The following is a 55789-nucleotide window of genomic DNA, read 5'->3' on the forward strand; positions in this document are numbered from 1 at the left end:
ACCTATCCCGTCACGCAAATGAAAGATGTGGCCGACTGGCGTGAACGTTGGTTTACTTTGCCTCTTCCTTTTGCGACCGATGGGGTAGTTGTTCGTGCTGCCAATGAGCCGGACGGTAAGAGTTGGCAGCCGGCGCAGGGGACTTGGGTAGCGGCATGGAAGTATCGACCGGTTTCGCAGGTGGCTGAAGTGAGTGGCATCCGCTTCACCATTGGGCGTACCGGCAAGATTGCGGTCGTGGCTGAGTTGCTGCCGGTTAAACTGGATGATAAGCGGGTGCAGCGGGTGAATATTGGCTCTGTGCAACGTTGGCAAAAAATGGATATCACAGTTGGCGATCAGCTCCAGGTCAGCCTGGCGGGGCAGGGGATCCCACGCCTGGATGGCGTCGTCTGGCGAGGGCTGGACAGAATCAAACCGACTCCACCGGCCTCCCGCTATCATTCGCTAACCTGTTTCTACCGCTCAGCAGAATGCCGCGAGCAATTTATGGCCCGCCTTAACTGGCTGGGAGCATCTCAGGTGTTAAATATTGAAGGGGTGGGGGAAGCGGTGTGGAACTCGCTCATTCTGGCACATTCCTTTGACCATATTTTCTCATGGCTCGAACTGACGTCTCAGCAGCTTGAAGAAACGCCTGGAATAACGGCCGCGAGGGCGCGGCAGATTTGGCACCGTTTTGAAATTGCGCGTCGGCAGCCTTTTCGTCTCTGGCTAAAAGCGCTGGGGCTGCCTTTGCCTTCAGGTGCACTGAAGGCACTCAGCGATGGCTCCTGGAAGCAGCTTGCCGCCCGTGATGACCTGCACTGGCAAAACCTACCGGGCGTAGGTCCGGAAAAAGCCCGCAATCTGATGGCGTTTATTCACCACCCCACCGTTGTCGAACTCACCGGGCAGTTGCGTTTATATGGGATAAACGGTTTTGACTAGTGCGTTTCGTGGCGGTAGTAAAACACCGGCAAGCCGAGTTTCAGCCTCAGGGCCAGCATGCGCGCGGTGAAGCCAAACAGTAGCGTCGAGATCACTACCACGTCATGGTTGCTCACGTAATGCTGCAAGGCCACGTACAGCACCGCTGCGGCAAAGGAGATGCCGGCGTACAGCTCTTTCTGGAAGACCAGCGGTATGCGCTTACAGAACATGTCACGCAGTATCCCGCCAAATACGCCGGTAATAACCGCCGCGATAATGGCGATTACCGGGCCTTCTCCCATATCTAGCGCAATTTGGGCACCGATGATAGAAAAGACGATAAGACCGACGGCATCCAGTACCAGAAAAAGGCGACGCAGATGCGGCATGACTGGCGCCACAATTGTGGTCAGCACTGCAGCGATGACCACGATGATGATGTATTCCGGGTTTTTAACCCAACCTAGTGGATAGTGGCCAAGCAGCATATCGCGAACCGAGCCCCCGCCCAATGCGGTGGCCGTGGCGATAATGATGACACCAAAGGTATCCATACGACGACGACCCGCCGCCAGTGCGCCGGTCATGGCTTCAGCAGTGATGCCGATTAGGTAAAGGATGTGCAGTAACATATTCGCTCCCGGAATGAATGGCTGGAGGTTAGCGATTTGTGCGCTCCATCACGATTGAGATTTTCTAAGGCAAAGCAATTTGAATTATAAAATCTAATTTAATGATTTATTTCGCGTCGTTTTATTACGGGTTTTGGTGTGTTTTGTGATGTTTTTTATGATTAGAAAAAATAATCGTTTTTTTGAAGGCGAGGAAAAGGTTTGGATGGAAAAAGCCGCTTCGGAATGAAGCGGCCTGATGGCAATTACTGATTACCCGTCTGTTCGCCGTAAGGCAGGGTATCGTAATCCGTTAGCGCTTTTTTATTGTACGGGTTGCCAATCCATCGAGTGGATTCGACAAACTGTGGGCTGGTCAGCGCACGGGTGGCGTCATAATCGTCATAGCTTAATCCAGCCAAATCAGACCAGGTATGAATCAGCTCCGAGCTGCTGTACTTACGATTAACAATCTGCGAGAAATCTCGTGGATGAGCCTCGTGCCATTTTTCCGACGTCCACAGCAGGAATGGAATGGTGTACATATGACGCGTAGGTTCTTGCTCGTTACGCCCCTGTGTTTTATGCGGCGGCGTGTCGTAGACCTCTTCCCCGTGATCGGAGAAGTACAGCAGGAAACCGTTCGGATCGGTGGCCTTGTAGTCCTTAATCAGACTGGAGACCACAAAGTCATTGTAAAGGTTAGCGTTGTCATAATTATTGTAAGTCGCCTGCTCGTCCTTGGTCAGACCCGCTGGCATCGTGTCGGTTTTACCAGAGAATTTGTTCCAGTTTTCCGGGTAGCGATACTCGTAGTTAATATGCGTCCCCAGCAAGTGAACAATAATAAACTTCTTCGGCGCAGGGTCAGCCAGAACCTGTTTAAACGGTGCCAGAACGTTGGAATCATATTCACGTGCGCTCTGGGTACGCTGTTGGTTCATGTAAAACTGCTGATCGGTTTGCTTAGAGAATACCGTGAGCATAGTGTTGCGTGAGGTCATGGTCTGCTGGTTGGTGATCCAGAAGGTCTTATAGCCTGCCTGTTTCATCAAGTTCATCAGCGACGGTTTGGTCAGATACAAATCGGGATTCTTTTCATTAGCAAACGTCAGCGCCTGCTGCAAAATCTCGATGGTATACGGACGTGAGGTCACGACATCATTGAAAACGGTGAAGTTAGGATCGGACTTATGCAGCGCGTCCAGCTCCGGCGTGGTTTCACGTGGATAACCGTAAAGGCTCATATGCCCGCGTTGTGTAGACTCACCGATCACCAGAACCAACGTACGCGGCGCAGTGCCGGTGCTGTCTTTCAAATTCGCCAGCGGCGGGAGCGCGTGGTTGTCATTGAGTAACCGGGTCAGGCTGTCTAACTGATGGTGGTACTGATAATAACCGGTGATGAACTGCCATGGCGCGGCAGGTGCGAGGCGTGTAGAAATGCCATCAAGCACATCGCCAGCCGGTTTTCCCTTGATAATAATCCCATTTACCAGAGGATTCAGGATCAGCCCATACAACAAGGCGAAGGAGACCAGCCAGCGCCATGGGGTTGGAATATACACTGGGCGGAGACGCGTCCAGAGTGCAATGGCGATTGCCGTATAAACCAGTGCGACCAACACGATTTTCAGGCTGAAATACTGACTAAAGAACTCACCCGCTTCATTGGTGTTGGTTTCAAACATCACAAATAAAACACTTTGCGAGAACTCCTGCCCATAAATAACGTAATAGCTAATTGCCGCTAGCGACGCGCCCCACAGCACGATACCGATAATGGCACCGATAATCCGGGTGTGTTTTGGAAACAGGAATACTGGGACCAGCCATAACAGGCTAAATAGAATGGAGTCGCGTAAACCGGTGGATCCGCTATAGCCCGTCAGGTAGATAACAAGCTGCAGTGCTGTGGAAAAGAAACAGAAATACAATACGGCCCAGCCAAGGGCTTTCCAGCTAAAAGCTGGAGTCGTCTGAGTGTCGGTGAATTGCATACGTTTAACTTAATGTGAGGTTAAGGCGGCCAGTTTAGCTACCAATGCTTAAGAAATAATTAGCTCGATATCAGAACGCATAGCTGATAGGCCTAATACCTGGAGGGGTATAAGCATAAGCTGAATTTAATTAAAGGATGGCGTTCTGTAGTATCGCATTTTTTCCATAATCGCCCTTTCTTGAAAGGCTGGATAATAATGCAACGATGATGGGTAAAAAGAAACTACTAGAATTAAAAAATGCCCGCCAAAAGGCGGGCATTGTTGCTTCATTGAATAATGTAAAATTATTCGATGTTCTGAATCTGAATATTGAATTGTGGGTTATATTTATTGATATTTAAATGATTTTTGTTTTTATGGTTTTGCTTGTGTACACGTAGGGGTACATTGATTTACAGGGATTACAATTTTTATTGTGTGATTTATGACCAATTGTAATTTTGTGTAAGTCACGCCGTGATCTTCATTAAAACATTATCAACAAAAACCCATTCGGGGTGAGAGGTGGGCGCTGGCATTTTTGTTTTACGTTCGCGCCGTGGATCTGCGATTTCAAATGCTGTCGTCATAAAGCGATAAGTCGCCGCCTCAGCCCATGCCTGGGTAAAGCCATACCGCCGTAGCTCATGTATTAGCGCCTCTTCATCCAGTTCCAGTCCGTACACCTCATCAGCGATAGCTGCTGCGATTTCAAGACGTGTACTATTCGGCAGGCGATTCACATTCAGCATGACAGGCTCCATCAGGTCAAAAGAAACCGCCTTTCGGCGGCGCTTGGCAGTGAGGGAAGGTTACGGGCAGATAAGCATCAGGTAGCAGTACAGCATCACACAGAGCGCATATGCCTCAGTCATGATTTCCCCGCATAGAACCGGGCATTAAATGCCTTCTGGTTCATCGGCTCGTTACTGTCGGTCTTACTGACACCATCTGTTTTGGTGGCGCGGCCAGCATAAAAATCTTTGTTAAATTCGGCCTGCCCAGTACCACCGAAGATATTGCCTTCACGCGCTTCACGCGCTTTTTTCAATGCCGCGATTACAGATTCTTTGCTCATCGTGCGAATCCTCGAGTGATACAGGTAAAGCCGCGACCGGCTGCTTTGCTCAGTTCATTCAGGCCATTGGTCACAACATTCGATTCCCAACCGATAACCCCATTAATAGAGCGCGGCAAAGGGAAGTTCCCGTCCCTGCTCCATTCCTTCAATTTGTCAGTGGTGAGTGCTTTGCCATATTGGCGCTGATATCTCACACAAACATCATCAGGGCTTACCAGAACCACCTTACTGAGACCCAGCGGGGAGTGAAGCTCTTCGATTTGCTTCACATACCACCCATCACCCGCAGCGTACAGGCCGGATGGATGGCGCTTCTTCTCATTAGCCAAGCGGCGTTGTTCTGCGGCTCTTTTCTGCTCGGCCAGAATTGAATCTACTTCGTTCATCGCTATCACCATCATTTTGAAGAATTGACGGCTTATTGTACTATCGTACTGGTTCATGAGTACATAAAGAGATAGTATATATTTGTCGGCCATCCTTCCGACCATCAAGCGCAGAATGACGAAACGGCCCCTACAGAAATGTGGGGGCTTTTTCGTTTTAGGAATTAACTTTGAGAAGTTTTGATTTGAGTAGGCTGCTAACTATTGCTAACTAAAATAGTCATAAAATGTAAGCATCACCCTGACATTACCCTGACCAGAACGAAGGCTTTCTCTATCGAGCGACGATTAATCTGACGTCAGTAACATATCAAAAGCAAGCACGATGGCGACCTCCCGCTATCAACCAAAGGTTAATCTGGGGTCAGTAGGGCAACAAAAAATCCAGCCTATTGAAGATTTATCCGCAAGCTATGTTTCCCCTCCTGCTAAACGCCTGCTTCAGGTGGCGCGAATTAGAGGGCTTCTAGTAAATGGGTCAGTGGCGTCCTGAGATAATCTTGCTTAACCAACATCTGATTGCCTGGCATTACAATACTCAAATGCCAACCATCCTGATTTTTTCATTACGACAGTCATTTCAGCTGCTTTGCCCTTCAAACCTTGTTTCATATAATCCTTGGCATCATCCCCAAGAAAAAGATGTTTTGTTTCAGTCTCAGTCCAATTTTTAACTTGGTTACAGTTAGCATCGAGATTCGTTGCCAAAAACCCATCAATAGTATTTTTAATGGTTGCGATGTGAGCAGAACTAAAACGTTCGCCATCTGCTTTACCAAAGGCAGCAGTAGCTGCGATTAACAGCTCTTGCTGAGCTGTGGCAATTGACTCTAAGTAATACTCACTCATAGCCTGCGCTGCGCCCGTTGATAACAATAGCGTTGCTATAGCAATTTTTTTCATTCCTTGAACCTCCGACCAATGGCTGGATACAACATACACGCTTTAAGCACGCAATTACTTAAAAGTCTGGCAGAAAATAAGATTGTTGTTTTTGTCTGTCCCGCGTGTCCCATCTGTCCCGTTTTGTAAGTATTAAATAAATTCAATTAGTTACTAGCAGTTGCATGGGACAAAACCGGGACAAAACACGGGACAGAGCGGGACAAAAGTTTTCCATTGAATGTTGTGGCGGTTGTACTTTGAGCGGTTCGGGCAAAAAAATACCCGCTCGGTGGCGGGTATCGGTTGTTAGTCTGCGAGGCTGTCACGATGAATGACATAACACCTGATTCGGGACAGGCCGGGGAGGTATCGCCGCTCATTCTTAGCTATTCCCTTCTCTTGCAGAACGTTAGCCGCTCGTCTGGCATCAAGTCCGGCAAAGATAATTTTCCAGCCTTCAGCCGGGATAACATAATCATCATTGTCGATAAAGCCTATGCGTGCCGTTGGCACTTCGCATGGTTTATTTACGTCCTGAAAACGCGCCCCGTCACGCACTATGGTTTGTCTGATACGTTCAACGATTTCATTATCTTCATGGCTTTCCGTACCTCCTCTACGCTCAATCCATGCGGTAAAGCAGACTTTCGCCGCTTCTGTCGCAGTTCCCGGACTCCAACCCGTTATCTCAGAAGACAGTTCGCCAGCATAGGCCGCTATGGCGAACTTCTCAGCAACACGCCCGATCTGACCGGAAGGGTCTTCAGCTACAGAATTAAGAAAGGCCGATTTAAAATCGCGCCAGCCCTCCTTAATGGTGTCGTAATTGATAGTCAGGTGATCAAGCCATGCGTTAAACGCTGTACCGTGATTTTCTCTTACTGCCTTGTCCAGAAGGTCGGCAAACAAAGCTCCGTTAGCTTCCCCGTGAAGATGCTCAAAACAGGCAAATTCGCAGTTATCAGCAGGTATGTTAATCACTCGCATTTCCTGCCCGGCATATGTACTTTTCCGAACCGAATCAGCATGGGATTTGAGATCAATTTCACCATTGGATAATAGCGCTAAACACCATTGCTGAATCTCTTTGGCTGTTCCGTTTTTGGTGCTTCGTTGCTTGCCTTTCCCATTCGGAAGCATGTACGCGATTTCCCCGGCTTTGCTTGCGTCTACTTGTGCGATTTCATCAAGGCACAGAAGGCCGTCATTATGGCGTGCGGCGATACCTTCTAGCCCGTTATCGGTAGCCCTCCATGAGCGAATATATTCTTTAGGGTCAGATAAAACGGAAGCAGCAACTGTCATTGAGCGGGATTTGCCTGAAGATGACGCCCCTACATAATGGAAGCAGAACCCATCAACTCCCAGCATGGTGAGCATAGGGGACAGGAAGGCAGTAGACACAGCCAGAACCAGACGACTATTGCCAACACACAACGCCGCTACCTCATCACGCCATGTATCTAGCGTGCCGCAGAATGGCTCTGGTTTGACGCGGGCATTCACCTGATAGACAACCATATCTTTATCGATTGGGTTAAATGTCCGTACCGGGGTCACGTATACAGCAGGCTTAAACCAACCGCAGCGAGTAACGCAGGTTAACCGGCTTTGGTGGGATTGCCCTTTGAGATAGCGGATAAACGCCTTCTCATCCCAGATACGCAGGCCGCCGTTAACAAGTATGCTAATGGCTTCCGCTCCGCCATTTGCGTAAAGTGAGGTTGCGGGCATCGCCCATTTCTTTGGCATCCCGTCACGATCACACCATGACAGAAGTTTGCCCCATGACTCGTTATCGTTGTCTCTGGTTTCCGCAGTAACCTCAATAACATCAGATATACAAACAGGTGCCGGATTGGGGTTTTTCTCTGTAGGCGCTCTGTAGAAGTAAACGCCAGCCTCCCCACGCTCTCTGTCGTACTCCCGATGTACCCAGTAAAACGGCGGCAGCTTCTCTACTGGTGGCTTATCTTTGTGTGCTGACAAGGCGACAACATTATCCGTACTCATGCCACTGCCTCCCATTTCTTCACCAGTTCATCTTTGTGATCGTTCCAGTCGCCATGACTGGACGGGATTAGTAACTCACAACGGTAGCGGCTTGCCGCGTCAATGGCTTTAGTTACTCCCGGGTTGCCATCTGTATTCGCGTCATTATCGGCGGCAATGATGATGCGGGCGCGTGGAAATTCACTGCGTACACTCTCAGCAACCTCACGCAGGTTTCCGGCAGTAAAGGCGACGCAGACCGGGCAGCCCGTTATCTCTCGAACGGTGGCGGCGGTGGCATAGCCTTCAGCGATAAAGACGGTTTTGCCATTGACGACTAACCCGCCCAGCCAATAGCGTCCACCTTTCAATAGTGCGCCAGATTTAAAGCGCTTTGTGCCGTCCGGCATAATGTACTGAATGGACTGTACACTTCCGTACTGGTCATGGATTGGAATTAGTAACCAGTCACCAGATTGATAAATGCCGTGCGCTTTAACACCTTTGCGCATCAGGTAGGGATGTTCATCACTGGCGAGGATTGCGTTACCAATCTTGGTTCGACACTCAGCAGCGGCGGCAACCTCCGCTTTACGTTGTATCGCCCCAATTGCCCGGCGTGCTTCCATCATCACGCGCTTACGTTCAATGCTGTTGACCTGTACACCATCGGCAAAGTGACACGCGGTTATGCCAGTTTTCCAGCTACCAAAAGCACAGCCCGCGCCATCAGGGAATGGGTAAGCCCAGCCATTAAGTGAGCCGGATTTATCGCCCTCGATACGAAAGCGGACTACGTTACCGGGTATTAGTTCTGGCAGCTCGCAAGGAATAACACCAGCTTCGCGCATGGTGTCAGACAGTGATTGTCTTTGAAGTGTACTCATATATACTTTTACCTGTTATGCGCTGGCGGATTGGTCGCCAAACTTCACCGCCAGCGAATGAATTAATATGTTTTTAGTAGTGCTAATCGGCATCCTTTGGGGTGCCGTTTTGCTTTATCCGGTCATTAATTTCCTCCAGCAAGTCTTCAGCCTTAACCAATTCTCTGATTGCCTTTGCTGTCCGCGCTGCCTCTGCTTCAGCTTTGTCGGCTGATTTTTTGGCTAACTGTTCGCGCCTTTCGGCTCTGGCTTGAGCATCCAACTCCCAATCGCATGAAAGGTGGCGGCCATCTAGATACCTGCTTACGATAACGCCTCTTTCATCCGTATCCTCATGAATGAACCACCAGCCATGCTTCTCGTTCATTAATTGCTGCAATGGTGAGCGATAGTGTTTACCTGCTATTTGAAGTAATTCGTCTTCACAAACAGGGCCATCAACCAGCGCGCGCCAGATTCGATATGCCTTTGTGCCTGGCTTAGGGATAGTGTGCAACGGCGCAGTAATCAGGATTTTCTCCCAGTTCTTCATTTTTTGGCCTCCAGCCATGAGTTGATTTCCGCAGTTGAGAATGCCGCCACTCTGGGGGACAGTTTCACCGGCTTCGGCATCTTTCCAGCTTTAACCCAGCGCCATAATGACGGCATTGAAATACCTAATTCTTCAGCAAGATTTTTAGGTCTGATATAGCTCGGTTTTAACATATATGCCTCGATAGCTTGTTAGTATCACGGGTAGTCCGTAGAGCTAAGAATGCCACCCCAGATATCGAGATAAGTCAGTTATCGTCCGCATCAGATTTTTTTTTTCGTTTCCCTTATCGACTTAGATATTGAGCCCTTCTTAGCACTTCTCACGCGATCACCTTCAACGGCCAACTCAACTAGGCCATCCGGCTTTTCTGTCACGGCATCTTTATATTTTTCTTTAAGCCAGTTAATAAAATCATCTTCTGGCTTTTTTTTGGGCAGCGCATGCGTACCCTCTTCAATCGCGTCAAGATATGTTCTGATATAAGACTCAAATATCCCTGGGCGGCTACCATTTTTGCCACCATTTGATTGTACTTTTCGAACCTTTTCTTTGCCGTCATGAATAGCATTGATGATTCCTCCTGCCGCTTGAATATCTTGGCGGTGTGTTTCAATCACCTGGCCGTAATGACTACTAACAAAATTGGCGTTCATCTCAGCGAGTCTCAATGAATGCCGCAATTGAGCATTTTCTCTGGATAGTTCTGCGAGGGCAGATTCTGTATTTCCTGATAGCGCGTTATTTAGAGTCTCAATGTGAGCATTTAGCCTCACTATCTCTAACTCATTCTCCTTCGCTTGCCTTAAGTAACTAGCCAGCGCTTCATCAGATAACCCCATTTGGTTTTGTAAATTGCTCATTATTCACCCTACACGTCTGTTATTTGTACTACCCACCAGTGTTGAGACAGGTTTTTGTCCCGTCCTGTCCCGTGTTTTGTCCCGGTTTTGTCCCATAACCATTCTTGTAACCAGCTGTATTTATTGAGTCTTTACAAAACGGGACAAGCGGGACAGATGGGACAAGCAAAAAAACAATATTGAAAATCTATCTGGCTTGCCTCAGTGGTGTAACGTTGTACTCTTCGCCCCGTTCAAGCGCTTCCATCAGGTTGCCCAGCATGGCCAGCGCTTCCCGCCGTTCGTTTAAATATTGGTGACGGTTGTAGATGCCTTCGACGCCTTTAATGCGGTGATTAAGGCAACGCTCAGCAACAATGGGATTCACACCTAACGCTTCGAGATGGGTTCGGGCGGTGCGCCTAAGGTCGTGGATTGTGAAATTGAGAACACCTGGCATCTCATGCTTAACCTTCGCCAGCGCAACGGGTAGGGTGCTTTCCTGAATATGGGGGATCATGCGATGCTGTTGCTTACGTGCTGGCAGTACCCATTTGCTATTACAGGAAAGAAGGTTAAGCTCCTCAAGCCATTCGATAGCCTGTTTTGGCAGTGGAATATCAATCCCGTCGCCTGTCTTTGTGCGTTCGCCCGGTAAGTACCAAATGCCGTTGGCTAAATCGAACTCGCTCCAGCGTGCGGCGCACAGTTCCATCTTGCGGACGCATGTCACTAGCAACAACTTCATGGTTAATTCATTTTGGCGGCTAAACCCTTTCGCCATACGCATGGCCTCGAAGAATTGAACCAGTTCCGCTCTGGTTAGCCAGCGGCTTCGGGACTGCTCTTTACCTCCGGCATCACTCATATCAAAAGCGGCTGCGGGGTTAACATCAATTATTCCCAGCTTGATCGCATGATCAAAGATACGGCGTACCCAGCGCAGGACGTCATTAGCAACGGAAGGCGCTCCACGTTTCAGGATTGCCTGAAGTAATGAATCAATATCCTTAGGCTTTATTTCTTTGATCTTCTTTTTACCCATGCGCGGATTTATGTCTTTCTGAAGACGGCGGCGCAGAATGTCAGGGTGTTTCCATGTACCCAGCACTTTCTTCTTAAAATAGTCTTCAGCGACTTCAGCCACGGTTTTATCGTTCCGGTCAGCTTCTATTTTGGCTTTTACCTCTGCCTTACGTTCCTGCTTCTCTCCGGCAACGTCATATCCAAGGGAAACGCGAGCGGCTAGCTCTCGGGTGATTTCACGGGCTTTAGCTAATGAGATAGCGCCATATGTGCCAATGGTCATTACACGGGGTTTGCCTGCTAACCGATATCGAAAGCGCCATGAAGGGATTGTGTCGTGGGTTCTATAACGTAGGTACAAGCCGTTACCGTCCGCCTTGCCCTCGAAGCGCGTTCCGGCTTTTATCCATGCCTTGATTTGAATGTCTGTTAGCTTGCCCATATTCACCTATATCTAGTACCCGATTAAGAGTTTGCCTTTCGTGGCTTTGTACACGCTAGGGTACACAAGAAATATGCGCTTTTATGATACTAACTGCAACCTCGTGACATTAAAAAAGCCCGTGTTTAGCGGGCTTACGTGGTTTTATGATTCTATGTGATATGGGATGATACGTTACTCAATGTTCTGAATCTGTTCGCGCATTTGCTCGATCAAGACTTTGAGTTCAATAGCGGATTTCGTCACGTCGGCATTAATCGATTTTGACGCCAGCGTATTCGATTCGCGGTTGAATTCCTGCATCATGAAGTCCAGACGGCGGCCAACGGCTTCTTTCTTCTTCAGGATGTTATAAGTTTCTTTTACGTGCGCTTCTAAACGATCCAGCTCTTCAGCCACATCGATACGCTGTGCCATCAGCACCAGCTCTTGTTCCAGGCGGTTGTTTTCCAGCTGCACTTCTGCATCTTCCAGCTTGGCAACCAGACGTTCGCGCTGCCATTGCAGAATTTCTGGCATATGAGCGCGTACTTTGGTCACTTCGCCGCTGACGCCTTCCAGGCGCTGTTCAATCAGCGCTTTCAGCGCCTGGCCTTCGGTTTCACGAGCAACGATGAAATCGTCCAGCGTACCGTCCAGCGCCGCCAGAATGTCGGCGGCAATGGCATCTAAATCCTGTTCTTTCGCGGCCATTACGCCCGGCCAGCGCAGAATATCGACAGGGTTGATTTCCCCTTCATCGCTCTGCATTTTGACCCAGTTTGCCGCGTTAACCAGCTGTTTTGCCAGGTTTTCGTTAAGGATAAGCTCCCCTTGCGCGCTGGCATCAGGCTCAAAGCGCAAAGTACATTCTACTTTCCCACGGGTCAGACGGGTGCGCAGACGTTCACGAACCACGGGTTCGAGGCTACGGAACTGCTCCGGCAGACGAAAATAGGTTTCGAGATAACGCTGGTTAACCGAGCGCAGTTCCCAGGCGGCGCTGCCCCAAGTGCCCTTAATTTCACGGCGGGCATAAGCGGTCATGCTGCGGATCATAGACGTTCCTGTTTTTAAAGGAGAGATGGGGGGATTATAGCCTCCAGGGGCTTATCAGGATAGGCGTAAGCGCCGTTAATGCGTTTAGCACGGCATCCGTTCAGATGGCTTCACACTGTTTACATGACTTCCCTCTTGGTCACACCCTCTTGCAGGAACCCTTGAGAACACTCTGTTGCAGCCTTGATACAGCGTGAATGATTTTGTGTATAATGCGCAGCCACATTCGTTTCAAGCCGGAGATTTTATCATGCGTCCAACAGGTCGTAGTGCCAATCAGGTGCGTCCCGTCACCCTGACCCGTAATTATACAAAACACGCTGAAGGCTCCGTGCTGGTCGAATTTGGTGACACCAAGGTGCTGTGCACGGCTTCAATTGACGAAGGTGTGCCGCGTTTTCTGAAAGGCCAGGGCCAGGGTTGGATCACCGCAGAATACGGCATGCTGCCACGTGCGACCCACACCCGTAACGCTCGCGAAGCGGCGAAAGGTAAACAGGGTGGCCGCACCATGGAAATCCAGCGTTTAATCGCCCGTGCGCTGCGTGCGGCGGTAGACCTGAAGGCGCTGGGTGAATTCACCATTACGCTGGACTGCGATGTTATCCAGGCAGACGGTGGCACCCGTACCGCATCGATTACCGGCGCCTGTGTGGCTCTGGCTGATGCGCTGGGCAAACTGGTTGCCGCAGGAAAACTGAAAACCAACCCAATGAAAGGAATGGTCGCGGCGGTCTCCGTGGGTATCGTGAACGGAGAGGCGCTGTGTGATCTGGAATACGTCGAAGACTCGGCGGCAGAAACCGATATGAACGTGGTGATGACCGAAGACGGTCGTATTATCGAAGTTCAGGGGACGGCGGAAGGCGAGCCGTTCACCCACGAAGAACTTCTCACCCTGCTGGCGCTGGCCAGAGGGGGAATCGAATCTATTGTCACGACGCAGAAAGCGGCGTTGGAAAATTGATTTTAAGGGCGACGTTGTCGCCCTTTTTTTTGTCCGTAATAAAGTGAAATGAGGAGCGAATCCATGAAACCGTATCAGCGCCAGTTTATTGAGTTTGCGCTTAACAAGCAGGTACTTAAGTTTGGCGAATTTACGCTGAAATCCGGGCGCAAGAGCCCCTATTTCTTCAACGCCGGACTGTTTAATACCGGGCGCGATCTGGCACTGTTAGGCCGTTTTTATGCCGAAGCGCTGGTGGATTCCGGCATCGATTTCGATCTGCTGTTTGGCCCAGCCTATAAAGGGATCCCTATCGCCACGACGACCGCAGTCGCGCTGGCGGAGCATCATGACCGTGATTATCCATATTGCTTTAATCGCAAAGAAGCCAAAGACCATGGTGAAGGCGGCAATCTGGTAGGCAGTGCGCTGACTGGGCGCGTTATGCTGGTGGACGATGTGATCACCGCAGGAACGGCGATTCGCGAGTCGATGGAAATTATTCAGGCTAACGGCGCACAGCTCGCCGGCGTGCTGATCTCACTTGATCGTCAGGAACGTGGCCGTGGCGAAATCTCTGCCATTCAGGAAGTGGAGCGTGATTACGGCTGTGAAGTGATTTCGATTATTACTCTGAAAGATCTGATCGCTTATCTGGAAGAAAAACCAGAGATGGCGGCGCATTTGGCCTCGGTTCGTGCCTACCGTGAGGCGTACGGCGTATAAAAAAATAGCCCGGTGAAAACCGGGCTATTTAACTGATTACTGTAGTTGGGCGAGAATCAACGGCCAGCGGGCGTCAAAATCGTCGGTGGGACGATATTTGAATTCGCTGCGTACAAAACGTGACAGCATGCCTTCACAGAAAGCCAACAGCTGGCTCGCCAGTATCGTTTCATCGGTATCGTAACCTTCCCCTTCACGCATTTTCCGTTCGCGTAATACCTGGCGCAGTTGGGCTTCAATACGTTCAAAAAGCTGGTTAATACGCCCCTGCAGGCGATCCTGTTCAAACATCAACGCGTGGCCGGTCAGGATACGGGTCAGACCAGGGTTACGTTCACCAAAGCCAAGAACCAGCAAAACAATCAGGCGTAAACGCGCCGTGGTGTCCTTTTCATCCTTTAAAATCAGATTGATACGGGTAATCAGGCTATCTTCGATAAACTCGATAAGGCTATCGAACATGCGGGTCTTACTGGGGAAGTGCCGGTACAGCGCGGCTTCGGAAACGCCAACGGACGCCGCTAATTTTGCGGTAGTGATACGTTGGCTACCATCGCTGGATTCAAGCATCAACGCCAGGGATTGAAGTATTTCCTCGCGACGATTCCTTTTCGCAGTTTGCTTTTCTGCCATGTTCTAAAATACCCCTGAAAATACACATTTGTCAGGCGAGCATCCGCACGGTGACCACAACCATAATTTGCCGTGTTCTTTTTGCATTTATGACGCCGTGAGATGCGTAAAAAGCCAGCGCGCCACGTTCGTGTGACGCGCTTTAGGGCGGGTTATTGACGCCCGGAGTGACCAAAGCCACCTTCGCCACGGTCGGTGGCTTCAAATGATTCGACCAGATTAAATTCGGCCTGAACGACAGGAACAAACACCATTTGCGCGACGCGTTCGCCCGGTTCGATGGTAAACGTGGTTTGCCCACGGTTCCAGATGGATACCATCAGTTGGCCCTGATAATCGGAATCGATAAGACCGACCAGGTTGCCCAGTACGATACCGTGCTTATGGCCAAGACCAGAGCGCGGCAGCATGACGGCGGCCAGAGAAGGGTCAGCGATGTGAATCGCAAGGCCCGTTGGCAGTAAGGTAGTTTCACCCGGTGCCAGTACAATGGCTTCATCAAGACAAGCGCGCAGATCAAGGCCTGCTGAGCCAGCGGTGGCATAGGTTGGCAGCGGGAACTGCTGTCCAATACGCGAGTCCAGAATCTTAACGTCGATTTTTTTCATCATAACGGGTAACGATCTCGTCCAATAATAGTTGGCCCAGGAGTAACTTGCTGGCGAGAGGTAAACGCTTCTCACCGCCCTGCCAGAAAAGGTGTAATGCATTGTTATCGCTATTAAAGCCTTGATTTGATTGCGATACATCATTAGCACAAATCAAATCAAGGTTTTTGCGGCTACGCTTTTGCTGCGCGTATTCTTCCACATTATTTGTTTCGGCGGCAAATCCTACGACATACGGCCGATGTTTTTTCAGTGCTGCAACGCCGGCCACGATATCAGGGTTCTTCACCATTTTTATTGTGAATTCATCACCCTGGGTATCCTGTTTTTTAATTTTTTCTTCTGCAATAACTGCGGCACGATAGTCCGCAACGGCGGCACAGCCGATGAAAATTTGCTGTTGTTCTACACCGGCCTGAACGGCGGCATTCATCTCTTCGGCGGTCGTCACATCAATCCGCTGCACAAAGGCCGGCGTGGGGAGCGATACCGGACCACTCACCAGAGTAACGTTCGCCCCGCGAAGTGCGGCAGCCTCAGCGATAGCGAAGCCCATTTTCCCTGAACTGTGGTTGGTGATATAGCGCACCGGATCCAGCGGCTCACGAGTCGGGCCTGCGGTAATCATGATATTCAGATGTTGCAAATCTTTGACGGGCGAAAAGTGCGCTGCGGCCAGGTCCACAATGGTCAATGGATCGAGCATGCGCCCAGGGCCAACGTCGCCGCAGGCCTGGCTGCCGCTGTCTGGACCCCAGATGAGCAGATCGCGAGAAGCCAGAACGTCAAGATTATGCTGCGTGGCCGCGGCACGGTACATCTGTTGGTTCATGGCCGGGACCACTGCAACCGGGGATGGTGTGGCCAGACAGATTGTTGACACCAAATCATTGGCCATGCCGGCAGTGATACGAGCAATCAGGTCGGCCGTCGCGGGGGCGAGGATAACCAGATCGGCCCATTTACCGAGCTCAATGTGGCCCATTGCCGCTTCGGCTGCAGTATCAAGCAGGCTATCGGAAACCGGATAACCGGATACGGCTTGCAGGCTCAGCGGAGTGATGAAAGCTTTCGCTGCGTCGGTCATGGCAACCCGCACATCCGCCCCGCGGTCACGCAGTCGACGCACCAGTTCCGGCGTTTTGTACGCGGCAATACCGCCGCTGACGCCAAGGACAATTTTCTTACCGGCCAGGCTCATCATGATTCTTTCCTGTTTGGAGTACATCAGAATTCGCGCATTTTATCACAATCCTTGCGAGGTCGTGCGCGGCACTTTGCGAGCCGCTACGCAAGAGTCATATCGTCGCAGTGCGGTATCGCGAAGGCTGTGACAGCATGGCGATGTCGATGGAAAGGAGACTGTCATGGAGAGCTTAGAGGCGATGATGCCGCGAGAAAAAATGCAGAAATACGGTATTGGCGCGCTGTCAGATATCGAGCTTCTGGCGCTGTTTTTACGCACCGGGACGCATGAAAAGAGTGTGATGAGGTTCTCTCACGATCTGCTGCGGCATTTCGGTTCGCTGTATGGTTTGCTATCGGCCTCCGAGGAGGAAATGATGCGGGTTGATGGCATCGGGCTTGCCAAGTTTGCACAGCTGAAAGGCATTGCCGAACTGGCTCGGCGTTACTTTAGCCTGCGGGTGCTGGCGGATGAACCCTTATTAAGCCCGGAGATGACGCGGGAGTTTTTGCAAAGCCAACTGGCGGATGAAGAACGAGAGATCTTTTTGGTTATCTTTCTCGATAGCCAACACAAAGTCCTCAAACACAGCCGCCTTTTTGCCGGTACGCTGAGCCATGTTGAGGTTCATCCGCGCGAAATTGTACGAGAAGCCATCAAAGTCAACGCTGCAGCGCTGATCCTTGCACATAATCATCCCTCGGGAAATGCAGAGCCCAGTAAATCAGACAGACTTATTACCGAAAGGGTGGTAAAATGTTGCCAATTCATGGATGTACGCGTACTCGATCATCTGGTCATAGGCCGTGGTGAGTATGTTTCTTTTGCCGAACGAGGCTGGATTTAGCGGATTTCTACGCGATCCACCGGGATCTTTGTCTGTTCGGGACTTGAGCATAACGTCGTGGCAGCGTATACTACGCCACCTTTGAGAATCTCGGGTTTGGCATTTGGGCCTGGCAATCGAGAGTTCACTTAGACACTGATTCGTTTGCTTGCATCAAGGTGCGTGAATGATGATGTGTAGAACTGCGATGACCGGGCTGTAAAGCCTGACGAGGCGCCGATACCCCATACGAAGCTCGAGCTAATTTGATTTTTGGAGAATAAACATGTCCCGAGTCTGCCAAGTTACTGGCAAGCGTCCGGTGACCGGTAACAACCGTTCCCACGCACTGAACGCGACTAAACGCCGTTTCCTGCCGAACCTGCACTCTCACCGTTTCTGGGTTGAGAGCGAGAAGCGTTTTGTCACCCTGCGTGTATCTGCTAAAGGTATGCGTGTAATTGATAAGAAAGGCATCGATACAGTTCTGTCCGAACTGCGTGCCCGTGGCGAAAAGTACTAAGTACTTAGAGGAAATAAATCATGGCTAAAGGTATTCGTGAGAAAATCAAGCTGGTTTCTTCTGCTGGTACTGGTCACTTCTATACCACCACGAAGAACAAGCGTACTAAGCCGGAAAAACTGGAACTGAAAAAGTTCGATCCAGTTGTCCGTCAGCACGTACTGTACAAAGAAGCTAAAATTAAATAATTTCAGTTTCGATGTAGCAAAAAACCTCGCCATGGCGGGGTTTTTTGTTTTCTACGCGTCCCCATAATAGAGAGAGCTGCATTACATCCGGAGACGCTATGCCTGAATTACCTGAAGTTGAAACCAGCCGCCGGGGGATTGAACCCCACCTGGTCGGTGCAACCATCCAGCATGCCGTTATCCGCAACGGTCGCCTGCGCTGGCCCGTCTCTGATGAAATCTATCGCCTGAGCGACAAACCCGTCCTGAGCGTGCAGCGTCGCGCCAAATACCTGCTGCTCGAGCTACCTGACGGCTGGATCATCATTCATCTCGGTATGTCCGGGAGTCTACGTATTTTGCTGGAAGAATCACCGGCGGAAAAACACGACCACGTTGATTTGGTGATGAGTAACGGCAAAGTGCTGCGTTACACCGATCCACGGCGTTTTGGCGCCTGGCTCTGGACTCCCGTGCTGGAAGGGCACAGCGTTCTGGCGCATCTTGGCCCAGAGCCGCTCAGTGAGGAATTCAACGCGGAATACCTGTTGGCGAAGTGCGCAAAGAAAAAAACCGCAATCAAGCCATGGCTGATGGATAACAAACTGGTGGTGGGGGTTGGCAATATTTATGCCAGCGAATCGCTGTTCGCCGCGCGGATCCATCCGGATCGGCTCGCGTCGTCGCTGTCGAACGACGAAGGTGAAAGGTTGGTCGGTGCGATCAAAGCGGTGCTTAAACGTTCGATTGAACAGGGCGGAACGACGCTGAAAGATTTTCTGCAAAGTGATGGGAAGCCGGGCTATTTTGCGCAGGAATTGCAGGTGTATGGGCGGAAAGGGGAGCCTTGTCGCGCCTGTGGAACGCCGATTATCGCCAGCAAACACGCGCAGCGGGCGACATTTTATTGCCGGGTGTGCCAGAAGTAGCGCCGTTGTATTTCCAGCGTCGCGAATAGCGCAACGCTGGAAAAGGGGAGCGTTACTGAAGTTTCTCCATCAGCGCCTGATGGACATTTGCCGGCAGGAAGTGGGTGACATCACCATCGTGACGCGCCACCTCTTTTACCAGCGATGATGAGATAAACGACCAGTCTTTTGACGGCATCAGAAAGACGCTTTCCAGCTCAGGCATCAGGTGACGATTCATGTGCGCCAACTGCATTTCATACTCGAAGTCGGCGACGGCGCGCAGGCCGCGAATCAAAATATTTGCCTGCTGAGCGCGGGCGAAATTAGCCATCAAATCGCTAAAACCCATCACTTCCACGTTAGGCAGGTGTGCCGTTGCCTGCTGGGCCAGCGCGACGCGCTCGCTCAAATCAAACATCGGTTTTTTGCTGGGACTGGCCGCAATTGCGAGGATAACCTGGTCAAACATGCAGGCTGCACGCGTGACGATATCAAGGTGACCGTTGGTAATAGGATCGAAGGTGCCCGGATAAATCGCCCGTTTTTGCATAATAATCCTCAATGCGTTTTCGGTGGCAGGTACGGCTCCAGGAGTTGCAGCAAGCGCTGCAAAGCACCCTGATTCTGGTAGAGAACCTCAACGGCGTGACGTCCGTAGAAACTACGGTAGTCTGCATCGGCTAATAGAGAGGATACCTCTTTTTCGAGGCTTGCGGCGTCGGTGACCGTAATCAGGCCGCTCGCCTGCTCCAGACGCGCACAGATATCTTTAAAGTTAAAGGTGTGCGGCCCCATCAGCACCGGAATAGCGTGCGCTGCGGCTTCGAGCGGGTTATGGCCCCCACGTTCAACCAACGATCCGCCCACAAACGCCAGGTCGGCGATGCCGTACAGCAGCATCAGTTCACCCATGGTGTCACCAATCACCACCTGCGTGGTGGCGGACGGTACTTCACCCGAAGAACGCGTTGTGAAGGTTAAACCGGCCTGACGGGTCAGATTGATGGCATCCGGGAAGCGCTCAGGGTGGCGAGGTACCAGAATCAACAGTAAATCAGGGTATTGCTTCAGCAGCGCATGGTGGGCAGCAATAATGATGCTCTCTTCACCATCGTGGGTGCTGGTCGCAATCCACACGGGGCGGTGCGGCGCCCATTGACGGCGCAGCGTGATGGCCTTGGCCGCTAGCTGTGGCGTCACGGAAATATCAAATTTCAGGCTACCGGTGATGGTGACCTGGCTGTTTTTCGCCCCCAGCGTCACGAAACGCTTACCGTCTTCTTCATTCTGCGCCGCAATCAGCGTAATGCGCTGAAGCAGCGTACGTACAAATGAGCCCAGTTTTGCGTAGCCGGCGGCGGAACGTTCGGATAGACGGGCGTTGGCAATGACTAACGGGATATGGCGACGATGCAGCGCGGCAATTAAATTAGGCCACAGCTCCGTTTCCATAATTAACACCAGCTTAGGGTCAATCTTATCGAGGAAACGGTTGAGGGCATCGGGTAAATCATAAGGCAGATAGACGTGTTGAACGTCTTTGCCAAAGGCTGACTGCACGCGCTCTGAGCCTGTTGGCGTCATCGTGGTCACGGTGATTGGCAAATCGGGGTAACGGTGGCGCAGTGCGCGAACTAACGGGATCGCCGCCAGCGTTTCACCAACGGAAACCGAATGCAGCATAATCCCGCCTGCTTTCAGCGGCTGGCGGTAGAATCCGTAACGTTCACCCCAGCGTTTACGATAGGCTGGAGCCTTACGTCCGCGCACCCAAAGCCGTATCCAGATGAGAGGCTGAATAAGGTAGAGAAGGGCGGTGTAAAGCAATTCAAGCATAATAAATAGCTGAGTTATGAATGTGCTGAGGATTCTATGTATTTACCTGAGGCTTTACCATTACTTTTGCTGTTTTTGGACTAAATTATCCACAGCGTGGTGGCTTGCCGTGGATATCGCTGCTTATCCCCCTTTTTTATGCTGCCGGATACCATTTGTGCTCAAGGAAATAAGCCGAGCGTCGGGCGACGATAGCCATCGGGATTATAATTCTACTGACATGATTTATAAGGGGTAAATGATTTAAACGCGCAAAGTGCTTCCGGTTCGGATTGCGGCAAAAGAAGTGGTACACTATCGCGTCAAAATTGAGTGCATTAACAGTAATCAGGTTGCTGCTGAGCCTTAAGCAGTAGCGTATTTTTGCCTATTTTATTCGGAAAATCTCAACCAAAGAGTCGCTTGTGGAAAAGCCATTTAGAAAAATTCTGCTCATTAAAATGCGTTTTCACGGGGATATGCTGCTGACTACTCCCGTTATTAGCACGCTTAAACGTCATTATCCTGATGCGAAGGTTGATGTTCTGCTGTATCAGGACACGATGCCTATTTTATCCGAAAACCCTGAGATCAATGCGCTGTATGGTCTGAAAAATAAAAAAGCTAAAACCACAGAAAAAATTAATAACTTTATTAGCTTAATCAGAGTATTACGTTCAAATAAGTATGACCTCGTGGTTAACATGGCCGATCAGTGGATGGTGGCCGTGCTGGTCCGTCTGCTGAATGTGCCAATGAGTATTTCGCAGGACTACCGCCATCGGCAGTCTGCCTTCTGGCGCAACAGTTTCACGCACCTTGCCCCGTCACAGGGGAATAACGTGGTTGAGAGCAATCTTTCCGTGCTGGCGCCGCTGGGGCTCGATTCCTATGTCGCGGAAACGACGATGAGCTACAATCCCCGCTGCTGGGAACGTGTGCGTCAGGAGCTGGATAAAGCCGGCGTCGGCGAGCGTTACGTCGTCATTCAGCCGACGGCGCGGCAGATTTTTAAATGCTGGGAGAACGAAAAGTTCTCTCAGGTCATCGATGCGTTGCATGAGCGCGGGATTGAAGTCGTGCTGACTTCTGGCCCAGGCGCGGACGATCTGGCATGTATTGATGCTATCGCCAGCGGCTGTAAACAACCGCCGATAACGGCGCTGGCTGGTAACGTGTCCTTCCCTGAATTGGGTGCGTTAATTGATCATGCTGCGCTGTTTATCGGCGTGGACTCCGCTCCGGGGCATATTGCTGCGGCGGTGAAAACGCCGCTCATCGCCCTGTTTGGCGCGACGGACCACATCTTCTGGCGCCCGTGGTCGGATAATATGATTCAATTTTGGGCCGGCGATTATCGCCCTATGCCGCCGCGCGAACAGCGCAATCGCAATGAAATGTATCTCTCAGTCATTCCGGCAGCGGATGTGATTGCCGCTATTGATAAACTCTTGCCAGCCAGTCATGCGGAATCCGCCATAGGCGAAGAATTATGATCGTTGCATTTTGTCTGTATAAATATTTCCCTTTTGGCGGTTTGCAGCGCGACTTCATGCGCATTGCCCAGACCGTGGCGGCGCGCGGCCATCAGGTGCGCGTATACACCCAATTTTGGGAAGGCGAACACCCTGAGAGCTTTGAGCTTATCCTGGTGCCGGTAAAATCGCGCACGAATCATGGGCGTAATGCGGAATATTACGCGTGGGTGCGAAATCACCTGCGTGAACATCCGGTGGCTCGGGTGGTGGGCTTTAATAAGATGCCGGGGCTGGATGTCTACTACGCGGCCGATGTTTGCTATGCCGAAAAAGTCGCGCAGGAGAAAGGGTTCTTCTATCGCCTGACTTCGCGCTATCGGCATTATGCCGCCTTTGAGCGCGCGACCTTTGAGCAGGGAAAATCCACGCAGCTGCTGATGTTAACGGATAAGCAAATTGCCGATTTCCAAAAACATTACCAGACGGAGTCTGAGCGTTTTCATATTTTGCCGCCGGGGATCTACCCGGACAGAAAATACAGTTGCCAGATCCCTGACGCCCGCCAGGTATATCGCCAAAAGAATGGGCTGACGGGATCACAGAACGTACTGTTACAGGTGGGATCTGATTTCACGCGTAAGGGCGTCGATCGGACCTTAAACGCGATGGCCTCGCTGCCTGAAAGCCTGCGGCAGAATACCCAACTGTTCATTGTTGGACAGGATAAACCGGGCAAATTTGCGGCCCTGGCAGAGAAGCTGGGCATTCACCGCAATGTTCATTTCTTCTCTGGGCGCAATGATGTTGCTGAACTGATGGCCGCCGCCGATATTCTGCTGCATCCTGCCTATCAGGAAGCGGCGGGGATTGTCCTGCTTGAAGCGGTGACGGCGGGCCTGCCGGTACTGACGACCAGCGTTTGTGGTTACGCCCACTATATTGCGGATGCTAACTGCGGCGCGGTCATTGCGGAGCCTTTCCGTCAGGACGCGTTGAATGAGATCTTGCTGAAAGCCCTCACCCAACCGGCACTGCGCGAGGCGTGGGCGGAAAATGCGCGTAATTATGCGGATACTCAAGATTTGTACAGTCTGGCGGACAAAGCGGCAGATATCATTATAGGTGATTTAGATGGTTGAGCTGAATGAGCCGCTGGCCACGCTGTGGCGCGGAAAAGATGCGTTTGAAGAGGTGAAAAATCTGCAAGGTGAGGTTTTTCGTGAGCTGGAAACTCGCCGTACGCTGCGCTTCGAACTGGCTGGCGGGAGCTATTTCCTGAAATGGCATCGCGGCACCTCCCTCAAAGAGATCGTCAAAAACCTGATTTCGCTGCGCATGCCGGTGCTGGGCGCTGACCGGGAGTGGAATGCGATTCACCGTCTGCACGATGTCGGCGTCGATACCATGCACGGCGTTGGTTTTGGCGAGAAAGGGCTTAACCCGCTGACTAAAACCTCCTTCATCATTACCGAAGACCTGACGCCAACCGTCAGTCTTGAGGATTACTGCGCCGATTGGGAGACCAATCCGCCGGCTGCTGCGGTGAAACGCATGCTGATTAAGCGTGTGGCGACGATGGTACGTAAAATGCACCTGGCCGGCATTAACCACCGCGACTGCTACATCTGTCACTTCTTACTGCACCTGCCATTTAGCGGTCAGGAAGAGTCGCTTAAAATTTCGGTCATTGATCTGCACCGCGCGCAGATCCGCAATCATGTGCCGCGTCGCTGGCGTGATAAAGATTTGATCGGCCTGTATTTCTCATCGCTGAATATCGGTCTGACGCAGCGCGATATTTTGCGTTTTATGCGGGCTTATTTTGATAAATCTATCAGAGATGTACTGCGTGAAGAGCAGGCGCTGCTGGCAAAAGCCGCAGACAAGGCCAACAAAATAAAAGAAAGAACGATCAGAAAGTCGTTGTAATTGCCGGGAGCAGGACATGACCTATCCGTATTTGAATGCCGATGAGATGATTAAAGAGACCCTCATCTTTAATGAAGGCCAGCCGTTATCCGCGGATGCGCCATTCCATATTGCCTACGGCATTGATAAAAACTTTCTCTTCGGCTGCGGCGTTTCTATTGCTTCAGTTCTGCTGCATAACCGCAGCATGAACTTTGTGTTCCATGTCTTTATCGATGTCATTTCTGACGAAGAAAAGCAGCACTTTGCGCAACTGGCACAGGATAACGGCACCTGTATTCAGATTCATATCGTCAACTGCGAACGACTGACCGCCTTCCCGACTACCAAGAACTGGTCGGTCGCGATGTATTTCCGCTTCATCATCGGCGATTACTTTATTGGTCAGCAAACCCGGCTTCTTTATCTGGATGCGGACATTGTATGCCAGGGGGCGCTGGGGGAATTGATGACGCTGGAGCTCGCGGATACCGTGGCGGGTGTTGTGCCTGAGCGTGATAACAAATGGTGGCTGTCGCGTAGCCAGAGCCTGGATTGCCCGGCGATTGCTAACGGCTACTTCAACTCCGGCGTGCTGCTGCTGAATATCCCCGCGTGGGCCAGTGAGCATGTTTCAGGCAAGGCGATGTCCCTGCTGTCTGACAAAAACGTGACGCGCAAGCTGAGCTTTATGGATCAGGATATCCTGAACATTATTCTCTCAGGGAAAGTGACGTTTATCGACGGCAAATACAACACGCAGTTCAGCCTCAACTATGAGCTGAAAGAGACGTTTATCAACCCTATCCATGCCGGTACGGTACTGATTCACTACGTCGGGCCAACCAAACCCTGGCACAACTGGGCCTGCTACCCGAGCGCGGCGCCTTTTCTGACGGCGAAAGCCGCATCGCCGTGGAAAGATTTGCCGTTGCTTAAACCCGGAAATGCGAACTATGCGCGCTACTGTGCCAAGCATAACTTCAAGAATAACAAGCCACTCGCTGGCATCATGAACTATATTTACTATTTCTATTTAAGAGTGGTTAGATAGTCTTTTGAATTTTATGGCTATTTTGGCTACAGGATAACAATCTCGAACCGCCTTTTTGGGTAACGATTATTTTTGGTGGCAGTCTTATGAGCGGTAAATTGCACAGCATCACAACCGAAGACGTTAACGAAATCAAACGTCACAAGACCTCGGAAAACTGTATTATTTTCCTTTCCGGGCCATCATCATTAAAAACGCCGTTGAGCCTACTGGCCGCTTCAGATGTTATCGCCGTGAACGGTTCCGCTCGTTATCTGCTGGATAACAATATTCGGCCATTCATTTATGTGCTGACCGACTCCCGCTTTTCACTGCAGCGTAACGATGACTTCCGCGAGTTTATGAAGAAAAGCAAATATGCCATCGTCAACGGCGAGGTCTACGACAGGGCTTCTGAGGAAGATAAGCGTTATATCGACGATCACGGCTTTGTGATTCGCTCTCTGTATCAGCGAGAAAAGGGCGGGTTCTTTAAGAAAATTAAGTTCACCATTGCGTCGAAACTGGACGACAAAATCCTGATTGATGTCCCTGCCTCGAAAAAGAAACGGCTGGCGGGATTTAGCCTGGATATTACCCATGGCTACTGCTCATGCCATACCGTGGCGTTTGCTGCACTTCAGGTAGCGTACAGTTTGGGCTATCAGAAAATCGTCCATTCCGGGCTGGATTTGGTTGACACCTGTGCCCGTTTTTACGATGAAAAGCACAACCAACAGCCGTCGGAGTTGAGTCGGGATTTAGGGAAAATCCTGCCGTTCTACCGCTTTATGCGTGAGAACGTGGCGGATATTAATGTTTATAACCTCTCTGATACGACGGCCATAAGTTACGATGTGATCCCGTTTATTACACCGCAAGAGGTGTAGTGGACCATCAGTGAATAAAAAAGGCTGCACCATGCAGCCTTTTTTATTGTCAGCCCTAAACCACCTCCAGGGAGGTGGTGATTAATTTCTAGTTTTGCTGGGGCTTGAATTTTAGCGCCAGAGCGATGCCCATCAGCATCGTCAGGTTTTCAATACTGACGGTTTCGAAAGCGCCGCGAATAAACAGGTTACCCACGAGTATCAAACCAATCAGAAGCCAGGCTTCTTTTACCATGCCTTTGCTATTCTTGTAACCCTTCACCGCCTCTACTAGCACTGAAATCAGGAGATACCAGAGAGCGAACAGGCCAAGCAAACCACCCGCAAACCATTCGGAAAGCGTCAGATTGTGCGGACCGATGGATTTTTTAAAGTCCCATTGTGGGTAGTCCTGTACCCGGCTGTCATATACTCGGTAGTAAACCGTTTCACCATAACCATAACCCTTGATTGGGTTTTCTTTAATCAAATCAAGTGCTGAGCCTTGTGTTCCGCTACCGTAGCGATTAGAACTGGAGGTCTGCTGCATTTTATGGAATAGCAATTTTAGGCTATCCGGATCTTTCAGGTGCCCAATAGCGAGTACGCCTCCAAGTAATACGGCGGCGATCAGCGGCAATTTCCATTCACGTTTAAGAATGCACCAGATAAATGCCGGGATGAGAATAGATAGCCATGTTCCACGCTGCAGCGTTCCCACAATCATGAAGCCCAAAGCCGCCGCAATAACAAAGAACAGTATTTTTGCTTTTGCGGTTTTGATATTCCAGAGGAACAAGAAGGCGGGGGTCATAAATATCAGTATGTCAGATTTATATTTATGATCGAAGTTTGTCAGCGGCATCATTCCTTGCTGATATTCGCGGAAATACTGCCAGCCATCGACAAGCGCCAGAGGCAGAATGCCGATAATCAGAGAGTAAATTAGTGTTTTTGAAATATTATCTTTACTTTCTGCATGCAACAATATTGGGATGACCAATGTCATCAGCAGTAGTTTTTCGAGGATCGTATTCGCGAATTTGCTGAAGCTGTAAGCATGGTCAAAAGAGATTGCCACGGCATAAGAACTCACAAGAACAAAGCATAGTAGTGAGTAGGTTAAGTTATTCTTGAAGAAACCCAGCAAGGCGGATTTTTTCTTAACGACATAATATATTGCAGTTATCACCATTAAAGTGGAAACAACATGTTTATAACGCGTGATGTGCTCAAAAAAGTACATCATTATAAACAACGAAACCAATCCTCGGTTCCAAATGGATTGCCAGCAAAAATCCCTTTGCTTCAATGTGTTGGATGAAGTCATCAACGTACCTTAATAAAAACTACCAGGATAAAATCTTGTGCAACTCGCGAATAACCGCGGGCGCAGGGAGATCGGCTAAATCTTTTGACTCTGAACAGCACGCCACCTGATTCTTCCCATACCCGCCTATCAATCCCGGGTCGGTCGGTCCATACAGCGTAATATTTGGGCGATCCAACGCCGCGGTTAAATGGCTTAACCCGGTATCCACCGATATAACAAATTTTGCTTCTGCCAACACGTGCGCGATTTTCTCAAGGCTCAGTCGCGGCAGCACGTCAACATAATCAAACCCTTGCGCTAAACGCTGTGCTCTGGCTTCTTCATGAGGAGCTCCCCACGGCAGCTTGATGCGCAGACCACTTTCCTGCAATAGGCCAATCAATTCGCGCCAGTGGCTTTCCGGCCAATGTTTATCATCGCGGGTTGTGGCGTGCAGGAAAACACAATAAGGCGCGCTATCTGCTGGACTCACGCTCAGGAAATGCTGTGCGATTGCGTAATCACCCTGTGATTCAGGTTTGACGTAGCTCAGGCTTTTGGCAAACAGCTCACGGGTACGTTCAACGGCGTGCTGTTGCTTAGCGATATGGTGACGACGATTGTAGAACAGGCTTGCCAGCGGTTCGCGGGCGGTCTGCCAATCCATGCCGTGCTTGATACCGCGTGCTAATCGGGTGACCAGCGCGGCGCTTTTGACCAGCCCCTGGGCATCGATGATGGCGTCGTATTTCACCGACTGTACTGTATCGCGAAAGGCTTTCCGTTCGGCTTTAATCGGTGCGGAAAACCACGCCTTGCGCCAGCGACGAATCGCCACCGGGATGACGCGGTCTACGGCTTCATGCCAGGAGGGAATTTGCGCGAAGCCTTCTTCCACCACCCAATCAAAACGAATGCCGGGAATAGCGCGCATCGCGTCGGTTAACGCCGGCAGCGTATGCAGGACATCGCCCATTGAAGAGGTTTTAACAATCAGAACCCGCATGCGTCAGGCTTCCTCGCTCGACAGTAGAGCATTAAGCTCTTCCAGCACGCGGGCCGGTGTGATGTCGATAAGGCTTTGGTGATAGCCCTGAGCGGAATCGCCTTTACGTACTTTGTGATAGCCAGTGATAAGACGGATGACGCGCGCCTTATTCGACAGCGGTGGGGTAAAGTCCGGGCTGCTTGGGCCATACAGCGCCACCAGAGGGCGGTTGAGTGCAGCGGCGACGTGCATCAGACCGGAGTCGTTGGTGACAACGGCTTTACAGGCAGCCAGCAGAATGACCGCTTGTTCGAGCTGGGTCTCCCCGGCAAGATTACGACACCAGGTTTTCTGTTCTTCGCTCAGGGCGGCGATGATCTCATTGCCTGCATCGTTATCTTTTGCGGAGCCGAAAAGCACAATCTGATTACCCTCATCAATCAGCTGTTTCGCCAGCGTCGCATAGTGATAATGCGGCCAGCGTTTGGCTGGGCCAAATTCAGCGCCGGGGCAAAAGCCAATCATTGGGCGATCGTTCGACAGCGAGAACGCGTTGCAGGTGAGGGATTTTTCGCCTTCGTTGACCTGTAGCTGCGGCCAGAGCAGCGGCTGCGGGAGATCTTTGGCGCAACGCATCACGCCTTTATCATAGGCCAGCGCCACGTAGCGCTCGACCATCAGCAGCCAGGCTTCTTTGTCCAGTACGCGCGCGTCGTTCAACAGACCGTAGCGCATTTCTCCGCGCCAGCCGGTACGCAGCGGAATACCAGCAAAAAACGGTACCAGTGCCGATTTAAAGGAGTTAGGCAGGACGTAGGCTCGGTCATAGCGCCGCTCGCGCAGGCTATGTCCGAGTTTGCGCCGTTCGCCAATTTCCAGCGCGCCGTGCCCAAGGGGCATGGCGATCGCTTCGTTGACTTCCGGCATACGTGATAACAACGGACGGCACCACGCGGGTGCCATCACATCGATTATCGCCTGGGGAAAGCGCGCCTTGAGCGTGCGATAGAGACTTTGCGACATCATCATGTCGCCCACCCATGACGGGCCGACCACCAGTATTTTCATGCTGACTTCTTACGCGTCGCGGTTCAACCAGGCCATATATTCCGTAACGCCTTCGGCGACGGTCTTAAATGGCTTATCGTAGCCCGCAGCACGCAGGTTGGTCAGATCGGCCTGAGTAAACGCCTGATAGCGGCCTTTCAGTTTATCCGGGAATGGAATGTACTCAATGCTGCCTTTTTTGTGGTACGCCAGCGTCGCGTCAGCCACAGCCTGGAAGGATTCCGCGCGGCCGGTACCGAGGTTGAAAATGCCGGAGACGCCGTTTTCCCAGAACCACAGGTTCACTGCCGCTACGTCACCCACGTAGACGAAATCACGCTTGAAGCCATCACTGCCTTCGAACAGTTTCGGGCTTTCGCCATTGTTCAACTGGGTGTTGAGGTGGAAAGCCACGCTCGCCATGCTGCCTTTGTGGCCTTCGCGCGGGCCATAGACGTTGAAGTAACGGAAGCCAACAATGGGGGAGTCGACTTCTGGCATGATGCGGCGAACGTATTCGTCGAACAGGAATTTGGAGTAGCCGTAAACGTTGAGCGGTTTTTCAAATTCACGGGACTCGATAAAGTCGCTGGTGCGTCCGCCGTAGGTGGCTGCAGAAGAGGCGTACAGGAACGGAATTTCACGCTCCAGGCAGTAGTGCAGCAGCTCTTTGGAGTACTGATAGTTATTATCCATCACGTACTTACCGTCCCACTCGGTGGTGGAGGAGCAGGCGCCTTCGTGGAATACGGCTTCGATGTCACCGAGCTCTTCACCGGCCATAATCTGGATCAGAAAATCTTCTTTATCCATGTAATCGGTGATGTCGAGATCGACCAGGTTGACGAACTTGGTGCCGTCTTTCAGGTTATCCACCACCAGAATGTCAGTGATGCCTTTGTCATTGAGCGCTTTCACGATGTTGCTGCCGATGAAGCCAGCGCCGCCGGTAACGATGATCATAACTGTAACCTTTGAAATGTGAGTACCCTGGACTATCCAGGGCGCTAATACCTCTTATCATATCATCACATTGCTAAGCCTTCAGCCTTTCACCATGCAGAGAGCCTAAGCCACGTGATTTATGCTGCAAATAATTCATTCAGACATGCATCATCTCGTATCAGCGTATAGCTTTGGGTAATATGTGCCAAATTTTACCGAATCTGGAGAGTTGCAATGCGTGGTGATTTCTACAAACAGTTAACGAACGACCTGGAGACCGCGCGTGCCGAGGGTCTGTTCAAAGAAGAACGTATCATTACTTCCGCTCAACAGGCGGATATCACGGTCGGTGACGGTAGTCACGTCATCAACTTCTGCGCCAACAACTACCTTGGCCTGGCCAACCATCCTGAGCTGATTAAAGCAGCGAAAGCGGGGATGGACAGCCACGGTTTTGGTATGGCCTCCGTCCGCTTCATCTGCGGTACGCAGGACAGCCACAAAGCGCTGGAGCAGAAGCTCGCGGCTTTCCTCGGCATGGAAGATGCCATTCTGTATTCCTCTTGTTTTGATGCTAACGGCGGTCTGTTCGAAACGCTGCTTGGCGCTGAAGATGCGATTATCTCCGATGCCCTGAACCATGCTTCGATCATCGATGGCGTGCGTCTGTGCAAAGCGAAGCGCTTCCGCTACGCCAACAACGATATGCAGGAGCTGGAAGCTCGTCTGAAAGAGGCCCGTGAAGCCGGTGCGCGTCATGTGCTGATTGCTACCGACGGCGTTTTCTCCATGGATGGCGTCATCGCCAACCTGAAAGGCGTCTGCGACCTGGCGGACAAATACGATGCGCTGGTGATGGTTGATGACTCCCATGCCGTCGGTTTTGTTGGCGAAAATGGCCGTGGTTCTCACGAATACTGCGAAGTAATGGGCCGCGTGGACATCATCACCGGTACCCTGGGCAAAGCGCTGGGGGGCGCGTCCGGCGGCTATACCGCGGCGCGTAAAGAGGTGGTTGAGTGGCTGCGTCAGCGCTCCCGCCCATACCTGTTCTCCAACTCCCTGGCGCCGGCCATCGTTGCTGCATCCATCAAAGTATTGGAGATGGTTGAAGAGGGCAGCGAGCTGCGCGACAAGCTGTGGGCCAACGCGCGTCTGTTCCGCGAAAAAATGAGCGCCGCGGGCTTTACCCTCGCAGGTGCTGACCACGCGATTATTCCGGTGATGCTGGGCGATGCGGTTATTGCACAGAACTTTGCCCGTGAATTGCAAAAAGAGGGGATCTATGTGACCGGTTTCTTCTTCCCTGTTGTACCAAAAGGTCAGGCGCGTATTCGTACCCAGATGTCGGCGGCGCATACGACGGAACAAATTGAACGTGCGGTGGCAGCCTTTACCCGCATCGGTAAACAACTGGGCGTCATTGCCTAAGGGTGTGAGATGAAAGCGTTATCTAAACTGAAAGCCGAAGAAGGTATCTGGATGACCGACGTTCCGGAACCGGAGCTCGGTCATAACGACCTGCTGATTAAGATCCGCAAAACCGCGATTTGTGGCACCGACGTGCATATTTACAACTGGGATGAATGGTCGCAGAAAACCATTCCGGTTCCGATGGTGGTGGGACATGAGTATGTTGGTGAAGTTGTCGGCATTGGCCAGGAAGTGCGCGGCTTTAAGCTGGGCGATCGCGTTTCCGGCGAAGGCCATATCACCTGCGGCCACTGTCGTAACTGTCGCGGCGGTCGTACGCACCTGTGCCGTAACACCATTGGCGTTGGCGTAAACCGTCAGGGCTGCTTTGCTGAGTATCTGGTGATCCCGGCCTTTAACGCCTTTAAAATCCCGGACAACATTTCCGACGATCTGGCTTCAATCTTTGACCCATTCGGTAACGCCGTGCATACCGCGCTTTCTTTCGATCTCGTGGGCGAAGATGTACTGGTGTCAGGGGCTGGCCCAATTGGCGTGATGGCAGCAGCGGTTGCCAAACACGTAGGGGCGCGTAACGTGGTGATTACTGACGTGAACGAGTACCGTTTGGAACTGGCGCGTAAAATGGGCGTCACCCGCGCGGTCAACGTGTCGAAAGAAAACCTCAACGACGTGATGGCTGAACTGGGCATGACCGAAGGCTTTGACGTGGGTCTGGAAATGTCCGGGGCGCCGCCCGCGTTCCGCACAATGCTCGACACCATGAACCACGGCGGCCGCATTGCGATGCTGGGTATTCCTCCGTCGGATATGTCCATCGACTGGACGAAAGTTATCTTTAAGGGGCTGTTTATTAAAGGTATCTATGGCCGGGAAATGTTTGAAACCTGGTACAAGATGGCGGCACTGATTCAGTCTGGTCTGGATCTTTCCCCTATCATCACCCACCGCTTCGGCATTGATGATTTCCAGAAGGGCTTTGATGCCATGCGTTCCGGCCAGTCCGGCAAAGTGGTACTGAGCTGGGATTAACCGCCCGCACCGATGGGTAAGCGTCAGTTGTCCCCGGATGTTTAATAGCGTTAAATATCCGGGGATTTTTTTGCCCTCTCGCGTAAAAGACAGCACGAAGTTTCGCTGACCTTTACCCTCCAATATGTTAAATATTGCCGTTAATCATACTGTTTGGCAGGATTTTATATGACCTATACCCCCGGTCTCCTGAGCGTCATTATGCCGCTTTACAATACGGGCGAGCCGTTTATTGCCTGTATGGATTCGCTGATTGCGCAAACCTGGAAGAATATCGAAATTATCATCGTCAACGATGGTTCGACGGATAATTCGGCGGAGCTTGCCCAGGCCTATGTGGATCGTTATCCGCATGTCCATCTGCTGCACCAGCGCAATGCGGGCGTTTCCGCGGCGCGAAACACCGGGATAAAGATCGCCAGGGGGGAGTACATTGCCTACGTGGATGGTGACGACATTGCCTATCCGCAAATGTACGAAACGCTAATGAATATGGCGCTGACGGACAATCTGGACGTCGCGCAGTGCAACGCCGACTGGTGTATTGCGGAAACGGGCAAAACCTGGGCTTCTATTCCGCCTGAGCGTATCCGCTCGACCGAGGTGATGACCGGCCCAGAGTGGCTGCGCAAAGGGCTGGCAAGCCGCCGCTGGCGTCACGTGGTGTGGATGGGTGTTTACCGTCATCAAACTATCGTTGATGCGGGATTGAGTTTTATACCAGGCCTGCACCACCAGGATATCATCTGGTCGACCGAGTTTATGTTTAACGCCAAACGCGCGCGTTACACGGAAGTGCCGTTGTACAAATACTTCCTGCACGGCGCATCGGTTAGCCGCCTGCCGCGTACCGGGCTAAAAAACCTCGCCTATCAGCGTCACTACATCAAAATTACCCGTCTACTGGACAAGATGAATCGCGACTACGCTGGGCGTATTCCTATTTATCCTGAGTTTAAACAGCAGGTGATTTACGAAGCCATGCGCGTGTGCCACTGCATCCGCAAAGAGCCGGATCGGCAGATCCGCGAGCGTATGGTTGCTGAGGCTGAAGTTTCCGGCATGTTTAAGCGGATGGTCAGTAATATTTGCAGCGTGAAGCTGGCGTATCAGGTGATGCTGTGGGCCATTCGCTTCAACAAGATGCGTGATAAATCACTCACCCCGCGTCGTTTGGCCCATCTCACCTTGGGACTGAAAGACTAGCTCTGCCACCCCTGCCACTGCAGCTGCATATATTGCACCAGCGTGCTGTGGGTGATGCTCTCGCTTAACACGTTGAAGAAGCGGCTGGCGTAGACCGGTTCCAGCGGTTTCTTCGGCTTGCAAAGCTTAACACCGCGGAACGGATTACGCGGTGCGGTTGGCTGGACTTGTGTCGGGAGACCGCTGTTAGGCCTTGAAGTATCAACCTGCGGTTCGTTGAGCAGACTGCTCGGACGCACCAGCGTAATATCTGACGGCAGGTTATAGACCATCTGCTGTAGCACCCGCACGGTTGTTGGATGCGGGTGACCAATTGCAATCGCCGAGCCGTTGCGCCGCGCCAGATCGATAGCCCGATTGAACTGGACGCGGATATCCGCCTCGTTCTGCGTGTCATCGAGGAATACCCGACGCTTAATGACCTTCACGCCGGTACCATTTGCTGCGCGCATGGCCTGGCTATTGCCAATCGTCATGCTGTCGAGGAAATAGAGATTGTAACGGCCCAGCGCCTGCATCACTTTCTGCATGCCGAACAGACTGGAGGTCATGGCGCTGCCCATATGGTTATTGAGGCCCACGGCATACGGCACTTTATCCACAGCTTCACGGATGATGCGCTCGATTTCATCGCTGCTCATATCCGGACGCAGAGTATCTTTCTCCAGCGGCTGTTTGCTAAGTGGTGCCATCGGCAGGTGAATCAGCACTTCATGCCCGCTGTTGTGGGCTTTTGTGGCCATTTCACGCGCGTGCGGTGCATTGGGTAAAACGGCGACAGAGATGGATGACGGCATCGCCAGCACCTGATTTTCCTGGTGTGGACGATAACCAAAATCATCGATAACGATAGCGAGTTTGCCGGCATAGCCTGGTGCAGCTAATGCCAGCGTACTAAGAAGAACGAACTGGCGAAATTGAAGCAAAACTTATCTTCCCAACCACGGCAGTGGATTGACCGCCTGACCCTGGCGGCGAATTTCGAAATAGAGTGAAGGCCGGCCCTGGCCGCCACTGTTGCCCACCAGAGCAATCGGCTGCCCGGCACGCACCTGCGTACCCACGCTTACCAGCGCGCTCTGGTTGTAACCATACAGGCTCATATCGCCTTTACCGTGCTCAACAACGACGACCAGGCCGTAGCCCTGTAGCCAGTCGGCAAGGATGACGCGACCGTCAGCGATGGCTTTCACCTCGGTGCCTTCCGAAGCGCTAATGACCATCCCCTTCCAACGTAGCTCACCTTGTAGCTGTTCGCCATAACGATGCAGCGTGGTGCCGCGCACGGGCCAGAAGGCCTGTCCACGCGGTGCGCCAAGACCACCGGTACGCGACATCAACGAACGTTCGCTTTCCGACGGTTTATAGGTGGTGCCTTTACGGGTAGCTTCTTTCTGGCGGTCGCGCACCGCTTCCGCCTCTTTGGCTTCGCGTTCGGCGCGGGCTTTCGCCGCCGCTTCCGCACGCGCAATGCTGTTACGCAAACGGGATTCGTTGGCACGCAGTTCGCCTAGCTGCTGCTGGCCCTGCTGAATAGAGGATTCAAGTCCGGAAATGGTCTTTTGACGTTCGTTACGCGCCTGCTCCAGTTTGGTTTGCTGGGCGCGCTGCTCGTACAACAGCGTTTGCTGCTGGCTTTGCTTTTCTTCGAGCTCGGTTTTTTGTGCGGCAACCTGTTCACGCGTCTCTTTCAGTTCGGCGATAGTTTCCTGGCGTGCCTGGTTCAGGTAACCGAAATAGGCCTGCAGGCGCTGTCCACGCTGGCTTTCTTCACCGCTGAGGATTAACTGGATTCCGGTATGCTCACCCTGACGGAACGCAGCGTCGAGCTGTGCGGCCAGATTACGCTCCTGCATTTGCCGCTGTTTTTCCAGCTTAGCGATAGAGGCGTTCATTTCCGCAATTTGGGCATTGAGCTGAGCTAACGAATTTTGCGTCTCGCGTAGCTGGCGAGCGGCAGCGGCGATAGCCTGTTCCTGCGCTTTAAGCTGGGCGAGGAGAGTAGAGCGTTGCTGCTGTTGCTGGCGTACCGCGCGCTCTTTGGCGGCGATATCAGCCTGAATCGATTGCAGCTGCGAGCGGTCGTCCGCATGGGCGGGCGCGGCGCACAGCAATACGCCAGCGCTGAGTGCGCTGGCGTAGAACGAGGACCGAAGCGTTGCTCCGGCCCATTTAATAGAATAAATCGCCTTTCCCCTCATGGGGAGGGATTATTCCACGATGAACAGCGGCTTACCAGTCATCTGTTGCGGGATTTCCATCCCCATCAGCGACAGCATGGTTGGTGCGAGATCGGAAAGCTTACCGCCTTCCACCGCTTTCACGGTTTTATCGCCCACGTAGATCAGCGGAACCGGCAGGCTGGTGTGCGCCGTGTGTGCCTGGCCGGTGGCCGGATCGCGCATCTGCTCAGCGTTGCCGTGGTCAGCGGTAACCAGCAGTTGGCCGCCCACTTTTTCAACCGCCTGAGTCACTTCACTCAGGCAGTGATCCAGCGCTTCAACCGCTTTGACTGCGGCTTCCATGACGCCGGTGTGGCCAACCATATCGCCGTTCGGGTAGTTACAGATAATGGTGTCGTACTTACCGCTTTCGATAGCAGCAACCAGTTTCTCGGTCAGCTCAGCGGAGCTCATTTCCGGCTGCAGGTCATAGGTGGCCACTTTCGGGGAGTTGATCAGAATACGATCTTCGCCCTTGAACGGGTCTTCTACGCCGCCGTTGAAGAAGAAGGTCACGTGTGCGTATTTCTCAGTTTCAGAGATGCGCAGCTGGGTTTTATCGTGCTTCGCCATCCACTCACCGAAGGTGTTTTCCAGTGAGGCTGGTGGGTAAGCGCACGGCGCTTTGATATCTGCTGCGTATTCGGTCAGCATGATGAAATCGCCCAGCTTCACTTCTTTGCGACGGGCAAAGCCGTCGAAGTCCGCGTTCACGAAAGCACGGGTGATTTCACGCGCGCGGTCGGCACGGAAGTTCATGAAGATCAGCGCATCGCCGTCTTCCATAGCCGCATCGGCCTGGCCGGCTGCGCGGATCACGGTCGCTTTGACGAATTCGTCGTTTTCGTCGCGTGCGTAAGCGGCTTCCAGCGCGGCAACGGCGGTATCTGCCTGGAACTCACCTTTCGCTTCAACCAGCAGGTTGTAAGCTTGCTCAACGCGATCCCAACGGTTGTCACGGTCCATGGCGTAGTAACGGCCAATGATGGACGCGACGCGACCCTTGCCCAGCGCGGCAAACTTCTCTTCGAATGTCTGCAGAGAACCTTTGGCGCTGCGCGGTGGGGTGTCACGGCCATCAAGGAAGGCGTGCAGGTAGATTTTTTCTGCGCCGCGTTCGGCTGCCAGTTCAACCATCGCCATGATGTGATCTTCGTGGCTGTGAACGCCACCGGCAGACAGCAGGCCCATAATGTGCACCGCTTTACCCGCCGCCACGGCTTTGTCTACCGCGCCGGACAGCACCGGGTTCGCGAAGAAGGTACGCTCTTTGATTTCAACATCGAGACGGGTCAGGTCCTGGTAGACGATACGACCGGCGCCCAGGTTAACGTGGCCCACTTCGGAGTTACCCATCTGACCATCAGGCAGGCCAACTTCGAGGCCAGACGCGTGAATCAGGGTATGCGGACGTTTTGCCCACAGCGCATCCATGACGGGAGTTTTTGCAGTGAAAATAGCGTTATCCTGCTGCTCTTCGCGGTAGCCGTAGCCATCCAGGATCACCAGTACCATAGGTTTTTTAGAAACCGACATTGCGACAACCTCATGCTCTAAAGACAGAAAATTTGCGTAATTTTACTACAGCTGAATCGATAAAATAACAATGAGAGATCAAAGAAAGCGGGGGCATGATGGGCGAAAAGCACACATTCCCCGGTTTTTTTTCGGTAGCACTCCGCAGAAAACGCATTACATCACGCGCGCTGGCTGTATTTGCGCCACGCCGCAGGTATACTCCTTCCCTGGTTTTTAAACATTACACGTCGGGAGCTGTTACCCCCCATGCAAGAGATTATGCAATTTGTTGGTCGTCACCCTGTCCTGAGTATCGCGTGGATCGCGCTGCTGGCGGCCGTGCTGTTCACCACCTTTAAAGGGCTGATGTCCAAAGTTAAAGTCATCAATCGCGGTGAAGCGACGCGTTTGATTAACAAAGAAGACGCGGTGGTTGTTGACCTGCGCCAGCGTGATGATTTCCGTAAAGGGCATATCGCCGGTTCCCTGAACCTACTGCCAACTGAAATCAAAGCCAACAACGTCGGCGAGCTGGATAAGCACAAAGATAAGCCGGTGATTGTGACCGACGGTTCTGGTTTGCAGGCAACCGAGTCCGCCACCTTGCTGTTAAAAGCAGGCTTTGAGAAAGTCTTCGTTCTGAAAGAAGGCATCGCAGGCTGGAGCGGTGAAAACCTGCCTCTGGTTCGCGGTAAGTAAACCCTGCTCACTAATTGGGTAAAGTCAGGAGAGCTGTAATGGCGAAGATTGAAATCTATACCAAAGCGACGTGCCCTTATTGCCACCGTGCGAAAGCGCTGCTGTCTGAGAAAGGCGTTTCTTTTGACGAACTGCCAATCGATGGTAACGCGGAAAAGCGCGAAGAGATGATTCAGCGCAGTGGCCGTACCACGGTTCCGCAGATTTTTATTGATGCACAGCACATTGGCGGCTGTGACGACTTGTATGCGCTTGATGCACGTGGTGGACTCGATCCCCTGCTGCGCTAATGCTTTACTAAGCGCTCGCGCCTGCCCTTTGCGGGCGTGAGGCATACCGCCTATTTTTAAGGACAACACGAAAGGGTTTTTACACATGTCAGAACAAAACAACGCAGAAATGGCTTTCCAGATCCAACGCATCTACACCAAAGACGTTTCTTTCGAAGCGCCAAATGCGCCACAGGTTTTCCAGAAAGATTGGCAACCAGAGGTTAAACTTGATCTTGATACCGCATCCAACCAACTGGCTGAAGGCGTGTATGAAGTGGTGTTGCGTGTCACCGTAACGGCGACTCTGGGCGAAGAAACTGCGTTCCTGTGCGAAACTCAGCAGGCGGGTATCTTCTCCATTGAAGGTATCGAAGGGACTCAGATGGCCCATTGCCTGGGTGCATACTGCCCGAACATCCTGTTCCCGTATGCGCGTGAATGCATCACCAGCCTGGTTTCCCGTGGGACTTTCCCACAGCTGAACCTTGCGCCGGTTAACTTTGATGCGCTGTTCATGAACTATCTGCAGCAGCAGGCTGGCGAAGGTGCAGAACAACATCAGGATGCCTGATGAACGCACTTAATGCTTCAATGACTGTGATCGGTGCCGGCTCTTACGGCACCGCTCTTGCCATCACCGTGGCAAGAAATGGCCACCCGGTTGTACTCTGGGGCCACGATCCTAAACATGTCGCGACCCTCCAGCACGATCGCTGCAACGCGGCTTTTCTTCCTGACGTTCCATTCCCTGAAACGCTGCATCTGGAAAGTGACCTTGCGACCGCACTGGCCGCCAGTCGCGATATTCTGGTTGTGGTGCCAAGCCACGTCTTTGGTGATGTTCTTCGCCAAATGAAACCGTTGCTGCGCCCTGATGCGCGCGTGGTGTGGGCGACGAAAGGGCTGGAGGCTGAAACCGGCCGACTGCTGCAGGAAGTGGCGCGTGAAGCGCTGGGCGATGATATCCCGCTGGCGGTGATTTCAGGCCCAACCTTTGCAAAAGAGCTGGCGGCAGGTTTACCGACGGCGATTTCGCTGGCGGCGACCGACCCGGTCTTTGCTGACGATTTGCAGCAGCTGCTGCATTGCGGCAAGAGTTTCCGCGTATACAGCAACCCGGACTTCATCGGCGTCCAGCTGGGCGGTGCGGTGAAAAACGTGATTGCGATAGGCGCCGGTATCTCTGATGGCATCGGTTTTGGTGCAAACGCGCGTACGGCGCTTATCACCCGCGGTTTGACCGAAATGTCGCGCCTTGGCGTGGCGCTGGGTGCCGATCCGGTGACCTTTATGGGCATGGCAGGGCTGGGTGACTTAGTGCTGACCTGTACCGACAACCAGTCGCGCAACCGTCGTTTCGGCATGGCACTGGGACAGGGCGCGCAGGTGCAGGAAGCGCAGGACAAAATTGGTCAGGTGGTCGAAGGTTATCGTAATACCAAAGAAGTTCGCGAGTTGGCACACCGCGTAGGTGTCGAAATGCCAATAACCGAGGAAATTTATCAGGTATTATATTGCGGAAAAAGTGCGCGCGAGGCAGCATTGACCTTATTAGGTCGTGCACGCAAGGATGAGCATAGCGGCAACTAAAACGCAGGAAACCTTTGTCATCGCAACGATCCGGCGAGCAGAGACTGGCCGATCGTTCCAATACGTCTGGAGTACGCAATGTCGTGTGAAGAACTGGAAATTGTCTGGAACAATATTAAAGCCGAAGCCCGAGCCTTGGCGGACTGCGAGCCTATGCTCGCCAGCTTCTATCACGCGACGCTACTTAAGCATGAAAATCTGGGCAGTGCATTAAGCTACATGCTGGCGAACAAGCTGGCCTCTTCCATTATGCCCGCCATCGCCATTCGCGAAGTCGTCGAAGAAGCCTACGCTGCTGACCCGGAAATGATTGCCTCTGCGGCCTGTGATATTCAGGCCGTTCGCACCCGTGACCCGGCGGTCGATAAGTATTCTACCCCGCTGCTGTACCTGAAAGGTTTCCACGCGCTGCAGGCTTATCGTATTGGCCATTGGCTGTGGGGACAGGGACGTCGCGCGCTGGCGATTTTCCTGCAAAACCAGGTGTCGGTCTCCTTCCAGGTGGATATCCACCCGGCGGCGAAAATCGGCCGCGGTATCATGCTCGACCACGCGACCGGTATCGTAGTCGGTGAAACGGCGGTCATTGAAGATGATGTGTCGATTCTGCAGTCCGTGACCCTCGGCGGTACCGGTAAAACCAGCGGCGATCGTCACCCGAAAATTCGTGAAGGCGTGATGATTGGCGCCGGGGCAAAAATCCTCGGCAATATTGAAGTGGGACGCGGTGCGAAAATCGGCGCTGGTTCCGTGGTTCTGCAGCCCGTCCCTCCGCATACCACGGCGGCAGGGGTTCCGGCGCGCATCGTCGGCAAGCCGGAGTCGGATAAACCGGCGATGGATATGGATCAGCACTTCAACGGCATTAATCATGGATTTGAATACGGCGACGGTATTTAACCCGTGAATGCTCTAGCCGGAAGGTGACGTCAAGGCGCCATCCGGCTCATCATGAATTAACTCCGCAAGATTGCGCCGGGATATCCCAGTTGGCGCCATGCCTCATACACCACTACCGACACCGCGTTGGACAGGTTCATACTGCGGCTGTCCGGCATCATCGGAATGCGAATTTTTTGCTCAGGCGGCAGCGCGTCCAGAATGGTCGCGGGCAGTCCACGGGTTTCCGGGCCAAACAGCAAAAAATCACCGTCCTGATAGCTCACCGCGCTGTGCGCCGGTGTACCTTTGGTCGTCAGGGCGAATAAACGCTGGGGCCGGGCGCTTTCCACAAATGCGGCGTAATCAGCGTGGCGCTGTACGGCGGTAAATTCATGGTAATCCAGTCCCGCGCGGCGTAAGCGCTTATCATCCCAGGCAAAACCCATGGGTTCGATAATATGCAGGTTAAAGCCGGTATTAGCGCACAGACGGATGATATTCCCGGTATTGGGTGGGATTTCTGGTTCGAATAAAACGATATTAAGCATACTGCCCCCTTGGATTGCGCGGGCAGGATAGCAGAATTTGGCGAAACCCTCATCCCGCCTCTCTCCCGGACAGGCAGAGAGGGACGTGCAGGATGACGGGCAAAAATAAGGTGTTTGGCCACCTTCACACTTTGACGTTCACGTTTTCAGGCAAGGTCAAACGATCCCCTCTGCCCGAGAGCGGAGGGGAATACAGGAGGCAATCCTATGCCGCATCACCGCGCTTAATGGCATTAAACACCTGCGCGACTTCAGCGTTCTGCACCAGTGAATCACGGCTAATTTCTTTAATTGATTTCGCCCCGGTCAGCGTCATGGCGACCTTCATCTCTTTTTCAACCAGATTCAAGAGATTAGCTACACCGGCCTGGCCGTGCGTTGCCAGCGCATACAGATAAGCGCGGCCCAACAGCACGCTATCGGCACCCAGCGCAATCATGCGCACCACATCCAGTCCGTTGCGGATCCCGCTATCGGCGAGAATAGTTATATCGCCTTTCACCGCGTCAGCAATTGCCGGCAGGGCTCGTGCTGACGAGAGTACGCCGTCAAGCTGGCGGCCGCCGTGGTTGGATACCACAATGCCGTCCGCGCCAAAGCGTACTGCGTCGCGAGCATCTTCTGGATCGAGGATCCCTTTGATCACCATTGGACCGTCCCAGAATTCGCGGATCCATTCCAGGTCTTTCCAGGAGATGGATGGATCGAAGTTATTCGCCAGCCAGCCGATGTAATCTTCCAGTCCGGTTGGTTTGCCCAGATAGGTGGAGATGTTACCTAGATCGTGCGGACGACCGTTCAGGCCCACATCCCACGCCCACTGTGGGTGAGTCGCCGCCTGCCAATAGCGACGCATTGCGGCGTTCGGGCCGCTCATGCCGGAATGGGCATCGCGGTAGCGCGCACCCGGCGTAGGCATATCGACGGTGAACACCAGCGTTGAGCAACCGGCGGCTTTGGCGCGTTCCAGTGCGTTACGCATAAAACCACGGTCGCGCAGCACGTACAGCTGGAACCACATTGGACGTTTAATGGTGGGCGCGACTTCTTCGATAGGGCACACCGATACGGTGGAGAGCGTAAAGGGGATACCTTTGGCATCGGCTGCGGCCGCAGCCTGAACTTCGCCGCGGCGAGCGTACATGCCGCACAATCCGACAGGCGCCAGCGCGACAGGCATGGAGAGCTGCTCTTTAAACAGCGTGGTTTCCAGGCTCAGGTCGGACATATTTTTCAGCACCCGCTGGCGCAGCGCGACGTCTGACAGATCTTCCACGTTGCGGCGCAGAGTGTGTTCTGCATAGGCGCCACCGTCGATGTAGTGGAATAAGAACGGCGGCAGGATGCGCTGGGCAGCGGCGCGGTAGTCACTCGCGGCGGAAATAATCATGCTTTTTTCTCCCTGGAAATATCAGTGTGGTCGTCGGGCAGGCGGGTGATCCGCGCCTGGCGGGCCAGGTCTTCATCAAAACGTTTAATCGTGGTGTGGACAAACCCAAGGTGCGCCATCATTGCCTGACGGGCTCCTTCGGCGTCACCGGCGGTGATCGCATTCAGGACCGCCAGATGCTGTTCAGTGAGCTTTGCAAAAACGGGGGGGACCAGATACATACGCTCGCGGCTCTGGATCACCGAGGATTGCAGCAGGTCGAAAAAACCGCGCATGGTTTGCAGCAGCACCACGTTGTGGGATGCCTCCGCAATCGCCAGATGAAATCGTACATCGGCCTGCGAGGCGAGGTCGGGGTCATCGCTCTGGGTCGCTTCAAAGCAGAGGCGGATTTTTTCTTTATCAGCGTCGGTCGCGCGCATCGCGGCGTACCAGGCGGTGCTGGCTTCGATGGCATGACGGGCTTCAAGAATGTCGAAGCTGTAGTCAGGATCGTCTGCCAGCAGAGTTTTCAGCGGTTGCACAATATTCTGTTCAGACCAGCCTTCATGCTGCCAGCGCACGAAGGTGCCGCCGCCGCGACGGCTTAGCAGCAAGCCCTCGCTCACCAGTTTTGCCAGCGCTTCGCGCAGTGAATTGCGCGAGACGCCGAGCTGGCTTGCCAGCTTTCTTTCCGCGGGCAAACGCATGCCCGCTTCCAGTTGTTGTTCTTCAATCAGCGCCCGCACGCGGCAGGCGACATCGTCTGACAGACGTTTGGGCAGTGTTATCACGGGATCATCCACGTTAAGACGTAAGCCTGCAGCGTGGTGATCACGCCCACCATGCAGGTGAATATCAGGCTGTGCTTCACGGTGAAGCGGAACAGGTCGGACTCTTTACCCACCAGACCTACCGCGGCACAAGCAATAGCGATGGACTGCGGTGAAATCATTTTCCCGGTCACGCCGCCGGTGGTGTTGGCGGCAACCAGCAGAACGTCCGAGACGCCAATCTGTTGTGCGGCAGTAGCCTGCAGCGCGGCGAACAAGGCGTTGGAGGAGGTATCTGAACCGGTCAGGAATACCCCAAGCCAGCCAAGGAACGGCGAGAAGAAGGTGAACGCGTGGCCGGTATGCGCCAGCGCCAGTGCCAGCGTTGAAGACAGGCCCGAGTAGTTAGAGATAAAGGCAAATGCCAGGACCATACCGATAGAGTAAATCGGCAGCGCCAGCTCTTTGAGCGTGGAGCCGAAGGTATTGATGGCATCTTTTGGCTTCATCCGCAGCCAGACGATAGACAGCAGCGCGGCGAACAGAATGGCGGTACCGGTGGCCGAGAGCCAGTCGAACTTATAGACCGCAGCGTAGGCCGTCGCTTGGTTGACCACCGGCGGCATGCGCGCGACTAACTTGTCGAGGTACGGCACCGGAATATTAATCACCAGCTCATACAGCGCGCCACCTGGGGCGAACAGCGCTTTAAACGGTGGGATGCTCCACAGCGTCACGGTAGCGGTCAGGAACAGGAACGGCGACCATGCGCGAATAATCTGCCCAGCGCTGTAGTGGGTACGCGACAGATCCATATCGACCTGCGATGCGCCCATATCACCAAAGCGGAAAATACGCACCGGCTGCCAGCGTTTGAGGAACAGCGTCAGACAGACCAGTGATACCAGCGACGAGATGATATCCGGCAGCTCAGGGCCAAGGAAGTTGGAGCTGAGGTACTGCGCGATAGCAAAGGAGCCCCCCGCCACCATTACCGCAGGCCAGGTCTCTTTAATGCCGCGCCAGCCATCCATAATCGCCATGATCCAGAACAGGACGATAATGGTCAGGAACGGTAGCTGACGGCCCACCATCTGGCCGATTTCAAAGCTATCCAGACCGGTGACCTGGCCGGCAACCAGAATCGGAATACCCATCGCGCCAAAGGCAACCGGTGCGGTATTGACGATCAGGCACAGCCCCGCCGCATACAGCGGATTAAAGCCGAGGCCAACCAGCAGTGCCGCGGTAATTGCGACCGGTGCGCCGAACCCGGCAGCCCCTTCGAGAAAGGCGCCGAAGGAGAAACCCACGATCAGCATTTGCAGGCGCTGGTCGGGGGTAATGGAGAGAATTGACGAGCGAATAATATCGAACTGCCCGGTCTTCACCGAAATTTTGTAGACGAAGACGGCGGCGATAATAATCCAGGCAATTGGCCACAGGCCGTAGAAGAAACCGTATACCACCGAGGCCAATGCGCGGTCGACCGGCATTTGATAGAACAGCAGGGCGACGGCCAAAGCGATACCGACCGTCCAACTGGCGGCAACGTAGCCTTTCAGCTTGAGTTTAATCAGTGCGAAGAAGAAGAACAGGATCGGGAGCGATGCGATCAGGCTCGATAGCCAGATATTCCCAGCCGGATCGTAGTTTTGTTGCCAGAGGCTCATGCAGGTCTCCAGGGGGCCTTACGCGCCGCGCCACGGTGAGTCTCAGCTCATCTCTGTGTCACAGTTTGTGTAAAATTGGCCCTGCCAATTGGGTTGTGTAGGGGTAATGACAGCGAATGGTTAACCAAATGTTATGCATTAGCAATGGCATTGTGATTTCAGATGATGGAATTGTGAACCAATAGCGATTTGGTTGTTAAATTGGTTGGGCCAATTTTGCGGGCGAGAGGGAAAGGTAAAACAGACCTTCTCCCAGGGCGGGAGAAGGTCGGGTGCATAGGAAAATCAGAATTCGCTCTTGGCGAACCCCGTCATCACCTGCAGACCCATTTCACGACCGAGGGCGGTCATGGGATGAACGACAACCAGGCCACGAACGCTTTTCTTGAGCGCGCCCATGTTGGCTTGTTCCTTTTTAGTGATAGCGCGGCTGAATGGCATTTTTGCCAGCTTTTGCGCTTCTTTGCTCAGCTTTTGCGTATGTACTTCACGCAGGCGAGCGATTTCGGTTTCGAGTTTGTCTTTTTCGCTTTCCAGCTCGGCGTATTTCTCTGCGCTGTCGACCAGGGACAGGGCAGCCTGCTGGTGGCGGATCGCGTCAAGCAGGTCGCTCAGGCGTTTGATTTCGTTCTTTTCGATTTCTTTCATGTTGCTGATATCTGTTAATAAAATAGACGTAATAACCCCTAGTATGCGCGTTGTCGCTCATTTCTGGTAGTTAATTATACAAAACGAGGTGGTTTCTTTGCGGTATAGTAAGCAACCTAAATATATAACATATTGAATAACATTACGATTTCATAAATTAGTTAACTTGATCGCTTTTTTGAAAATTACTGATGTAAATTCGCACATTTTCCTCAACCCCTTTTGGCTTGATTATCCATTCTTATAGCAAGGTCTTAAAGAAAGGAGGACGCGTAATGAGCAAAATGGGTGAGAACGTCCCGCAAATCATCGATAAAGCGGTAGATTTCATGGCCTCCAGCCAGGCGTTTATGGAGTATCTCAAAAAACGACCGCATTCCGATCAGGTCCCGTTAGAGATTCCTGAGGACAAGGCGGCGATGTTTCTGGCGCGACTGGAATACTACCGAAACCTATACCGTCCAGTGGAAAGCCAACACAAATAAAATGATGAAAAGTATTCTGCGCTGGTAATGTATCCCCTACATTGCCAGCAATAATTGCGGGTTGTCTCCAGAAGTAAAAATTCCCCTTCGGTATGATGGCGAAAATGACCAACGCACATTATCTTCACTAATATCAGCCACGATTGCGTGCGGCTGCCTCCGGTCTATAACTCTTATTAGCGTAATTCTGAGGCAAGTATGTTTCTAAACTATTTTGCGTTAGGTGTGCTGATCTTCGTCTTTTTGGTTCTGTTTTACGGAATCATCATGATTCACGATATTCCCTATACGATTGCGAAAAAGCGTAATCATCCTCACGCGGATGCCATACATACCGCGGGCTGGGTGAGCCTGTTTACTCTGCACGTGATTTGGCCGTTCTTATGGATTTGGGCCACGCTCTACCAGCCGGAACGCGGTTGGGGAATGCAGTCGCATATTCGGCCGCCAGATCCTGCTCCCGGCGGGGATGACACGCTCACACAGCTCTCCCGTCGGGTCGCTGAGCTGGAGCAAAAGATTGCGGAACTTCGTCCCTCCACTGACGCGAACACGCCGGAGCAATAATCATGGATCTGCTGATTGTGTTGACCTATGTCGCGCTGGCGTGGGCGATATTTAAAATATTCCGGATTCCGGTTAACCAATGGACGCTGGCTACCGCGGCGTTGGGCGGTATATTTTTGGTAAGCGGGCTTATTTTATTAATGAACTACAACCACCCTTATACGTTTACGGCGCAAAAAGCGGTTATTTCGATTCCAATTACGCCGCAGGTCACTGGTGTGGTGAGCGAAGTGACGGATAAAAATAACCAGTTGATAAAAAAAGGGGATGTGCTTTTTAAAATTGACCCCACGCGTTATCAGGCACGGGTTGATCGCCTACAGGCGGATTTGGTGACGGCGACGCACAATGTGCAGACGCTAAAAGGCCAGCTCTCTGAAGCGCAAGCCAACACCACCCGCGTGTCGGCGGAGCGTGACCGCCTGTACAAAGATTACCAGCGATACCTGAAAGGCAGTCAGGCCCGGGTCAATCCATTCTCAGAAAGCGATATTGATAACGCGCGGCAAAACTATCTGGCGCAGGATGCGATGGTCAAAGGCTCCGTGGCCGAACAGGCGCAGATACAGAGCCAGTTAGACAGTATGGTCAACGGCGAGCAGTCGCAGATTGTCAGCCTGCGGGCGCAGTTGACGGAGGCGAAATATAACCTCGACCAAACCATAATCCGTGCACCGAGCGATGGCTACGTCACTCAGGTTCTTATCCGCCCGGGGACCTACGCCGCCGCGCTGCCGCTGCGTCCGGTGATGGTCTTTATCCCCGAACAGAAACGACAGATTGTCGCCCAGTTCCGCCAGAATTCGCTGCTGCGTCTTGAGACCGGTGATGATGCGGAAGTGGTCTTTAACGCTCTGCCAGGACAGGTTTTCCACGGCAAACTGTCGAGTATTCTTCCGGTTGTTCCGGGGGGATCTTACCAGGCTCAGGGGGCATTGCAGTCGTTAACCGTGGTGCCGGGGACTGACGGCGTACTGGCGCTGATCGATTTGGATCCCAATGCCGATGTTGATGCGCTTCCGGACGGTATCTACGCCCAGGTCGCGGTTTACTCTGACCATTTTGCTCACGTTTCGGTAATGCGTAAGGTGCTGCTGCGCATGACCAGCTGGATGCATTATCTCTATCTGGATCACTAGGGCGGTAAAAACCAGGGGGCGAATGCGGCGGCCTGAGCCATACTGATCTCTTTGTTGGCGCGAAGGAGACAATGATGAAATTGGTCGGCAGCTACACCAGCCCATTTGTACGTAAAATCTCAATCCTGCTGCTGGAGAAGGGGATGGCGTTTGAGTTTGTGAACGAGCAGCCCTACAGCGAGGAAAACGGGGTTGCCCAGTTTAATCCCCTGGGCAAGGTTCCCGCGCTGGTAACGGACGACGGCGAGTACTGGTTTGATTCACCCATTATCGCCCAGTACATCGAACTGCTTGGCATCGCCCCAGAGATGGTGCCGCACGATCCTTTGGCCGCGCTAAAAGTGCGCCAGCTTGAATCGCTGGCTGATGGCATTATGGATGCGGGCCTCGCTTCCGTGCGAGAGCTGGCGCGTCCAGCCGCGCAGCAGTCTGAATCAGAAGTGCTGCGTCAGCGGCAAAAAATTAGCCGTAGCCTCGACGCATTGGAAGGTTATCTTGTCGACGGCACGCTGAAGCCTGATACCCTAAATCTTGCGACTATCGCCATTGCCTGCGCGATTGGTTATCTCAATTTCCGCCGCATTGCTCCCGGCTGGTGTGTCGATCGCCCAAATCTGGTCAAACTGGCAGAAACGCTCTTCGTGCGCGAAAGTTTTGCACGTACCGAACCGCCAAAGGCTTGATTGAACGCTATAACGCTAAGCCTCTGTACATTGTACAATCCTTTTCTATGACTCCCTCTCGGTCGGGAGGGGCAACATTTAACCGTCAGGCCTATCCATGACTACCGAAAACCGTTCACTCTACAGCCAGCTTCCCGCAACTGACCGCCTACTACGCGATCCTGGGTTTGCCCGTCTACTTGATGTTCATGGTCATTCTCAGGTGGTGGAACAGCTCCGCCAGATGCAGGAAGAAGCGCGTTTGAGCATTCGTGAACAGCAAACGCTTCCCGCCTGGTGCGAGCATTGGGCACAGGAAACGGCCCGTCGTTTACAGCAAGATGCCCAAAGCGCGCTGCGCCCGGTCATTAATCTGACGGGAACCGTGTTGCACACTAATTTGGGCCGCGCGCAGCAGTCACAGTCGGCGATTGAGGCGGTCACCCAGGCGATGCGGGATCCGGTGACGCTGGAATATGATTTGGACGGCGCCGGGCGCGGTCATCGCGATCGGGCGCTGGCGGATTTGCTGTGTCGGTTAACCGGGGCTGAAGACGCCTGCATCGTGAATAACAACGCTGCAGCGGTATTGCTGATGCTGGCGGCGACGGCGGCGGGGAAAGAGGTCGTGGTCTCTCGCGGCGAACTGGTCGAGATTGGCGGTGCGTTTCGCATTCCCGACGTGATGCGCCAGGCGGGCTGTGTGCTGCACGAAGTGGGCACCACCAACCGCACTCACGCAAAAGATTATCGCCAGGCGGTGAATAACAACACCGGGCTGTTGATGAAGGTGCACACCAGTAACTACAGCATTGAAGGTTTCACCAAATCGGTAGATGAAGCCGAGTTGGCGGAAATAGGCCGTGAGCTGGATGTACCGGTGGTTGCGGACCTTGGCAGCGGTTCGCTGGTCGATCTTAGCCACTACGGCCTGCCGAAAGAGCCGATGCCTCAGGAGATGATTGCCGCAGGCGTGAGCCTGGTGAGCTTCTCCGGCGACAAACTGTTGGGCGGCCCGCAGGCTGGGATTATCGTCGGGAAAAAAGCGTTAATTGCCCAGCTACAGCAGCACCCGCTCAAGCGCGCGCTGCGGGCAGACAAAATGACCCTCGCCGCGCTGGAAGCCACTTTGCGGTTGTATCTGCATCCTGAAAAACTCGCGGCTGAACTGCCAACGCTGCGTCTGTTGAGCCGCAGTGTGCAAGACATTCAGCAGCAGGCCGAACGCTTACGCGAACCGCTGGCTGCGCGTTATGGCGATGAATTTTCCGTGCAGGTGATGCCGTGCGCGTCGCAAATTGGCAGCGGTTCACTGCCGTCAGAAAGCCTGCCGAGTGCGGCAATCGCGCTGACGCCTCATGACGGGCGGGGCAGCCAACTGGAAGCGCTGTCGACCCGCTGGCGCAGCCTGCCTATCCCGGTTATCGGGCGAATTTATGATGGTCGTCTGTGGCTCGATTTGCGCTGCCTTGAAGATGAACCTCGTTTTCTGGAGATGTTGTTGAAATGATTATTGCCACCGCCGGGCACGTTGACCACGGCAAAACCACCCTGTTGCAGGCGATTACCGGCATCAACGCCGATCGTCTGCCGGAAGAGAAATCCCGCGGGATGACCATCGATTTAGGTTATGCCTACTGGCCGCAGGCGGACGGACGCGTTCTGGGTTTTATCGATGTGCCAGGCCATGAAAAGTTTCTCTCAAATATGCTGGCGGGCGTGGGGGGGATCGATCATGCACTGCTGGTGGTGGCGTGCGATGACGGCGTGATGGCGCAAACGCGTGAACATCTGGCGATCCTGCAGCTGACCGGGAATCCAACGCTCACCGTGGCGCTGACCAAAACCGACCGCGTGGATGCTGCGCGCGTCGAGGAGGTCCGCCGCGAAGTCGCCGATGTTTTGCGTGAATACGGTTTCGACGCTGCGACGTTGTTCGACACGGCGGCAACGGAAAATATTGGTATTGAAGCGCTGCGTGACCACTTGCGCCAGCTTTCTGCCCGCGTCCATCAGGCGCATCAGCGTTTCCGTCTGGCTATCGACCGCGCGTTTACCGTCAAGGGCGCGGGTCTGGTCGTGACTGGCACGGCGCTGTCCGGCGATGTCCGCGTAGGCGACACGCTATGGTTGACCGGTAAGGGCACGCCAATGCGCGTGCGTGGTCTGCATGCGCAGAACCAGCCGGTAGAACAGGCGCACGGTGGGCAGCGTATTGCGCTCAATATCGTCGGAGCGGCGGAAAAAGATGACCTGAGCCGAGGCGATTGGCTGCTCTCAGAAGAACCTCCTGCGCCTTCCGAGCGGGTGATTGTTGAATTGCATAGCCACACGCCGCTGAGTCAATGGCAGCCGCTGCATATTCACCATGCGGCGAGTCACATCACGGGGCGGGTTTCGCTGTTGGAAAATAATCTGGCGGAGCTGGTCCTCGATGCGCCGCTATGGCTGGCCGATAACGACCGGCTTGTGCTGCGCGATATCTCAGCCAAAGTGACGCTGGCAGGGGCTCGGGTGGTCACGCTAAATTCGCCGCGTCGTGGCAAACGCAAACCGGAGTACCTGGCGTGGATTGCCGCGCTGGCGCTGGCAAAAGATGATGCTCAGGCGCTCGCGGTGCATCTTTCCCGTGATGCGGTGAAGCTGGGTGAATTTGGTTGGGCACGCCAACTAAGTCCTTTGGGGCTACAGCAGTTGATCGCTCAGCCGGGATTTATCCTCGCCGGCGATAGCCTGCTGGATGCACCGCTCGCGGCACGTTGGCAGCGTAAGCTTCTGGACGCGCTGGCGGTTTATCACGAGCAGCATAAAGACGAACCCGGCCCGGGGCGCGAGCGCTTACGCCGTATTGCGCTGCCGATGGAAGAGGAAGCACTGGTCCTGACGCTGATTGAGCAGATGCGCGAGAGCGGCGACATTGCCAGCCATCACGGTTGGTTACATCTGCCGGATCATAAAGTTGGCTTCACCGACGAGCAGCTGGCCGTCTGGCTGAAAGCCGAGCCGCTGTTTGGCGATGAGCCGTGGTGGGTTCGGGACCTGGCAGCGCAGACGGGAACAGAGGAGAACACCATGCGCGTAGTTCTTCGTCTGGCCGCGCAGCAGGGGATGATTACGGCGATAGTGAAAGATCGCTATTATCGTAATGACCGTATTGTGGCGTTTGCCAGTATGATTCGTGAACTGGACCTGGAAAAAGGCTCGACCTGTGCGGCTGATTTTCGCGATAAACTGAATGTAGGCCGTAAATTAGCCATTCAGATCCTGGAGTATTTTAACCGCATTGGTTTCACGCGTCGTCGCGGAAATGATCATTTATTGCGCGATGCGCTGTTGTTCCCTGATAATAAAAATTAACAATTAATGTAAAAAATATATCAAACGAAATACAAAAATATATTAATTAATAATCAGCGCGTTAGGAATCTTAACCTGACGTGCTTTTTATTTTTTCGAACGGTGAAAATGCAATGATGATCATATTTTCACACTCTCTATTCCTCTACTCTCGTGGCCTGCTTATTAAATAAAGGAACTATCATGGCCGCATCAACTTTCTACATTCCATCAGTGAACGTTATCGGTAATGGCGCATTAAGCGACGCAATGAATACAATGAGGGAATATGGCTATCGCCATGCCTTAATTGTGACCGATGCTGTGCTGAATAAGCTGGGCGTGGCGGGGAATATTCAAAAACGCCTCCAGGAATTTGATATTCAGAGCGTCGTGTTTGATGGTACGCATCCGAACCCAACCACCATTAACGTTGAGGATGGCCTGAAGTTACTCCGCGCCCATGATTGCGACTGCGTTATCTCATTGGGCGGTGGTTCTCCGCACGACTGCGCGAAAGGGATCGCGCTGGTTGCGGCCAACGGCGGTGATATCCGCGATTACGAAGGCGTTGACCGCTCGGCTAAACCTCAGCTGCCGATGATTGCGATCAACACCACAGCGGGTACCGCATCTGAGATGACCCGTTTCTGCATCATCACCGACGTGACGCGCCATATCAAAATGGCGATCGTGGACAAGCATGTCACACCGGTACTGTCCGTCAACGACTCCTCCCTGATGGAAGGAATGCCGAAAGGGCTGACCGCCGCGACCGGTATGGATGCGCTGACCCACGCCATTGAAGCCTATGTGTCTATTGCGGCGACGCCGATTACCGATGCCTGTGCGCTGAAAGCCATCACCATGATCGTGGAGAATTTACCGACGGCGGTGGAAAACGGCAGCAACAGCGAAGCGCGTGAAGCGATGGCCTATGCCCAGTTCCTCGCCGGGATGGCCTTCAATAACGCATCGCTGGGCTATGTCCACGCGATGGCGCACCAGCTCGGTGGTTTCTACGATCTGCCGCACGGCGTGTGTAATGCGGTACTGCTGCCACACGTACAGGTGTTCAACAGCAAGGTGGCGGCCGCGCGTCTGCGCGATTGCGGCCAGGCGATGGGCATTGATGTGAGCGCGATGAGCCACGAGCAGGGGGCACAGGCCTGCATTGACGCCATTCGCAAACTGGCGCGTCAGGTGAACATTCCAGCAGGTCTGCGCGACCTGAATGTGAAAGAAGAAGATATTCCTGTTCTGGCGACCAATGCGCTGAAAGATGCCTGCGGCTTGACCAACCCGATTCAGGCCACGCACGATGAAATTATGGCCATTTTCCGCGCGGCGATGTAAATAACCGCAGAGAGCGACACGGCCTACAAATCGTCAGATTTTGTAGGCCGTCCAAGGCCTTGCATCTCACCTGAAACCACGCATTACCCGTTGTTTTCTACCTCTTCACGCATCCATGGCGTAATGGTGAGCCCGGTCAATAAACCTTCCGGGCTGAGCAGGCGCGTGACGGATTGCCCCCATGGCTCCATGCGGTGAGCAATTAACAGTGTGTAGCCTCTCTCGAGCAGCGTCTGGGTGGCGCTTGCAATGTCACGAACTTCAAATTCAATCCACGCTTGAGGCGTTGGCAGGTCGGAAGGCCATTGCTCCTGGCCAAAGCAGGATGTGGCGGCTTGCGACAGCGGCCAGAGCGCAAAATGCTTAACACCATCCAGCTGATTAACGTCGGTAAGCAGGTACTCTTCATTACCCGCCATCGCTTTGAGCGGCAAGCCTAATGTGGCCTGATAAAACGCGGCGCTGGCATCTGTACTCTGCGTGATAGGGCCAAAACCGGCCACAAATAGCACTTCCACGCCGGGGATCTCGTGTTCCATTATGACTCCTTGAAAGGCGCTGCGGATAACGTGACCGCAGTCGTAAAGCTGTAAGTCGTTGGCGGATATTTCGCCAGCGCAGTCTACCTTTGTAGTATTCCCACAGCAAGGAGATGGTCATGACCAATAACCCCCCTTCAGCACGCATTCAGCCCGGCGAATATGGATTTCCCTTTAAGTTAAAAACGCGCTACGACAACTTTATCGGCGGAGAGTGGGTCGCTCCAGCGGATGGCGAATATTATAAAAATCTCACGCCAGTCACCGGCCAGCTTCTGTGTGAGGTGGCCTCGTCAGGAACACGTGATATCGATCTGGCGCTGGATGCGGCACATCGCGCAAAAGATAAATGGGCGCAGACCTCCGTGCAGGAGAGGGCTGCGATCCTACTGAAAATCGCCGATCGTATGGAGCAAAACCTCGAGCTGTTGGCCACGGCCGAAACCTGGGATAATGGTAAACCGATTCGGGAAACCAACGGCGCCGATGTGCCGCTGGCCATCGACCATTTCCGCTACTTTGCCTCCTGTATTCGCGCGCAGGAAGGTGGCATCAGCGAGGTGGATAAGGACACGGTGGCGTATCACTTCCACGAACCTTTGGGCGTAGTGGCGCAGATTATCCCGTGGAACTTCCCGCTGCTGATGGCGAGCTGGAAAATGGCGCCAGCGCTAGCCGCCGGCAACTGCATTGTGCTCAAACCCGCGCGATTAACGCCGCTGTCCGTCTTGCTGTTAATGGAAATTATTGGTGACCTGCTGCCGCCAGGCGTCATTAACGTGGTGAACGGTGCGGGTGGCGAAATTGGTGAATATCTGGCGACCTCCAAACGAATCGCCAAAGTCGCCTTTACCGGCTCAACGGAAGTGGGCCAGCAAATCATGCAGTACGCGACGCAAAATATTATTCCGGTGACCCTCGAACTGGGCGGCAAATCGCCGAACATTTTCTTTGCTGACGTGATGGACGAGGAAGATACCTTCTTTGATAAGGCGCTGGAGGGCTTTGCCCTGTTTGCGTTTAACCAGGGCGAAGTCTGCACCTGCCCAAGCCGGGCGCTGGTTCATGAGTCGATCTATGAGCGTTTTATGGAACGAGCCATTCGTCGCGTCGAGCGTATTCGCAGCGGGAACCCGTTGGATGCGGTAACGCAAATGGGCGCTCAGGTCTCACAAGGGCAGATGGAAACCATCCTCAACTACATTGATATTGGTAAAAAAGAAGGCGCGGATGTGCTGACCGGCGGGCGGCGCAAGCAGCTGGAAGGCGAGCTGAAAGAAGGTTATTACCTTGAGCCGACTA

Annotated in this window: 59 protein-coding genes (2 of these 59 running past the window's edge); 28 read left to right on the forward strand and 31 right to left on the reverse strand. The window is 53.0% G+C overall.

Annotated elements, in window-relative coordinates; translation table 11 throughout:
• A protein-coding gene (ligB, locus tag KCR01S_RS05655; protein ID WP_061281022.1) for an NAD-dependent DNA ligase LigB crosses the window boundary here: on the forward strand, window positions 1-930 show its 3' portion. 747 nt of this gene lie to the left of the window's left edge; the window shows 930 of its 1677 coding nt (coding positions 748-1677); its start codon lies off the left edge, out of view; the stop codon is at window positions 928-930.
• Here ligB and KCR01S_RS05660 read toward each other — a convergent pair.
• The 13 genes from KCR01S_RS05660 to KCR01S_RS05720 all read right to left on the reverse strand — a co-directional run bounded on the left by KCR01S_RS05660 (window position 927) and on the right by KCR01S_RS05720 (window position 12616).
• Window positions 927-1544, reverse strand: coding sequence for a trimeric intracellular cation channel family protein (locus KCR01S_RS05660; protein WP_052282726.1), 618 nt, complete (start codon window positions 1542-1544; stop codon window positions 927-929). The genes ligB and KCR01S_RS05660 overlap by 4 nt on opposite strands.
• 245 nt (window positions 1545-1789) lie before the next feature.
• Window positions 1790-3523 (reverse strand): phosphoethanolamine transferase CptA, encoded by a 1734-nt coding sequence (locus KCR01S_RS05665; protein WP_061280810.1) that lies wholly within the window; start codon window positions 3521-3523, stop codon window positions 1790-1792.
• A 452-nt stretch (window positions 3524-3975) separates the two neighbouring features.
• Window positions 3976-4257, reverse strand: coding sequence for a hypothetical protein (locus KCR01S_RS05670; RefSeq protein ID WP_061280813.1), 282 nt, complete (start codon window positions 4255-4257; stop codon window positions 3976-3978).
• 119 nt (window positions 4258-4376) lie between these two features.
• Entirely contained in the window at window positions 4377-4583 is a 207-nt protein-coding gene (locus KCR01S_RS05675) for a hypothetical protein (protein WP_061280818.1), read from the reverse strand.
• Complete coding sequence (locus tag KCR01S_RS05680) at window positions 4580-5065, reverse strand: hypothetical protein (RefSeq protein ID WP_244886194.1); 486 nt, start codon at window positions 5063-5065, stop codon at window positions 4580-4582. Before KCR01S_RS05680 ends, KCR01S_RS05675 begins: the two co-directional genes overlap by 4 nt.
• Before the next feature lie 411 nt (window positions 5066-5476).
• Window positions 5477-5875: a hypothetical protein gene (locus KCR01S_RS05685; RefSeq protein WP_061280821.1), complete on the reverse strand. Its 399-nt coding sequence runs from the start codon at window positions 5873-5875 to the stop codon at window positions 5477-5479.
• Window positions 5876-6163: 288 nt separating this feature from the next.
• The gene (locus tag KCR01S_RS05690) at window positions 6164-7870 is read right to left on the reverse strand and encodes a DUF927 domain-containing protein (RefSeq protein WP_061280826.1); all 1707 of its coding nucleotides are present in this window, start codon (window positions 7868-7870) and stop codon (window positions 6164-6166) included.
• Window positions 7867-8736: a toprim domain-containing protein gene (locus KCR01S_RS05695; RefSeq protein ID WP_082767943.1), complete on the reverse strand. Its 870-nt coding sequence runs from the start codon at window positions 8734-8736 to the stop codon at window positions 7867-7869. Before KCR01S_RS05695 ends, KCR01S_RS05690 begins: the two co-directional genes overlap by 4 nt.
• An 82-nt stretch (window positions 8737-8818) precedes the next feature.
• Window positions 8819-9268, reverse strand: a complete 450-nt coding sequence (locus KCR01S_RS05700; RefSeq protein WP_061280832.1) for a hypothetical protein — start codon at window positions 9266-9268, stop codon at window positions 8819-8821.
• A complete protein-coding gene (locus KCR01S_RS05705; RefSeq protein ID WP_061280834.1) occupies window positions 9265-9441 on the reverse strand; it encodes a helix-turn-helix transcriptional regulator in 177 nt (58 codons plus the stop codon). The genes KCR01S_RS05700 and KCR01S_RS05705 overlap by 4 nt, the downstream gene beginning before the upstream one ends.
• A 90-nt stretch (window positions 9442-9531) precedes the next feature.
• On the reverse strand, window positions 9532-10131 hold the full coding sequence (locus tag KCR01S_RS05710) for a hypothetical protein (protein ID WP_244886195.1): 600 nt from the start codon (window positions 10129-10131) through the stop codon (window positions 9532-9534).
• 187 nt (window positions 10132-10318) lie between these two features.
• Window positions 10319-11578, reverse strand: a complete 1260-nt coding sequence (locus KCR01S_RS05715; RefSeq protein WP_061280837.1) for a tyrosine-type recombinase/integrase — start codon at window positions 11576-11578, stop codon at window positions 10319-10321.
• A gap of 174 nt (window positions 11579-11752) precedes the next feature.
• Window positions 11753-12616, reverse strand: coding sequence for a YicC/YloC family endoribonuclease (locus tag KCR01S_RS05720; RefSeq protein ID WP_061280840.1), 864 nt, complete (start codon window positions 12614-12616; stop codon window positions 11753-11755).
• Between the two features lie 250 nt (window positions 12617-12866).
• On the opposite strand from KCR01S_RS05720, the gene rph reads away from it, so the two are divergent.
• Together rph and pyrE are read left to right on the forward strand one after the other, a co-directional pair.
• Complete coding sequence (rph, locus tag KCR01S_RS05725; RefSeq protein ID WP_061281027.1) at window positions 12867-13583, forward strand: ribonuclease PH; 717 nt, start codon at window positions 12867-12869, stop codon at window positions 13581-13583.
• Between the two features lie 63 nt (window positions 13584-13646).
• Complete coding sequence (pyrE, locus tag KCR01S_RS05730) at window positions 13647-14288, forward strand: orotate phosphoribosyltransferase (RefSeq protein ID WP_061280846.1); 642 nt, start codon at window positions 13647-13649, stop codon at window positions 14286-14288.
• A 36-nt stretch (window positions 14289-14324) separates the two neighbouring features.
• Here pyrE and slmA read toward each other — a convergent pair whose 3' ends face one another.
• From slmA to coaBC, 3 genes are all read right to left on the reverse strand, one after another.
• Complete coding sequence (slmA, locus tag KCR01S_RS05735; RefSeq protein WP_061280851.1) at window positions 14325-14921, reverse strand: nucleoid occlusion factor SlmA; 597 nt, start codon at window positions 14919-14921, stop codon at window positions 14325-14327.
• 152 nt (window positions 14922-15073) lie between these two features.
• A complete protein-coding gene (dut, locus tag KCR01S_RS05740; protein WP_052282732.1) occupies window positions 15074-15532 on the reverse strand; it encodes a dUTP diphosphatase in 459 nt (152 codons plus the stop codon).
• Window positions 15510-16730 carry a bifunctional phosphopantothenoylcysteine decarboxylase/phosphopantothenate--cysteine ligase CoaBC gene (gene coaBC / locus KCR01S_RS05745; RefSeq protein ID WP_061281030.1) on the reverse strand — a complete coding sequence of 407 codons (1221 nt, stop codon included), beginning with the start codon at window positions 16728-16730 and terminating at the stop codon, window positions 15510-15512. The genes dut and coaBC overlap by 23 nt, the downstream gene beginning before the upstream one ends.
• Window positions 16731-16896: 166 nt before the next feature.
• Between coaBC and radC the strand changes: the two genes are divergently transcribed.
• From radC to mutM, 4 genes are all read left to right on the forward strand, one after another.
• Window positions 16897-17562, forward strand: coding sequence for a RadC family protein (gene radC / locus KCR01S_RS05750; protein WP_061280853.1), 666 nt, complete (start codon window positions 16897-16899; stop codon window positions 17560-17562).
• A 265-nt stretch (window positions 17563-17827) separates the two neighbouring features.
• On the forward strand, window positions 17828-18064 hold the full coding sequence (rpmB, locus tag KCR01S_RS05755; protein ID WP_002436699.1) for a 50S ribosomal protein L28: 237 nt from the start codon (window positions 17828-17830) through the stop codon (window positions 18062-18064).
• 20 nt (window positions 18065-18084) lie between these two features.
• Window positions 18085-18252 (forward strand): 50S ribosomal protein L33, encoded by a 168-nt coding sequence (gene rpmG / locus KCR01S_RS05760; RefSeq protein WP_003024094.1) that lies wholly within the window; start codon window positions 18085-18087, stop codon window positions 18250-18252.
• Between the two features lie 98 nt (window positions 18253-18350).
• Window positions 18351-19160 carry a bifunctional DNA-formamidopyrimidine glycosylase/DNA-(apurinic or apyrimidinic site) lyase gene (gene mutM, locus KCR01S_RS05765; RefSeq protein ID WP_061280856.1) on the forward strand — a complete coding sequence of 270 codons (810 nt, stop codon included), beginning with the start codon at window positions 18351-18353 and terminating at the stop codon, window positions 19158-19160.
• A 52-nt stretch (window positions 19161-19212) separates the two neighbouring features.
• On the opposite strand, the gene coaD is transcribed toward mutM, so the two are convergent.
• Entirely contained in the window at window positions 19213-19692 is a 480-nt protein-coding gene (gene coaD / locus KCR01S_RS05770) for a pantetheine-phosphate adenylyltransferase (RefSeq protein ID WP_061280858.1), read from the reverse strand.
• Window positions 19693-19700: 8 nt separating this feature from the next.
• Window positions 19701-20978, reverse strand: coding sequence for a lipid IV(A) 3-deoxy-D-manno-octulosonic acid transferase (gene waaA, locus KCR01S_RS05775; RefSeq protein ID WP_061280860.1), 1278 nt, complete (start codon window positions 20976-20978; stop codon window positions 19701-19703).
• A 404-nt stretch (window positions 20979-21382) separates the two neighbouring features.
• On the opposite strand from waaA, the gene rfaQ reads away from it, so the two are divergent.
• The 5 genes from rfaQ (at window position 21383) to waaZ (ending at window position 26266) form a co-directional block, all read left to right on the forward strand.
• Window positions 21383-22453 (forward strand): lipopolysaccharide core heptosyltransferase RfaQ, encoded by a 1071-nt coding sequence (gene rfaQ / locus KCR01S_RS05780; protein ID WP_072277102.1) that lies wholly within the window; start codon window positions 21383-21385, stop codon window positions 22451-22453.
• Complete coding sequence (locus tag KCR01S_RS05785; protein ID WP_061280863.1) at window positions 22450-23574, forward strand: glycosyltransferase family 4 protein; 1125 nt, start codon at window positions 22450-22452, stop codon at window positions 23572-23574. The genes rfaQ and KCR01S_RS05785 overlap by 4 nt, the downstream gene beginning before the upstream one ends.
• The gene (rfaP, locus tag KCR01S_RS05790; RefSeq protein WP_061280866.1) at window positions 23567-24364 is read left to right on the forward strand and encodes a lipopolysaccharide core heptose(I) kinase RfaP; all 798 of its coding nucleotides are present in this window, start codon (window positions 23567-23569) and stop codon (window positions 24362-24364) included. Before KCR01S_RS05785 ends, rfaP begins: the two co-directional genes overlap by 8 nt.
• A 16-nt stretch (window positions 24365-24380) precedes the next feature.
• Window positions 24381-25397, forward strand: a complete 1017-nt coding sequence (gene waaO / locus KCR01S_RS05795; protein ID WP_061280870.1) for a lipopolysaccharide 3-alpha-galactosyltransferase — start codon at window positions 24381-24383, stop codon at window positions 25395-25397.
• A gap of 86 nt (window positions 25398-25483) precedes the next feature.
• A complete protein-coding gene (gene waaZ / locus KCR01S_RS05800; RefSeq protein ID WP_061280873.1) occupies window positions 25484-26266 on the forward strand; it encodes a 3-deoxy-D-manno-oct-2-ulosonate III transferase WaaZ in 783 nt (260 codons plus the stop codon).
• 88 nt (window positions 26267-26354) lie between these two features.
• Here the strand turns inward: waaZ and rfaL are convergent, their stop codons facing one another.
• From rfaL to rfaD, 4 genes are read right to left on the reverse strand one after another with little or no spacing between them, the layout of a single operon-like run.
• A complete protein-coding gene (gene rfaL / locus KCR01S_RS05805) occupies window positions 26355-27575 on the reverse strand; it encodes an O-antigen ligase RfaL (RefSeq protein WP_061280875.1) in 1221 nt (406 codons plus the stop codon).
• A 19-nt stretch (window positions 27576-27594) separates the two neighbouring features.
• Complete coding sequence (gene rfaC / locus KCR01S_RS05810; protein WP_061280878.1) at window positions 27595-28563, reverse strand: lipopolysaccharide heptosyltransferase RfaC; 969 nt, start codon at window positions 28561-28563, stop codon at window positions 27595-27597.
• A gap of 3 nt (window positions 28564-28566) precedes the next feature.
• Window positions 28567-29613, reverse strand: a complete 1047-nt coding sequence (gene rfaF, locus KCR01S_RS05815; protein WP_061280881.1) for an ADP-heptose--LPS heptosyltransferase RfaF — start codon at window positions 29611-29613, stop codon at window positions 28567-28569.
• A gap of 9 nt (window positions 29614-29622) precedes the next feature.
• Entirely contained in the window at window positions 29623-30555 is a 933-nt protein-coding gene (gene rfaD / locus KCR01S_RS05820; RefSeq protein WP_061280886.1) for an ADP-glyceromanno-heptose 6-epimerase, read from the reverse strand.
• A gap of 216 nt (window positions 30556-30771) precedes the next feature.
• Between rfaD and kbl the strand changes: the two genes are divergently transcribed.
• The 3 genes from kbl to KCR01S_RS05835 all read left to right on the forward strand — a co-directional run bounded on the left by kbl (window position 30772) and on the right by KCR01S_RS05835 (window position 34209).
• A complete protein-coding gene (kbl, locus tag KCR01S_RS05825; protein WP_061280889.1) occupies window positions 30772-31968 on the forward strand; it encodes a glycine C-acetyltransferase in 1197 nt (398 codons plus the stop codon).
• Between the two features lie 9 nt (window positions 31969-31977).
• Window positions 31978-33003, forward strand: a complete 1026-nt coding sequence (gene tdh / locus KCR01S_RS05830; RefSeq protein ID WP_061280891.1) for an L-threonine 3-dehydrogenase — start codon at window positions 31978-31980, stop codon at window positions 33001-33003.
• A 168-nt stretch (window positions 33004-33171) separates the two neighbouring features.
• A complete protein-coding gene (locus tag KCR01S_RS05835) occupies window positions 33172-34209 on the forward strand; it encodes a glycosyltransferase (RefSeq protein WP_061280894.1) in 1038 nt (345 codons plus the stop codon).
• Here KCR01S_RS05835 and KCR01S_RS05840 read toward each other — a convergent pair.
• From KCR01S_RS05840 to gpmM, 3 genes are read right to left on the reverse strand one after another with little or no spacing between them, the layout of a single operon-like run.
• Entirely contained in the window at window positions 34206-35135 is a 930-nt protein-coding gene (locus KCR01S_RS05840) for a divergent polysaccharide deacetylase family protein (RefSeq protein WP_061280897.1), read from the reverse strand. The genes KCR01S_RS05835 and KCR01S_RS05840 overlap by 4 nt on opposite strands.
• Before the next feature lie 3 nt (window positions 35136-35138).
• Window positions 35139-36410, reverse strand: coding sequence for a murein hydrolase activator EnvC (gene envC, locus KCR01S_RS05845; protein ID WP_061280901.1), 1272 nt, complete (start codon window positions 36408-36410; stop codon window positions 35139-35141).
• Window positions 36411-36419: 9 nt separating this feature from the next.
• Window positions 36420-37967 carry a 2,3-bisphosphoglycerate-independent phosphoglycerate mutase gene (gene gpmM / locus KCR01S_RS05850; protein ID WP_061280905.1) on the reverse strand — a complete coding sequence of 516 codons (1548 nt, stop codon included), beginning with the start codon at window positions 37965-37967 and terminating at the stop codon, window positions 36420-36422.
• A gap of 249 nt (window positions 37968-38216) precedes the next feature.
• Between gpmM and KCR01S_RS05855 the strand changes: the two genes are divergently transcribed.
• The 5 genes from KCR01S_RS05855 (at window position 38217) to cysE (ending at window position 41410) form a co-directional block, all read left to right on the forward strand.
• On the forward strand, window positions 38217-38648 hold the full coding sequence (locus tag KCR01S_RS05855; RefSeq protein WP_061280908.1) for a rhodanese-like domain-containing protein: 432 nt from the start codon (window positions 38217-38219) through the stop codon (window positions 38646-38648).
• A gap of 38 nt (window positions 38649-38686) precedes the next feature.
• Window positions 38687-38938 (forward strand): glutaredoxin 3, encoded by a 252-nt coding sequence (gene grxC / locus KCR01S_RS05860; RefSeq protein ID WP_061280911.1) that lies wholly within the window; start codon window positions 38687-38689, stop codon window positions 38936-38938.
• Window positions 38939-39023: 85 nt separating this feature from the next.
• Window positions 39024-39491: a protein-export chaperone SecB gene (gene secB, locus KCR01S_RS05865; protein ID WP_052282753.1), complete on the forward strand. Its 468-nt coding sequence runs from the start codon at window positions 39024-39026 to the stop codon at window positions 39489-39491.
• Window positions 39491-40510 carry an NAD(P)H-dependent glycerol-3-phosphate dehydrogenase gene (gpsA, locus tag KCR01S_RS05870; RefSeq protein WP_061280914.1) on the forward strand — a complete coding sequence of 340 codons (1020 nt, stop codon included), beginning with the start codon at window positions 39491-39493 and terminating at the stop codon, window positions 40508-40510. The genes secB and gpsA overlap by 1 nt, the downstream gene beginning before the upstream one ends.
• Window positions 40511-40588: 78 nt before the next feature.
• Window positions 40589-41410 carry a serine O-acetyltransferase gene (cysE, locus tag KCR01S_RS05875; protein ID WP_052282755.1) on the forward strand — a complete coding sequence of 274 codons (822 nt, stop codon included), beginning with the start codon at window positions 40589-40591 and terminating at the stop codon, window positions 41408-41410.
• A 56-nt stretch (window positions 41411-41466) separates the two neighbouring features.
• Here the strand turns inward: cysE and trmL are convergent, their stop codons facing one another.
• From trmL to KCR01S_RS05900, 5 genes are all read right to left on the reverse strand, one after another.
• On the reverse strand, window positions 41467-41940 hold the full coding sequence (trmL, locus tag KCR01S_RS05880) for a tRNA (uridine(34)/cytosine(34)/5-carboxymethylaminomethyluridine(34)-2'-O)-methyltransferase TrmL (RefSeq protein WP_061280917.1): 474 nt from the start codon (window positions 41938-41940) through the stop codon (window positions 41467-41469).
• A 205-nt stretch (window positions 41941-42145) separates the two neighbouring features.
• Window positions 42146-43330, reverse strand: a complete 1185-nt coding sequence (lldD, locus tag KCR01S_RS05885; RefSeq protein ID WP_052282757.1) for an FMN-dependent L-lactate dehydrogenase LldD — start codon at window positions 43328-43330, stop codon at window positions 42146-42148.
• Window positions 43327-44103 (reverse strand): transcriptional regulator LldR, encoded by a 777-nt coding sequence (lldR, locus tag KCR01S_RS05890; RefSeq protein WP_061280920.1) that lies wholly within the window; start codon window positions 44101-44103, stop codon window positions 43327-43329. Before lldR ends, lldD begins: the two co-directional genes overlap by 4 nt.
• Entirely contained in the window at window positions 44100-45755 is a 1656-nt protein-coding gene (gene lldP, locus KCR01S_RS05895) for an L-lactate permease (protein WP_061280923.1), read from the reverse strand. The genes lldR and lldP overlap by 4 nt, the downstream gene beginning before the upstream one ends.
• 285 nt (window positions 45756-46040) lie before the next feature.
• Window positions 46041-46403, reverse strand: a complete 363-nt coding sequence (locus tag KCR01S_RS05900) for a YibL family ribosome-associated protein (protein ID WP_061280926.1) — start codon at window positions 46401-46403, stop codon at window positions 46041-46043.
• Between the two features lie 275 nt (window positions 46404-46678).
• Here KCR01S_RS05900 and KCR01S_RS05905 point away from each other — a divergent pair, with 275 nt between their 5' ends.
• The 7 genes from KCR01S_RS05905 (at window position 46679) to yiaY (ending at window position 53948) form a co-directional block, all read left to right on the forward strand.
• Entirely contained in the window at window positions 46679-46888 is a 210-nt protein-coding gene (locus tag KCR01S_RS05905; protein ID WP_061280931.1) for a hypothetical protein, read from the forward strand.
• 198 nt (window positions 46889-47086) lie between these two features.
• Window positions 47087-47455 (forward strand): DUF3302 domain-containing protein, encoded by a 369-nt coding sequence (locus KCR01S_RS05910; protein WP_061280937.1) that lies wholly within the window; start codon window positions 47087-47089, stop codon window positions 47453-47455.
• A gap of 2 nt (window positions 47456-47457) precedes the next feature.
• Window positions 47458-48594 (forward strand): HlyD family secretion protein, encoded by a 1137-nt coding sequence (locus KCR01S_RS05915; RefSeq protein WP_061280940.1) that lies wholly within the window; start codon window positions 47458-47460, stop codon window positions 48592-48594.
• A gap of 74 nt (window positions 48595-48668) precedes the next feature.
• The gene (locus KCR01S_RS05920) at window positions 48669-49277 is read left to right on the forward strand and encodes a glutathione S-transferase (RefSeq protein WP_061280943.1); all 609 of its coding nucleotides are present in this window, start codon (window positions 48669-48671) and stop codon (window positions 49275-49277) included.
• A 97-nt stretch (window positions 49278-49374) separates the two neighbouring features.
• Window positions 49375-50766, forward strand: a complete 1392-nt coding sequence (selA, locus tag KCR01S_RS05925) for an L-seryl-tRNA(Sec) selenium transferase (protein ID WP_061280946.1) — start codon at window positions 49375-49377, stop codon at window positions 50764-50766.
• On the forward strand, window positions 50763-52613 hold the full coding sequence (selB, locus tag KCR01S_RS05930) for a selenocysteine-specific translation elongation factor (protein WP_061280951.1): 1851 nt from the start codon (window positions 50763-50765) through the stop codon (window positions 52611-52613). Before selA ends, selB begins: the two co-directional genes overlap by 4 nt.
• 183 nt (window positions 52614-52796) lie before the next feature.
• Window positions 52797-53948, forward strand: a complete 1152-nt coding sequence (gene yiaY / locus KCR01S_RS05935) for an L-threonine dehydrogenase (protein WP_061280954.1) — start codon at window positions 52797-52799, stop codon at window positions 53946-53948.
• An 83-nt stretch (window positions 53949-54031) separates the two neighbouring features.
• Here yiaY and KCR01S_RS05940 read toward each other — a convergent pair whose 3' ends face one another.
• Window positions 54032-54487, reverse strand: coding sequence for a VOC family protein (locus tag KCR01S_RS05940; RefSeq protein ID WP_061280956.1), 456 nt, complete (start codon window positions 54485-54487; stop codon window positions 54032-54034).
• A 119-nt stretch (window positions 54488-54606) separates the two neighbouring features.
• Between KCR01S_RS05940 and exaC the strand changes: the two genes are divergently transcribed.
• On the forward strand, window positions 54607-55789 hold the 5' portion of the coding sequence (gene exaC / locus KCR01S_RS05945; RefSeq protein ID WP_061280959.1) for an acetaldehyde dehydrogenase ExaC. 356 nt of this gene lie beyond the right edge of the window; 1183 of the gene's 1539 nt are visible here — the first part of the coding sequence; its start codon is at window positions 54607-54609; its stop codon lies off the right edge, out of view.

It is taken from the genome of Kluyvera cryocrescens NBRC 102467 (assembly GCF_001571285.1).
Lineage (GTDB): Bacteria > Pseudomonadota > Gammaproteobacteria > Enterobacterales > Enterobacteriaceae > Kluyvera > Kluyvera cryocrescens.

Bases quoted from the DNA above. Each gene is read 5' to 3' on its own strand.
- KCR01S_RS05660 (WP_052282726.1), bottom strand. From the start codon at position 1,544: ATGTTACTGCACATCCTTTACCTAATCGGCATCACTGCTGAAGCCATG.
- KCR01S_RS05665 (WP_061280810.1), bottom strand. From the start codon at position 3,523: ATGCAATTCACCGACACTCAGACGACTCCAGCTTTTAGCTGGAAAGCC.
- KCR01S_RS05670 (WP_061280813.1), bottom strand. From the start codon at position 4,257: ATGCTGAATGTGAATCGCCTGCCGAATAGTACACGTCTTGAAATCGCA.
- KCR01S_RS05675 (WP_061280818.1), bottom strand. From the start codon at position 4,583: ATGAGCAAAGAATCTGTAATCGCGGCATTGAAAAAAGCGCGTGAAGCG.
- KCR01S_RS05680 (WP_244886194.1), bottom strand. From the start codon at position 5,065: ATGGCCGACAAATATATACTATCTCTTTATGTACTCATGAACCAGTAC.
- KCR01S_RS05685 (WP_061280821.1), bottom strand. From the start codon at position 5,875: ATGAAAAAAATTGCTATAGCAACGCTATTGTTATCAACGGGCGCAGCG.
- KCR01S_RS05690 (WP_061280826.1), bottom strand. From the start codon at position 7,870: ATGAGTACGGATAATGTTGTCGCCTTGTCAGCACACAAAGATAAGCCA.
- KCR01S_RS05695 (WP_082767943.1), bottom strand. From the start codon at position 8,736: ATGAGTACACTTCAAAGACAATCACTGTCTGACACCATGCGCGAAGCT.
- KCR01S_RS05700 (WP_061280832.1), bottom strand. From the start codon at position 9,268: ATGAAGAACTGGGAGAAAATCCTGATTACTGCGCCGTTGCACACTATC.
- KCR01S_RS05705 (WP_061280834.1), bottom strand. From the start codon at position 9,441: ATGTTAAAACCGAGCTATATCAGACCTAAAAATCTTGCTGAAGAATTA.
- KCR01S_RS05710 (WP_244886195.1), bottom strand. From the start codon at position 10,131: ATGAGCAATTTACAAAACCAAATGGGGTTATCTGATGAAGCGCTGGCT.
- KCR01S_RS05715 (WP_061280837.1), bottom strand. From the start codon at position 11,578: ATGGGCAAGCTAACAGACATTCAAATCAAGGCATGGATAAAAGCCGGA.
- KCR01S_RS05720 (WP_061280840.1), bottom strand. From the start codon at position 12,616: ATGATCCGCAGCATGACCGCTTATGCCCGCCGTGAAATTAAGGGCACT.
- rph (WP_061281027.1), top strand. From the start codon at position 12,867: ATGCGTCCAACAGGTCGTAGTGCCAATCAGGTGCGTCCCGTCACCCTG.
- pyrE (WP_061280846.1), top strand. From the start codon at position 13,647: ATGAAACCGTATCAGCGCCAGTTTATTGAGTTTGCGCTTAACAAGCAG.
- slmA (WP_061280851.1), bottom strand. From the start codon at position 14,921: ATGGCAGAAAAGCAAACTGCGAAAAGGAATCGTCGCGAGGAAATACTT.
- dut (WP_052282732.1), bottom strand. From the start codon at position 15,532: ATGATGAAAAAAATCGACGTTAAGATTCTGGACTCGCGTATTGGACAG.
- coaBC (WP_061281030.1), bottom strand. From the start codon at position 16,730: ATGAGCCTGGCCGGTAAGAAAATTGTCCTTGGCGTCAGCGGCGGTATT.
- radC (WP_061280853.1), top strand. From the start codon at position 16,897: ATGGAGAGCTTAGAGGCGATGATGCCGCGAGAAAAAATGCAGAAATAC.
- rpmB (WP_002436699.1), top strand. From the start codon at position 17,828: ATGTCCCGAGTCTGCCAAGTTACTGGCAAGCGTCCGGTGACCGGTAAC.
- rpmG (WP_003024094.1), top strand. From the start codon at position 18,085: ATGGCTAAAGGTATTCGTGAGAAAATCAAGCTGGTTTCTTCTGCTGGT.
- mutM (WP_061280856.1), top strand. From the start codon at position 18,351: ATGCCTGAATTACCTGAAGTTGAAACCAGCCGCCGGGGGATTGAACCC.
- coaD (WP_061280858.1), bottom strand. From the start codon at position 19,692: ATGCAAAAACGGGCGATTTATCCGGGCACCTTCGATCCTATTACCAAC.
- waaA (WP_061280860.1), bottom strand. From the start codon at position 20,978: ATGCTTGAATTGCTTTACACCGCCCTTCTCTACCTTATTCAGCCTCTC.
- KCR01S_RS05785 (WP_061280863.1), top strand. From the start codon at position 22,450: ATGATCGTTGCATTTTGTCTGTATAAATATTTCCCTTTTGGCGGTTTG.
- rfaP (WP_061280866.1), top strand. From the start codon at position 23,567: ATGGTTGAGCTGAATGAGCCGCTGGCCACGCTGTGGCGCGGAAAAGAT.
- waaO (WP_061280870.1), top strand. From the start codon at position 24,381: ATGACCTATCCGTATTTGAATGCCGATGAGATGATTAAAGAGACCCTC.
- waaZ (WP_061280873.1), top strand. From the start codon at position 25,484: ATGAGCGGTAAATTGCACAGCATCACAACCGAAGACGTTAACGAAATC.
- rfaL (WP_061280875.1), bottom strand. From the start codon at position 27,575: ATGACTTCATCCAACACATTGAAGCAAAGGGATTTTTGCTGGCAATCC.
- rfaC (WP_061280878.1), bottom strand. From the start codon at position 28,563: ATGCGGGTTCTGATTGTTAAAACCTCTTCAATGGGCGATGTCCTGCAT.
- rfaF (WP_061280881.1), bottom strand. From the start codon at position 29,613: ATGAAAATACTGGTGGTCGGCCCGTCATGGGTGGGCGACATGATGATG.
- rfaD (WP_061280886.1), bottom strand. From the start codon at position 30,555: ATGATCATCGTTACCGGCGGCGCTGGCTTCATCGGCAGCAACATCGTG.
- kbl (WP_061280889.1), top strand. From the start codon at position 30,772: ATGCGTGGTGATTTCTACAAACAGTTAACGAACGACCTGGAGACCGCG.
- tdh (WP_061280891.1), top strand. From the start codon at position 31,978: ATGAAAGCGTTATCTAAACTGAAAGCCGAAGAAGGTATCTGGATGACC.
- KCR01S_RS05835 (WP_061280894.1), top strand. From the start codon at position 33,172: ATGACCTATACCCCCGGTCTCCTGAGCGTCATTATGCCGCTTTACAAT.
- envC (WP_061280901.1), bottom strand. From the start codon at position 36,410: ATGAGGGGAAAGGCGATTTATTCTATTAAATGGGCCGGAGCAACGCTT.
- gpmM (WP_061280905.1), bottom strand. From the start codon at position 37,967: ATGTCGGTTTCTAAAAAACCTATGGTACTGGTGATCCTGGATGGCTAC.
- KCR01S_RS05855 (WP_061280908.1), top strand. From the start codon at position 38,217: ATGCAAGAGATTATGCAATTTGTTGGTCGTCACCCTGTCCTGAGTATC.
- grxC (WP_061280911.1), top strand. From the start codon at position 38,687: ATGGCGAAGATTGAAATCTATACCAAAGCGACGTGCCCTTATTGCCAC.
- secB (WP_052282753.1), top strand. From the start codon at position 39,024: ATGTCAGAACAAAACAACGCAGAAATGGCTTTCCAGATCCAACGCATC.
- gpsA (WP_061280914.1), top strand. From the start codon at position 39,491: ATGAACGCACTTAATGCTTCAATGACTGTGATCGGTGCCGGCTCTTAC.
- cysE (WP_052282755.1), top strand. From the start codon at position 40,589: ATGTCGTGTGAAGAACTGGAAATTGTCTGGAACAATATTAAAGCCGAA.
- trmL (WP_061280917.1), bottom strand. From the start codon at position 41,940: ATGCTTAATATCGTTTTATTCGAACCAGAAATCCCACCCAATACCGGG.
- lldD (WP_052282757.1), bottom strand. From the start codon at position 43,330: ATGATTATTTCCGCCGCGAGTGACTACCGCGCCGCTGCCCAGCGCATC.
- lldP (WP_061280923.1), bottom strand. From the start codon at position 45,755: ATGAGCCTCTGGCAACAAAACTACGATCCGGCTGGGAATATCTGGCTA.
- KCR01S_RS05900 (WP_061280926.1), bottom strand. From the start codon at position 46,403: ATGAAAGAAATCGAAAAGAACGAAATCAAACGCCTGAGCGACCTGCTT.
- KCR01S_RS05905 (WP_061280931.1), top strand. From the start codon at position 46,679: ATGAGCAAAATGGGTGAGAACGTCCCGCAAATCATCGATAAAGCGGTA.
- KCR01S_RS05910 (WP_061280937.1), top strand. From the start codon at position 47,087: ATGTTTCTAAACTATTTTGCGTTAGGTGTGCTGATCTTCGTCTTTTTG.
- KCR01S_RS05915 (WP_061280940.1), top strand. From the start codon at position 47,458: ATGGATCTGCTGATTGTGTTGACCTATGTCGCGCTGGCGTGGGCGATA.
- KCR01S_RS05920 (WP_061280943.1), top strand. From the start codon at position 48,669: ATGAAATTGGTCGGCAGCTACACCAGCCCATTTGTACGTAAAATCTCA.
- selA (WP_061280946.1), top strand. From the start codon at position 49,375: ATGACTACCGAAAACCGTTCACTCTACAGCCAGCTTCCCGCAACTGAC.
- selB (WP_061280951.1), top strand. From the start codon at position 50,763: ATGATTATTGCCACCGCCGGGCACGTTGACCACGGCAAAACCACCCTG.
- yiaY (WP_061280954.1), top strand. From the start codon at position 52,797: ATGGCCGCATCAACTTTCTACATTCCATCAGTGAACGTTATCGGTAAT.
- KCR01S_RS05940 (WP_061280956.1), bottom strand. From the start codon at position 54,487: ATGGAACACGAGATCCCCGGCGTGGAAGTGCTATTTGTGGCCGGTTTT.